This window comes from Bordetella genomosp. 5, from assembly GCF_002261475.1.
Lineage (GTDB): Bacteria > Pseudomonadota > Gammaproteobacteria > Burkholderiales > Burkholderiaceae_B > Bordetella.
Genome location: NZ_NEVN01000004.1, coordinates 229,833 through 287,503, shown reverse-complemented (window position 1 = coordinate 287,503; position 57,671 = coordinate 229,833). Strand labels below are relative to the sequence as shown.

The 57,671-nt window shown below is 65.2% G+C and carries 49 protein-coding genes and 1 tRNA gene (2 of these 50 cut by a window edge); 13 read left to right on the top strand and 37 right to left on the bottom strand.

Annotation, left to right across the window (positions count from 1 at the left end):
• From CEK29_RS07780 to CEK29_RS07755, 6 genes are all read right to left on the bottom strand, one after another.
• A protein-coding gene (locus tag CEK29_RS07780) for an amino acid ABC transporter ATP-binding protein (protein WP_094799012.1) crosses the window boundary here: on the bottom strand, positions 1-294 show its 5' end (the start). 477 nt of this gene lie to the left of the window's left edge; the window shows 294 of its 771 coding nt (coding positions 1-294); it begins with the start codon at positions 292-294; its stop codon lies off the left edge, out of view.
• On the bottom strand, positions 291-968 hold the full coding sequence (gene ehuD, locus CEK29_RS07775; protein ID WP_094799011.1) for an ectoine/hydroxyectoine ABC transporter permease subunit EhuD: 678 nt from the start codon (positions 966-968) through the stop codon (positions 291-293). Before ehuD ends, CEK29_RS07780 begins: the two co-directional genes overlap by 4 nt.
• Positions 965-1,603, bottom strand: coding sequence for an ectoine/hydroxyectoine ABC transporter permease subunit EhuC (ehuC, locus tag CEK29_RS07770; protein ID WP_094799010.1), 639 nt, complete (start codon positions 1,601-1,603; stop codon positions 965-967). The genes ehuD and ehuC overlap by 4 nt, the downstream gene beginning before the upstream one ends.
• Positions 1,604-1,616: 13 nt before the next feature.
• Positions 1,617-2,546 (bottom strand): ectoine/hydroxyectoine ABC transporter substrate-binding protein EhuB, encoded by a 930-nt coding sequence (gene ehuB / locus CEK29_RS07765; RefSeq protein ID WP_432759227.1) that lies wholly within the window; start codon positions 2,544-2,546, stop codon positions 1,617-1,619.
• 151 nt (positions 2,547-2,697) lie between these two features.
• The gene (locus tag CEK29_RS07760; protein ID WP_094857753.1) at positions 2,698-3,858 is read right to left on the bottom strand and encodes an ABC transporter substrate-binding protein; all 1,161 of its coding nucleotides are present in this window, start codon (positions 3,856-3,858) and stop codon (positions 2,698-2,700) included.
• 91 nt (positions 3,859-3,949) lie between these two features.
• Complete coding sequence (locus tag CEK29_RS07755; protein WP_094857752.1) at positions 3,950-4,885, bottom strand: ornithine cyclodeaminase family protein; 936 nt, start codon at positions 4,883-4,885, stop codon at positions 3,950-3,952.
• 232 nt (positions 4,886-5,117) lie between these two features.
• Between CEK29_RS07755 and CEK29_RS07750 the strand changes: the two genes are divergently transcribed.
• Positions 5,118-5,543, top strand: a complete 426-nt coding sequence (locus CEK29_RS07750) for an OsmC family protein (RefSeq protein ID WP_094799007.1) — start codon at positions 5,118-5,120, stop codon at positions 5,541-5,543.
• A 119-nt stretch (positions 5,544-5,662) separates the two neighbouring features.
• Here the strand turns inward: CEK29_RS07750 and CEK29_RS23640 are convergent, their stop codons facing one another.
• The 7 genes from CEK29_RS23640 to thrS all read right to left on the bottom strand — a co-directional run bounded on the left by CEK29_RS23640 (position 5,663) and on the right by thrS (position 12,408).
• Positions 5,663-5,842 carry a hypothetical protein gene (locus tag CEK29_RS23640; protein ID WP_141217892.1) on the bottom strand — a complete coding sequence of 60 codons (180 nt, stop codon included), beginning with the start codon at positions 5,840-5,842 and terminating at the stop codon, positions 5,663-5,665.
• 217 nt (positions 5,843-6,059) lie between these two features.
• Positions 6,060-7,754, bottom strand: a complete 1,695-nt coding sequence (gene ptsP / locus CEK29_RS07745) for a phosphoenolpyruvate--protein phosphotransferase (protein WP_094799444.1) — start codon at positions 7,752-7,754, stop codon at positions 6,060-6,062.
• Positions 7,755-7,872: 118 nt separating this feature from the next.
• Positions 7,873-8,142, bottom strand: coding sequence for an HPr family phosphocarrier protein (locus CEK29_RS07740; protein ID WP_094799006.1), 270 nt, complete (start codon positions 8,140-8,142; stop codon positions 7,873-7,875).
• Between the two features lie 93 nt (positions 8,143-8,235).
• Positions 8,236-8,634 carry a PTS sugar transporter subunit IIA gene (locus CEK29_RS07735; RefSeq protein ID WP_094799005.1) on the bottom strand — a complete coding sequence of 133 codons (399 nt, stop codon included), beginning with the start codon at positions 8,632-8,634 and terminating at the stop codon, positions 8,236-8,238.
• 8 nt (positions 8,635-8,642) lie between these two features.
• Positions 8,643-9,599 (bottom strand): glutathione synthase, encoded by a 957-nt coding sequence (gene gshB, locus CEK29_RS07730; RefSeq protein ID WP_094799004.1) that lies wholly within the window; start codon positions 9,597-9,599, stop codon positions 8,643-8,645.
• A 286-nt stretch (positions 9,600-9,885) separates the two neighbouring features.
• On the bottom strand, positions 9,886-10,434 hold the full coding sequence (infC, locus tag CEK29_RS07725) for a translation initiation factor IF-3 (RefSeq protein WP_094799003.1): 549 nt from the start codon (positions 10,432-10,434) through the stop codon (positions 9,886-9,888).
• 18 nt (positions 10,435-10,452) lie between these two features.
• A complete protein-coding gene (thrS, locus tag CEK29_RS07720) occupies positions 10,453-12,408 on the bottom strand; it encodes a threonine--tRNA ligase (protein ID WP_094799002.1) in 1,956 nt (651 codons plus the stop codon).
• 615 nt (positions 12,409-13,023) lie between these two features.
• Between thrS and CEK29_RS07715 the strand changes: the two genes are divergently transcribed.
• On the top strand, positions 13,024-13,671 hold the full coding sequence (locus CEK29_RS07715; RefSeq protein ID WP_255176095.1) for a response regulator transcription factor: 648 nt from the start codon (positions 13,024-13,026) through the stop codon (positions 13,669-13,671).
• 95 nt (positions 13,672-13,766) lie between these two features.
• Here CEK29_RS07715 and hemN read toward each other — a convergent pair whose 3' ends face one another.
• The gene (hemN, locus tag CEK29_RS07710; RefSeq protein WP_440588311.1) at positions 13,767-15,143 is read right to left on the bottom strand and encodes an oxygen-independent coproporphyrinogen III oxidase; all 1,377 of its coding nucleotides are present in this window, start codon (positions 15,141-15,143) and stop codon (positions 13,767-13,769) included.
• A 320-nt stretch (positions 15,144-15,463) separates the two neighbouring features.
• Between hemN and CEK29_RS07705 the strand changes: the two genes are divergently transcribed.
• On the top strand, positions 15,464-15,730 hold the full coding sequence (locus CEK29_RS07705) for a hypothetical protein (protein WP_094798999.1): 267 nt from the start codon (positions 15,464-15,466) through the stop codon (positions 15,728-15,730).
• Positions 15,731-15,797: 67 nt separating this feature from the next.
• Here CEK29_RS07705 and CEK29_RS07700 read toward each other — a convergent pair whose 3' ends face one another.
• From CEK29_RS07700 to CEK29_RS07685, 4 genes are all read right to left on the bottom strand, one after another.
• Positions 15,798-16,250 carry a DoxX family protein gene (locus CEK29_RS07700; RefSeq protein WP_094798998.1) on the bottom strand — a complete coding sequence of 151 codons (453 nt, stop codon included), beginning with the start codon at positions 16,248-16,250 and terminating at the stop codon, positions 15,798-15,800.
• 65 nt (positions 16,251-16,315) lie between these two features.
• Positions 16,316-17,404: a TRAP transporter substrate-binding protein gene (locus tag CEK29_RS07695; RefSeq protein ID WP_094857750.1), complete on the bottom strand. Its 1,089-nt coding sequence runs from the start codon at positions 17,402-17,404 to the stop codon at positions 16,316-16,318.
• Positions 17,405-17,413: 9 nt separating this feature from the next.
• Positions 17,414-18,415 carry a Bug family tripartite tricarboxylate transporter substrate binding protein gene (locus CEK29_RS07690; RefSeq protein ID WP_094857749.1) on the bottom strand — a complete coding sequence of 334 codons (1,002 nt, stop codon included), beginning with the start codon at positions 18,413-18,415 and terminating at the stop codon, positions 17,414-17,416.
• Between the two features lie 25 nt (positions 18,416-18,440).
• The gene (locus CEK29_RS07685) at positions 18,441-19,244 is read right to left on the bottom strand and encodes a maleate cis-trans isomerase family protein (protein WP_094857748.1); all 804 of its coding nucleotides are present in this window, start codon (positions 19,242-19,244) and stop codon (positions 18,441-18,443) included.
• Between the two features lie 203 nt (positions 19,245-19,447).
• Between CEK29_RS07685 and CEK29_RS07680 the strand changes: the two genes are divergently transcribed.
• Complete coding sequence (locus CEK29_RS07680; protein ID WP_094857747.1) at positions 19,448-20,167, top strand: GntR family transcriptional regulator; 720 nt, start codon at positions 19,448-19,450, stop codon at positions 20,165-20,167.
• A 47-nt stretch (positions 20,168-20,214) separates the two neighbouring features.
• On the opposite strand, the gene CEK29_RS07675 is transcribed toward CEK29_RS07680, so the two are convergent.
• The 4 genes from CEK29_RS07675 to CEK29_RS07665 form a co-directional block, all read right to left on the bottom strand.
• A complete protein-coding gene (locus CEK29_RS07675; protein ID WP_094857746.1) occupies positions 20,215-20,778 on the bottom strand; it encodes a M23 family metallopeptidase in 564 nt (187 codons plus the stop codon).
• 60 nt (positions 20,779-20,838) lie between these two features.
• Positions 20,839-20,985 (bottom strand): hypothetical protein, encoded by a 147-nt coding sequence (locus CEK29_RS23840; protein WP_217903865.1) that lies wholly within the window; start codon positions 20,983-20,985, stop codon positions 20,839-20,841.
• 156 nt (positions 20,986-21,141) lie between these two features.
• Entirely contained in the window at positions 21,142-21,933 is a 792-nt protein-coding gene (map, locus tag CEK29_RS07670; RefSeq protein WP_094857745.1) for a type I methionyl aminopeptidase, read from the bottom strand.
• Positions 21,933-22,166 carry a ParD-like family protein gene (locus tag CEK29_RS07665; RefSeq protein WP_094798991.1) on the bottom strand — a complete coding sequence of 78 codons (234 nt, stop codon included), beginning with the start codon at positions 22,164-22,166 and terminating at the stop codon, positions 21,933-21,935. The genes map and CEK29_RS07665 overlap by 1 nt, the downstream gene beginning before the upstream one ends.
• A gap of 342 nt (positions 22,167-22,508) precedes the next feature.
• On the opposite strand from CEK29_RS07665, the gene CEK29_RS07660 reads away from it, so the two are divergent.
• Complete coding sequence (locus CEK29_RS07660) at positions 22,509-23,987, top strand: SulP family inorganic anion transporter (protein WP_094857744.1); 1,479 nt, start codon at positions 22,509-22,511, stop codon at positions 23,985-23,987.
• Between the two features lie 4 nt (positions 23,988-23,991).
• Here CEK29_RS07660 and CEK29_RS07655 read toward each other — a convergent pair whose 3' ends face one another.
• The 3 genes from CEK29_RS07655 to CEK29_RS07640 all read right to left on the bottom strand — a co-directional run bounded on the left by CEK29_RS07655 (position 23,992) and on the right by CEK29_RS07640 (position 26,929).
• Entirely contained in the window at positions 23,992-24,639 is a 648-nt protein-coding gene (locus tag CEK29_RS07655; protein ID WP_094799443.1) for a DapH/DapD/GlmU-related protein, read from the bottom strand.
• A 669-nt stretch (positions 24,640-25,308) separates the two neighbouring features.
• Entirely contained in the window at positions 25,309-26,400 is a 1,092-nt protein-coding gene (locus CEK29_RS07645; RefSeq protein WP_094857743.1) for an L-dopachrome tautomerase-related protein, read from the bottom strand.
• A gap of 148 nt (positions 26,401-26,548) precedes the next feature.
• Complete coding sequence (locus tag CEK29_RS07640) at positions 26,549-26,929, bottom strand: YkvA family protein (protein ID WP_094857742.1); 381 nt, start codon at positions 26,927-26,929, stop codon at positions 26,549-26,551.
• 175 nt (positions 26,930-27,104) lie between these two features.
• Here CEK29_RS07640 and CEK29_RS07635 point away from each other — a divergent pair, with 175 nt between their 5' ends.
• Both CEK29_RS07635 and CEK29_RS07630 read left to right on the top strand, forming a co-directional pair.
• Positions 27,105-27,782 (top strand): SOS response-associated peptidase, encoded by a 678-nt coding sequence (locus tag CEK29_RS07635; protein ID WP_094857741.1) that lies wholly within the window; start codon positions 27,105-27,107, stop codon positions 27,780-27,782.
• Between the two features lie 44 nt (positions 27,783-27,826).
• Positions 27,827-28,120, top strand: a complete 294-nt coding sequence (locus CEK29_RS07630) for a hypothetical protein (RefSeq protein WP_094798985.1) — start codon at positions 27,827-27,829, stop codon at positions 28,118-28,120.
• Between the two features lie 57 nt (positions 28,121-28,177).
• Here the strand turns inward: CEK29_RS07630 and CEK29_RS07625 are convergent, their stop codons facing one another.
• From CEK29_RS07625 to leuC, 12 genes are all read right to left on the bottom strand, one after another.
• Positions 28,178-28,657, bottom strand: coding sequence for a carboxymuconolactone decarboxylase family protein (locus CEK29_RS07625; RefSeq protein ID WP_094857740.1), 480 nt, complete (start codon positions 28,655-28,657; stop codon positions 28,178-28,180).
• A gap of 293 nt (positions 28,658-28,950) precedes the next feature.
• Positions 28,951-29,027: transfer RNA gene (locus tag CEK29_RS07620), tRNA-Val, on the bottom strand.
• Between the two features lie 181 nt (positions 29,028-29,208).
• Positions 29,209-29,859 carry a phosphoribosylanthranilate isomerase gene (locus tag CEK29_RS07615; protein ID WP_094857739.1) on the bottom strand — a complete coding sequence of 217 codons (651 nt, stop codon included), beginning with the start codon at positions 29,857-29,859 and terminating at the stop codon, positions 29,209-29,211.
• A gap of 26 nt (positions 29,860-29,885) precedes the next feature.
• Positions 29,886-31,553 (bottom strand): TRAP transporter large permease, encoded by a 1,668-nt coding sequence (locus CEK29_RS07610; RefSeq protein ID WP_094857738.1) that lies wholly within the window; start codon positions 31,551-31,553, stop codon positions 29,886-29,888.
• A 2-nt stretch (positions 31,554-31,555) separates the two neighbouring features.
• Entirely contained in the window at positions 31,556-32,179 is a 624-nt protein-coding gene (locus CEK29_RS07605) for a TRAP transporter small permease subunit (protein WP_094857737.1), read from the bottom strand.
• 204 nt (positions 32,180-32,383) lie between these two features.
• On the bottom strand, positions 32,384-33,475 hold the full coding sequence (locus CEK29_RS07600; protein ID WP_094798980.1) for a TRAP transporter substrate-binding protein: 1,092 nt from the start codon (positions 33,473-33,475) through the stop codon (positions 32,384-32,386).
• Positions 33,476-33,628: 153 nt separating this feature from the next.
• Positions 33,629-34,435, bottom strand: coding sequence for a tRNA pseudouridine(38-40) synthase TruA (gene truA / locus CEK29_RS07595; protein ID WP_094857736.1), 807 nt, complete (start codon positions 34,433-34,435; stop codon positions 33,629-33,631).
• Positions 34,436-34,438: 3 nt separating this feature from the next.
• Positions 34,439-36,424: a type IV pilus assembly protein FimV gene (locus CEK29_RS07590; RefSeq protein WP_094857735.1), complete on the bottom strand. Its 1,986-nt coding sequence runs from the start codon at positions 36,422-36,424 to the stop codon at positions 34,439-34,441.
• 215 nt (positions 36,425-36,639) lie between these two features.
• Positions 36,640-37,770, bottom strand: coding sequence for an aspartate-semialdehyde dehydrogenase (gene asd / locus CEK29_RS07585; protein WP_094798977.1), 1,131 nt, complete (start codon positions 37,768-37,770; stop codon positions 36,640-36,642).
• 166 nt (positions 37,771-37,936) lie between these two features.
• Entirely contained in the window at positions 37,937-39,013 is a 1,077-nt protein-coding gene (gene leuB / locus CEK29_RS07580) for a 3-isopropylmalate dehydrogenase (protein WP_094857734.1), read from the bottom strand.
• 75 nt (positions 39,014-39,088) lie between these two features.
• Positions 39,089-39,739: a 3-isopropylmalate dehydratase small subunit gene (gene leuD / locus CEK29_RS07575; protein WP_094798975.1), complete on the bottom strand. Its 651-nt coding sequence runs from the start codon at positions 39,737-39,739 to the stop codon at positions 39,089-39,091.
• 13 nt (positions 39,740-39,752) lie between these two features.
• Positions 39,753-41,156, bottom strand: coding sequence for a 3-isopropylmalate dehydratase large subunit (gene leuC, locus CEK29_RS07570; protein WP_094798974.1), 1,404 nt, complete (start codon positions 41,154-41,156; stop codon positions 39,753-39,755).
• A 487-nt stretch (positions 41,157-41,643) separates the two neighbouring features.
• Between leuC and CEK29_RS07565 the strand changes: the two genes are divergently transcribed.
• The 6 genes from CEK29_RS07565 to CEK29_RS23835 all read left to right on the top strand — a co-directional run.
• Positions 41,644-43,236 carry a TolC family outer membrane protein gene (locus CEK29_RS07565; RefSeq protein ID WP_094857992.1) on the top strand — a complete coding sequence of 531 codons (1,593 nt, stop codon included), beginning with the start codon at positions 41,644-41,646 and terminating at the stop codon, positions 43,234-43,236.
• A gap of 22 nt (positions 43,237-43,258) precedes the next feature.
• A complete protein-coding gene (locus tag CEK29_RS07560; protein ID WP_094798972.1) occupies positions 43,259-43,471 on the top strand; it encodes a hypothetical protein in 213 nt (70 codons plus the stop codon).
• Positions 43,455-45,620, top strand: coding sequence for a type I secretion system permease/ATPase (locus CEK29_RS07555; RefSeq protein WP_094798971.1), 2,166 nt, complete (start codon positions 43,455-43,457; stop codon positions 45,618-45,620). Before CEK29_RS07560 ends, CEK29_RS07555 begins: the two co-directional genes overlap by 17 nt.
• A 7-nt stretch (positions 45,621-45,627) precedes the next feature.
• Positions 45,628-47,049 (top strand): HlyD family type I secretion periplasmic adaptor subunit, encoded by a 1,422-nt coding sequence (locus tag CEK29_RS07550; protein WP_094857733.1) that lies wholly within the window; start codon positions 45,628-45,630, stop codon positions 47,047-47,049.
• Positions 47,050-47,071: 22 nt separating this feature from the next.
• Positions 47,072-47,716, top strand: coding sequence for a response regulator transcription factor (locus CEK29_RS07545; RefSeq protein ID WP_094857732.1), 645 nt, complete (start codon positions 47,072-47,074; stop codon positions 47,714-47,716).
• Positions 47,717-47,807: 91 nt separating this feature from the next.
• On the top strand, positions 47,808-57,671 hold the beginning of the coding sequence (locus CEK29_RS23835) for a VCBS domain-containing protein (RefSeq protein ID WP_094857731.1). The gene runs 16,365 nt beyond the window's last position; the window shows 9,864 of its 26,229 coding nt (coding positions 1-9,864); the start codon lies at positions 47,808-47,810; its stop codon lies beyond the right edge, outside the window.

The window sequence follows — 57,671 nt, the reverse complement described above, 5'->3', positions numbered from 1 at the left end:
GAAGTGCTGAAAGACCATGCCGATCTTGGCGCGCACCTGGCGCACGTGGGCCGAATGCGGCTTCTGCAGGCGACCCTGCGCGTCGTGCCACATGGGCACGCCATCGATCTCGATCTCGCCATCGGTGGGCTGATCCAGCGTCATCAGCATGCGCAGCAACGTGGACTTGCCGGAGCCCGAGGGTCCGATGACGGACACGGTCTCGCCCGCCGGGATTTCCAGATCGATGCCGCGCAGCACCTCCAGTTCGCCGTAGCTCTTGCGCAGATTCTTCAAGCGGATACTCGCGCTCATCGCGTCCCTCCAAATACGATTCTCAGCCGGCCCTCGAGCCGGCGCACACCCCATGCCGCCACCAGGCTGAGCAGCAGGAAGAAGACGCCCACCATCGTCAGCGGTTCGATGTAGCGGAACGACGTCGATCCCAGGATCTTGCTCTGCTGCAACAGCTCCACCACCGTGATGGCGGAAAGCAGCGGCGTGTCCTTGAACATGGCCACCAGGTAATTGCCCAGCGCCGGCACCACAGGCGGAATCGCCTGCGGCAGCACGACGTCACGCAGAGTGCGCCAGGGCGTGAGGTTCAGCGCGGTGGCCGCCTCGAGCTGGCCGCGCGGCACCCCTTCGAGACCGGCACGGTAGACCTCGGAACAATAGGCCGCATAGTGCAGACCCAATGCCAGCACCCCGGTGGTCAGCGGCGACAGCGACACGCCCAGGTTGGGCAACACATAGAAAAGGAAGTACATCTGCACCAGCAACGGCGTGCTGCGGATGAACTCCACCAGGATGGCCGTGGGCCAGGAAACGAACACCAGCGGCGATCGGCGCAGCATGGCGAACACCAGCCCCAGCGTCACCGCCACCACCATGCCGAGCAGGGTGGCCTGCACCGTCACGATCAGCGCCGAACCGAGCGTGGGCAGGATGTCGGCCGCATAACTCCAGTCGAAAATGGGCTCGGTCATCGGATCCGGAACCTCCTCTCAAGCAAGCGGATACCGCCCGTGATCACCAAAGCCACAGCGAAGTACATGCCCAGTATCACCAGGAAGATCTCGGTGGTGCGCAGCGTTTCACCGCGCAGCAACTGCCCCCGGAACGTCAGGTCGGTGATGGTGATGAGCGAAACGAGCGCCGTGTTCTTCAGCAGCTCGATCAACAGGTTGCCGGTGGGCGGCAGCATTGCGGGAATGGCCTGGGGCAGGATGATGCGGCGCATCGTCTGCGCCGGCGTCATGTTCAGGGCGACCGCCGCTTCGCGCTGACCTCGGACCACCGCCTGGATGGCGCCGCGCACCACTTCAGCGCCGTAGGCGCCGGAGTTCGCGGCCAGCACCACGATGCCCACCAGCATCGCCGGCAATTTCACGCCGAACATGGGCAGCACGTAGAAGAACCAGAACAGCTGCACCAGCGCCGACGTGCCGCGGAACAGCTCGACGTAGCCGGTGGCGAGTCCGCGCACCCACAGGTGCGAGGACATCCGCCCCAGGCCGGCGAGCACGGCGATCGGAATCGCCAGCAACGCCGCGCCGGCCATGATGCGCAGCGTGACTTCCAGCCCCTCGAGGAGGGGTGGCATCAGGTTGAGGATGTCCATGGACCTCCTCCGGTCAGTTGGCGCCGCAAAGTTTGGCGGCCGTCACGTCGCCGGGCAACTCTGCTTCGGTGAAACCGAAGGGCTCGACCATCTTGGCGTGCTCCGGCGTGCCGATGACCTTCGCCAGCTCGGCATTGAACGCGTCCGCGAACGCCTGGTCTTCCTTGCGGAAGCCGTAGGCGCCGTAGCCACGCACGTCCTGGCCGTCGATGACCGGGTTGGTGAACGGCTCGGCCTTCTCGAGGCCGCTGCCGCCGTCGGCCTTGCGCAGCAGGTCATTGACCGTGAGCGAGGTGGCCGCGTAGGCATCGGCGCGGCCGGCCTGCACGCCGGCATAGGCGCTCACGGCGTCAGGAAACACGACCAGCTGGCCGGGCTTCACACCCGACTTGGCCGCGTAATCACCCTCGATCGCCCCGACCACCACGCCCAGCTTCAGGTCTTCCTGCTTGGCGGCATCGGCGTAGCTATGCAGATTCTTGGGATTGCCTTCCTTCACGAGGAAAGAGGCATCGACGCCGTAGGTCGGATTGGAAAACGCCACCTGCTGGCAGCGCTCGGGCGTCACGTACATGCCGGCGGCGATGATGTCGAAGCGTTTGGCCTGCAGGCCGGGAATCAGCGAGCCGAATTCGGTGAGCACACCCTCGACTTCGTTCACGCCCATCCGCTTGAGCACCTCGCGCGCCACCTCGACCGATTCGCCCGTCACGGCCGCCTTCTGGCTGTCCATGAACGCATACGGCGCCTCGTTCGCATAGCCGATACGGATCTTGCCCGCGGCCTTGGCGGCCGCCAGCGTGTCCTGGGCGCCGGTCTGCTTCTCCGTCTGGGGCGCGGGCGTGGCGCCGCTCCCCTTATCCGAGTCCGAGCAGCCGGCCAGCAGTCCGGCGCCGACGAAAGCAGCGCCCAGGGTGGCGGTCCGAAGCATGCGCAGCATCATTGTTTTCTCCCCAAATCGTATGTTGCAGAAAGGATTCGATCAAAATCTTACGCGAATAAATCATTCGTATACGAATCAAATTCCAACAAAAAGGGGCAGGATCGCTCCTGCCCCTGGGGAAACCGGGAAAACCGACCGGAAATGTAACTTTTTAATTCTGGCCGGCGTAGCCGAATTTGCCGTCCCGCACCACGCCCATGACACGGGCACGCTCGTCGAAGCCCTGGTGATTCTGGGCGGAAATGTTGAGCACGCCGTTGGGCACGATCAGATCGCGCGTGTTCTCGAGCGCGTCGCGCAGCGCCTTGCGAAACTCCGGCGTGCCCGGCTTGGCGCCGGTTTTCAGCGCGCGGGTGACCGCCGAATCGAGCAGCATCCAGGCGCCGTAGGCATCCCCGGCGAACTGCGTGAGGGTGTTGGCGCCATACTGAGCCTCGTATTTGTCGGCGAAAGCGAGCGCCACCGGCTTGACCGGGTTGCTGTCAGGCAGCTCCCGCGCGACGACGCCCGGGCCGGTCGGGAAGAGCGTGCCCTCCACGTCCTTGCCACCCACCTGAAGGAATTCCAGCGTGCCGATGCCGTGGGTCTGGTAGATGGCGCCCTTGTAACCACGCTCGTGCAGCGTCTTCTGGGGCAAGGCCGCAGGCGTGCCGGAGCCGGCGATCAGCACGGCGTCCGGTTTGGCGGCCATCACCTTGAGTACCTGGCCCATGACCGACGCATCGGTGCGCTGGAAGCGCTCCTGCGCGACCACCTTCAGGTCCTTGCCCGCAATAGCGTCGAACTCCTTCCACCAGGAATCGCCGTAGGAATCGGCGAAGCCGATGAAGGCGACGTTGCGATAGCCCTTCTTCTTCATGTCTTCGACGATCGCCGACGCCATGAGCGAGTCGTTCTGCGGCATCTTGAAGGCCCACGCGCGCTTGGGATCGGAGGCCGGCTCCACGATCACGGCCGACGCGGCGAGCGCCACCATCGGCGTGCCGGTTTCGGCCAGCACGTCGAGCGCGGCCAGTGCCGATGCGGTGATGTTCGGTCCCACGATCGCGTCGACCTTGTCTTCGGCCGTCAGCTTGCGGATGTTCTTGACCGCGCGGCTCACGTCGGTGCCGTCGTCGAGCACGACATAACGCGCGGGCTGGCCGCCCAGCGTCGCGGGCCAGAGGCGAATGGCATTGTTGGTCTGGATGCCGATCGCCGCGGCCGGGCCGGTGGTCGAAACATCCACGCCGATCACGATCTCGGCCGCGGCCGAGCCGGCCATCGTGGTGGCCAGAATCATGGCAGCGGCGCGCTGGGTCAGGAATTTCATGTGGGAACCTGCAGTAGAAAGAAAAGCGGTGGGCGCGGGGCGCCCGGACCGCGGTATTTTGCCCTAAGCGCCGGCGGTCGCGTTCACGCGTTCACGCGTTCACGCGCTCGTAGACCAGCGCGGCCAGCGCAAGATCCTCGAGCGCGCTGCCCACGGCCTTGAACACGGTAATGGCCGCGTCGCTCTCCCTGCCCGGCACGCGCTGCGCCGCCAGGTCGAACAGCGTGCCGCGGATGGCATCACGGGCCAGCGTGCCGGCTTCGAACGCGGCCAGCAGATCCCCCGACTTGGTCGGCGCCTCGTCGGTATCGACGTACACCGCATTGTCGCGGAAGCAATCCGGATCCGTTTCCTTCATGTCGGGTTTGAAGCTGCCGATCAGATCCAGGTGCGTGCCCGGACGCAGCCATTCGCCCCGCACCAGCGGCTCGGTTGACAGGGTCGCGCAGCTCACGATATCGGCCTGCCGGACCGCCGCCTCGAGGTCGGTGACGGCCTCGGCGGCGTAGCCCTGCGCTCGCAGCGCCTGAGCCAGCCGCTCGGCGCCGGGCGCCCGGACGTTCCACACCAGCACGCGCTCGATCGGACGCACCGCCCGCATGGCCGGCGCCACCAGGCTGGCGATCCGGCCCGAGCCGAGGATCAGCAAGGTGCGGGCATCCGGGCGAGCCAGATAATCGGCCCCCAGCGCCGCGGCGCCAGCGGTGCGGTAGGCGGTGACGATATCGCCGTCCACGCTGGCCAGCGGCACGCCCGTGCGTGCGCTGTAAAGCGTGTAGGTGGCATGCAGCCCCGGCAGGCCGTCGTGCGTGTTCTCCGGAAAGATATTGATGACCTTGACGCCGAAATAGCCCGCGGCGTTCCAGGCCGGCATGATGAGCGACGTGCCCTGCCGCCCCTGCGATTCGATGGCATGCACGTGCCTTGCGGGCACGACGTAGCCACCCTGGAAAGCCGATCGCAGCGCCGGAATCACGGCGTCGAAAGACAAGGCGCCCTGCGTGGCGGCGGTATCGATCACTTGCATGCGGAACTCTCCCTGTGATGGCCAGCGGCAGCGTGCGTCGTCGCACGGGCCGCGCGGTGCCCTTCGGACCGTGCCCGCATTATCACCGCAAGCCCGCCCGCGGCCGCTCACGCCTGGACACACGACAGTCAGCCGCGAGCGAATATGATGAAACAGCCATCGCGGCGGCCGGCCCGGCCGGTGCGCCGCTATCCCGCGCCCTCGCGCGCGCATCCCTCCAGGAGTAAGACTCATGAAGAAATCCGCATCCGCCGTCTGGAAAGGCGATCTCAAGACTGGCAAAGGCACGATCTCGACGCAGAGCGGCGCGCTGAAGGAGCAGCCTTACGGCTTCAATACCCGCTTCGAGGATGCGCCGGGCACCAACCCCGAAGAACTGATCGGCGCGGCCCATGCCGGCTGCTTCTCGATGGCGTTGTCCAATGTGCTGGGCGAAGCCGGACTGGTGGCGGACCGCATTTCCACCTCCGCCGTGGTCACCCTCGACAAGTCGGATGACGGTTTCTCGATCACCGCCGTGCACCTGACCGTCGAGGCCGTCATTCCCAACGCGGACGACAAGGCGTTCCAGGACGCGGCGGCCAAGGCCAAGGCCGGCTGCCCGGTGTCGAAGGTGCTGAACGCCAAGATCACCATGGACGCCACGCTGAAGCAGTAAGTCAGCGGCAAGGCGGCCGGCGCCTGGCTCGCGCCACGTCGGCCGCAAAATGCATCAGGCCAGCCTCGCGGCTGGCCTGAGTCAGATCGTCGTGTACGCCGCGCGAGGCGGCGCCGCGATCAACGCCGATACGCCGAAATGACGGGATGCTGGCGGCGGCCGGCATCCATGGCGTGCAGCACATCGCCGACGAAACCCAATGCCCCGGCGGCGCCAGCGCGCCAGCGTTGCCAGCCTTGGGAAGGGGAAAGTCGGGTCCGGCGCGACGCCGGTTTGCTGCGAGTCACATCGCCCATCATGCTCTCCTTGAGAAAAGGCGCTTGGAGACTGCGAGGCTTTCAACTGCCTGCAAGCTCATCCTATGCCTGGCGATGTTGCGCTGCAATAACTTTTATTGGGCATGGCACAAATAGATGTGTCAACCCGGGAAAACGTTGTGTTCTCGCACGAATCCTCCCCTGACCGGGCCGGACCGAGGGCCGCGGCGCATGGACGCCGCCCCCGGCGCGCCGGCGGTCAGGCCTGGTCGAGGATGTCGAGATCGACCGGCAGCGCACGGTTGAGCGCCGTGGCCACCTTGACGCGCAGCGCGTTCGAGTGCGCGCGCCGTACCTCGCGTTTGACGTCGAGCAACTGCTGCGGGTGCATCGAGAATTCGGTGAGGCCCAGGCCCAGCAACAGCCGGGTCAGCCGGGCGTCTCCCGCCATCTCGCCGCAGACCGCCACCGGTATGCCCGCGCGCTCGCCGGCGTTGATCGTGTTGGCGATCAGGCGCAACACCGCCGGATGCAGCGGATCGTAGAGCTCGGATACGTCGTGGTCGCCGCGGTCGATCGCCAGCGTGTACTGGATCAGATCGTTGGTGCCGATGGAGAGGAAGTCGAGCGCCTGCGCGAAAGGCTCGATCGCGATCGCGATCGCGGGGATCTCGACCATCGCGCCCACTTCGATGTGCTCGGCATAGGCCTGCCCGCGCGCGTCGAGCTCGCGGCGCGCCGCTTCGATGGCGGCGAACGTGGCCTTGACCTCGTGCATGTGCGCGATCATGGGCACCAGCAAGCGCACCGTACCGTGGGCCGAGGCCCGCAGGATGGCGCGCAGCTGAGTGGCGAACATCTCCGGACGTGCGAGGCAGTAGCGGATCGCGCGCTGACCCAGCGCCGGGTTGGTGGCAACGGTGGCCTCGCCATCGAGCGTCTTGTCGGAGCCGATGTCGAGCGTACGGATGGTGACCGGACGGCCGGCCATGACCTTCACGACCGAAGCGTAGGCCTCGTATTGCTCTTCTTCGCCCGGCAGATCGGGGCGGCCCATGAAGAGAAATTCGCTGCGGAACAGCCCGATCCCTTCGGCGCCCGAGGCCAGCGCCAGGCTGGCCTCTTCGGGGAGCTCGATGTTGGCATGGAGCACGACGTCGATGCCGTCGAGGGTGACGGAGGGCTCGTCGCGCAGCAGGGCCAGGGTGGCGCGCTCCTCGGCGTAGGCGCGCTGCCGCGCGCGGTACTCCTGAAGAATGCGGCGCGATGGATTCACGACCACTACACCGGCGGCACCATCCACGATCAGCATGTCGCCGTCGTGCACGAGCTCGCGCACATTGCCCATGGCGACCACGGCGGGCACGCCCATGCTGCGCGCCACGATGGCCGTGTGCGAGGTGGGCCCGCCCAGATCCGTGACGAAGGCCGCGAAACGGCCGCCGCGCAGCCGCAGCATGTCGGCCGGCGAGATATCGTGCGCCACGACCACCAGCGGGTCGTCGCCGTCGACATCCGCCCCATCGGGCAGGATGGCCGACGTGCCGGCCAGCACATGGAGCACCCGCTCGATCACCTGCCGCACGTCGCCGCCGCGCTCACGGAGATATTCGTCTTCCATGGCGTCGAACTGCTCGCCGAGCAACTGGCCCTGCGCGGTCAATGCCCATTCGGCGTTGTACAGACGCTCGGCGATCATGGCCTGCGCCTGCTCGGCCAGCAGCGGGTCGCCCATCAGCAGGCTGTGCACGTTGAGCATGGCGCCCAGCTCGCGCGGCGCGTCGTCCGGCAGGTTGTCGGCCAGCTCCATGAGCTCGGCCTGCGCCTGCAGCAGCGCCTGGGACAAGCGCTGCGTTTCCTTGGCGACGTCCTCGGGGGCAATGCGATAGTGCGCCACTTCGAGGGCAGCCGCCCCCATCACGACGGCGCGGCCGATGGCGAAGCCTCGGGCCACGCCTTTGCCGAACAAAGAAATAACGGGGCTGGCGCAGCCAGCCCCGTCGGGGGATATCAAGATCGAGTCGCGAACGCCGCCCGGGGTCTGCCCGGCCGGGGTCTCGGGGGGGTGGGTTCTATTCCTGCTCACCGAATTTGCTGTCGAACAAGGTTTCAATCTCGGCCAGGGCCCGCTCGGCATCGGCGCCCGATGCATCCAGCTTGACCGTGACCCCCAGGCCCGCAGCCAGCATCATCACGCCCATGATGCTCTTGGCATTGACGCGCTGCGCGCCGCGAGAAATGAAAATTTCGCTGCTGAACTTGCTGGCCAGCTGCGTGAGCTTGGCAGCCGCTCGCGCGTGCAGACCGAGTTTGTTGCTGATGACGATGTCTTTCGTAGGCATAGTACTGGTGACCACAGCAAGCCGCGGTGTTCTTATGATTCATCGCCGGCGCCCTCGGAAGCGGCGCGCGGCATTGGGCATACAACGTGCCCGTCAGTCTACACGCAAGCAGCCCTGAACGCCGCCCGCGAGCGCCTTCTCGCGCGTCTCGGCCAGCGTCAGGTTGCGATATGTCAGAGCCCGCAGCAGCATCGGGGTGTTCAGGCCCGCCAGCACACAGCACTGGATCCCCTGGGCCTGCGCCTCGGCCACCGCCCGCTTGGCGATGTTGGCCGGCGTGGCGCCGATCAGATCGGTGAGCACCAACACCCCCTGCCCCCGGTCTTCGTGCGCGATGTCCTGGAGCACTTGCGGCACCAGGTCATCGGGCATGTCCTGGGTCAGGATGTCATGCACGGCCAGCTCGTCGGTCGTATCACCCAGCACATGCCGGACGCTCTCGCGCATGGCATTGCCCAGGGGTGCGTGCACGACGATCACGATTCCAGTCATGGTGTCGATCAGCCGGCGGCGCGCTCTAGCGCGTGAGCGAACATGTCCGCCACATTGAAGCCGGTCTGCTCGGTGATCTCGACAAAGCAGGTCGGGCTGGTCACATTGATCTCGGTGATGTAGTCGCCGATTACGTCCAGACCGATCAGCAGCAGACCGCGGCCGGCGGTTTTGGCCGCCACGGCGCGCGCCAGTTCGAGGTCGCGCTCGGACAGCGGCTGGGCCACGCCCCGGCCGCCCGCGGCCAGATTGCCGCGCGTTTCGCCCGCCAGCGGGATGCGGGCCAGCGAGAACGGCACCGGCTCGCCACCGATGATCAGCACGCGCTTGTCACCCTTGACGATTTCGGGAATGTAGCGCTGGGCCATGATGGTGCGCGCGCCATTGTCGGTGAGCGTTTCCAGGATGGCGTTCAGGTTGGGATCGGCCGCCTGCAGGCGGAAGATGCCGGTGCCGCCCATGCCGTCGAGCGGCTTGACGATCACGTCGCCATGACGCTGATGGAAGGCCTTCAGGCGCGGGATGTCGCGCGTGACGAGCGTGGGCGCGGTGTACTCGGCCAACTCCGTGATCGCGAGCTTTTCGGGGTGATTGCGGATCGCCGCGCCACCGTTGAATACCTTGGCGCCTTGCGCCTGCGCGTACTCGAGCAGGTGCGTGGAGTACACGTACTCCATGTCGAACGGCGGGTCCTTGCGCATGACCACGGCGCCGAAAGACTTCAGCGCCACGTCGGCCGCCGGGGCGGTATCACGCCACCAGTCATGCTCGTGCAGATCCGCATCGGCGACCAGCTCGATCGGCGTGGCGCGCGCGAGCACGACGCCTTCGTCGATGAAGAGATCACCCTGGAGCGCCACGCTCAGCGTGTGGCCGCGTGCCACCAGCGCCTGCATCATGGCGACGGAACTGTCCTTGTACGCCTTGAGCAGCGGCAAGGGATCGATCACAAACAATACGTGCATCGTGACACCTGGTACGGTCCCGTCAGGCCGGAACGGCGACGGGCACTCGATTCATCGTAGCGCGGCGGCTCACACCGCGCCATCGTGCGGACTGCGCCGCGCACATACATTGGACAGCCGGTGGGGCCGCCCAACGCTAAACCGGTCGGCGGAGCGGGTTGGAAACAGACCCGCGGAGCGGCAGCAGCCGTTCCCGAGACCGGGAAAACAATGCGCCGTCCGCGGTGCAGACGGCGCAAACGCAAACCGGCCCGGACGCCACGAGGCGCCCGGGCCGGTCCGGGGTTCATTCAGACGCGTCGGCCTTGCTTGCCACCGCTTTCTTCTTCGGGGACAGCACCATGACCATTTGACGGCCTTCCAGCTTGGGCATCGCTTCGACCTGAGCCAGTTCGGTCAGATCGTCACGCACCCGCTCCAGCACTCGCATACCCAGTTCCTGGTGAGCCATTTCACGGCCGCGGAAGCGCAGCGTGACCTTGGCCTTGTCGCCTTCTTCGAGGAAGCGGCGCAGGTTGCGCAGTTTGACCTGGTAGTCGCCCTCGTCAGTCGCAGGACGGAATTTGACTTCCTTGACCTGGATGATCTTCTGCTTCGAGCGGGCCTCGGCCTGGCGTTTCTGTTCCTGGTACTTGAACTTACCGTAATCCATCAAACGGCAGACTGGCGGTTCGGCATTGGGCGCGATTTCGACCAAGTCCACGTCTGCTTGTTCGGAAAGACGGAACGCATCGGCAATCTTGAGAATACCGAGCTGTTCACCATCCAGACCTATCAGGCGCACCTCAGGGACGCGGATTTCACCGTTGATGCGATTGGGCTTTTCAGTGGCGATGTTGAAGACTCCTAGTAGTTAATTAGAGGCGCTGGTGTCGGGCTGAACCACGGCTCGCCGGGTCGCGACATCTTCGGTCAGGCGGCTGACGAAGTCGTCGAATGCGATGGCGCCGAGGTCGAGGCCACCCAGGCCGCGTACCGCAACGGTCCCGTTTTGCATCTCTTTGTCGCCTACGACAAGGATGTACGGAATCTTTTGCAGGCTATGCTCTCGGATTTTACGAGTGATTTTTTCCCCGCGCAAATCGGCCTGGGCCCTAAAGCCTTGTTTTTTCAGGCTTTGTGTTATTTGCGCCGCATAGTCGGCGGAATGCTCGGAAATGCAGCACACCGCGACCTGCACCGGGGACAGCCAGGGCGGCATCGCCCCGGCGTGGTTTTCGATCAGCATACCGATGAAACGCTCGAGCGAACCGAGGATCGCGCGGTGCAGCATCACGGGCGGGCGGCGCTGGTCGTTCTGGTCGACGAACTCGGCGCCCAGGCGAACCGGCATCGAAAAATCGACCTGGATCGTGCCGCACTGCCAATGACGGCCGATGGCGTCCTTGAGCGTGTACTCGATCTTGGGACCATAAAACGCGCCTTCGCCCGGCGACACCTCGAACTCGCAGCCGGTGCGGCGCAGGCTTTCCATCAGGGCCTCTTCGGCCTTGTCCCACACCTCATCGCTGCCGATGCGCTTCTCGGGACGCGTGGCGACCTTGTACAGCACTTCGTTGAAGCCGAAGTCGCGGTAGACCTTCTGGAGCAGCGCCGTGAAATCGGCGCACTCGTCCTGGAGCTGGTCTTCGGTACAGAAAATGTGGCCGTCGTCCTGCGTGAATCCGCGCACGCGCATCATGCCGTGCAGCGAACCCGAAGGTTCGTTGCGATGGCACTGGCCGAATTCGCCGTAGCGCAGCGGCAGCTCGCGGTACGAGTGCAGACCGGCATTGAAGATCTGCACGTGGCCCGGGCAGTTCATCGGCTTCAGGCCATACACGCGATTCTCGGACTCCGTCGTGAACATGTTTTCACGGTAGTTGTCCCAGTGGCCGGTCTTTTTCCAGAGCGACAGATCGAGGATCTGCGGCGCCTTCACTTCCTGGTAGCCGTTGTCGATATAGACCGAGCGCATGTACTGCTCGACCTGCTGCCAGAGCGTCCAGCCCTTCGGATGCCAGAAGATCAGGCCGGGGCCTTCTTCCTGGAAGTGGAACAGATCGAGGTCGCGTCCCAGCTTGCGGTGGTCGCGGCGCTCGGCCTCTTCGAGCATGTGCAGATAGGCGTCCTGGTCGTCTTTCGAGGCCCAGGCCGTGCCGTAAATCCGCTGCAGCATTTCGTTGTTGCTGTCGCCGCGCCAGTAGGCGCCGGCCACCTTCATCAGCTTGAAGACCTTCAGCTTGCCCGTGGACGGCACGTGCGGGCCGCGGCACAGGTCGATGAAGTCGCCTTCGCGATACAGGCTGAGCGTTTCGTTGGACGGGATCGAGGCAATGATCTCGGCCTTGTACGTTTCACCGATGCTCTTGAAGAAGGCCACGGCGTCGTCGCGCGTCCATTCCTCGCGCGAGACCTTTTCGTCCTTGCGCGAGAGCTCGGTCATCTTCTTTTCGATGGCTTCGAGATCTTCGGGCGTGAACGGGCGCTTGTACGAGAAGTCGTAGTAGAAGCCGTTGTCGATCACGGGACCGATGGTGACCTGCGCATCCGGGAAAAGCGACTTCACGGCGTAGGCCAGCAAGTGCGCCGTCGAATGGCGGATCAGCTCCAGGCCGTCCGGATCCTTGGCGGTCACGATGGCCAGATTGGCGTCGGTGGTGATCGAATAACTCGTATCGACCAACTTGGGCTCCGTGCCCTCGAACGCTACCCGCCCGCCCAGCGCTGCCTTGGCCAGGCCGGTACCGATGGACTGCGCGACCTCGGCGACCGTGACCGGTCCCGGGTATTGGCGCTGCGAGCCATCCGGCAATGTGATTTGTACCATCGAAGATTTTCCTGGATTAAAAACGACAAACGCGGCCTGTGAGCCGCGTTCTTTGCCTGCTTGCTTGAAGAGTCTGTTGTCTGCCGACACCAAAACCCAACGCTCGAATCACTGACGCGACTTGGGGCGAAGAATTCCGGTCGTAGTTCGTGTCGGAAGGACAAACATGGCGTGTGCCTGGATTCACCTGAATGGGCCCGCGCCTGTGCGCCGGACCGGACAAAACGGGACTGCTAGCAAACTGAGGCACGAGTCGGAAATGGCAGGCCGGCGAATGGCGCCAGCACGGACTTCACGACCGGAGTACCCGATACATCAAGAATTGTAGCACTTTTCGCACCAGTCCTCCGGGATTTCCCTGCCCGCGCGTAGCAGGCGCGGGACTCAGGAGCATTCGGCCCCTCTCTTCGTCCGATAGTTCTGTCAGACAAATCTGAAGCTCCCGCACAGGCGCGCCAAGGGCGTCGCCGCCCGGTAACGTCTGGCTCATGCACAGACAGGCCACCCCGCCCGGGAGGCCGATCCATTACCAGAGGGTGTTTCATGTCCCAAGCAAGAATGCAAGACGATCCCCCCAACCGCCCTGCCCCTCCTTACGTCGTACGCCGGCACACCATGGGCCCACGCCCCAAGTTGCGGATCGCCGTTCTCGACGACCACCCCGCCACCGCGCTGGGCGTTGCCGCGTATCTGCGTCTGCAGCACGACATGGACGTGCGCTGGGCCGAGACCCGTGCCGACCAGCTCAGTGACTTCCTGCGTCAGAACGCCTGCGACGCGGCAATCGTCGATTTCTTCCTGCCCGGGCAGCCCGCCGATGGCGGCAACCTGATCCGCCGATTGAAGCGGCAGGACCCGTCCATGGCGGTGATCACCTGCTCGGCGGGCCGCCAGGCCGAAGTCGAGTTCGCGGCGTTTCAGGCCGGCGCCAATGCCTTTTTGCCCAAGCACGCGCCGGTCGAGCTTCTGCCCGAACTGATCCGGCGGATCTCGGTCGATCCGGTCACGTTCTGGAGCTGCAAGAGCGGAATGATCCAGGCGGCCCGGCCCTCGCATCCGGAAGAGCGGCTCACGCGCGCCGAGCTCGAGATCCTGCGTCAGATTGCGCAGGGTCTGTCCGTCACGCAGGTCGGCGCGCGGCTGTCGCGCAGCAAAAAAACCATCAGCACGCACAAGCGGCGCGCGATGAAAAAGCTTGGCCTGGCCGACGACCTCGCGCTGGCGTTGTATCTGCGAGAAAAATTCCAGCGCGAAGTGATCTGAACCCTGCCGCGAGCCGATGCTGCCCGGCCTTCAAGGGGGCAGCACCGGTTCACGCTGGCGAAGGCGCCGGTGGCCCGGTCGCCTCGCCGTTGGGGTCACGCGATGCGCGAATACCGGCCCGCCACGGCGTCGTCACGCAGACGGCGGTCGAACGTCATGGCGATCGCGCGCACGAAATACCAGCCCTGCGGCGTCACGCGCACGCGCGACCCGTCGAGCGAGCACAACTCGAGCGCTTCGAGTTCGCGCAGGCGGGCGAGCTCGGTCGGATATTGCTCGGCCACGCGGTCCGTGTCGCTGCGGCGACAGGCACTTCCGCAGGTGCCGCCGCAATGCGAGACATGATCGGCCAGATCGACCTCGCCGCGGCACATGAGCGCCATGATGATGTCGCGCCGGACCAGGTCGTCGGGCGTGCACTGCAGCCCTCGTTCGGTGGCGAACCGGCCTGCCTCGATCCGTTCGTAGTAGGCATCCAGCGTCTTGACGGTTTGGGCGTAGACCGAGCCCACGCGGCCTATGGATGAAACCCCCAGCGCCACGAGGTCGCAGTCGGGCTGGGTGCTGTAGCCCTGGAAGTTGCGCTGCAACTGGCCCGAGGCACGCGCGCGCGCCAGGCTGTCTTCGGGCAGGGCGAAGTGGTCCATGCCGATATATACGTAGCCGAGCTCCAGAAAGCCGGCGATGGCGCTGCCCAGCAGGCCGACCCGGGTCGCGGGATCGGGCAGGTCGGATTCGAGAATGCGCCGCTGTGGCTTGAAGCGCTCGGGCAGATGCGCGTAGGCATACAGCGCGATCCGGTCGGGCCGCAACGCCCCCACCAGGGCGATGGTGCGCGCGAACGACGCGGCGCTCTGCAGCGGCAGGCCGTAGATCAGATCCATGTTGATCGACGCGAAACCCAGCTCGCGCGCGCTGCGCATCAGCGCCTCGACCTGCTCGAACGGCTGGACCCGGTGGATGGCGCGCTGCACGGCCTCGTCGAAATCCTGCACGCCCAGGCTCAGGCGATTGAAGCCCAGCCGGGCAAGATGGGCGAGACGTTCGGCGCTGACCGTGCGCGGGTCGACCTCGATGGAAATCTCGGCATCGGGCTGAAACGCGAAGCGCGCCCGAAGCACCTGCATCAGGCGATCTAGCTCGTCGTCCGACAGAAAGGTGGGCGTGCCGCCGCCGAAATGCAGTTGCGAGACCGGCTCGCCCTCGCCAAGCACCGCGGTATGCAGCGCGATCTCGCGTTCGAGCGCCGCCAGGTATCGGCTCGCTCGGTCGTGGTGACGCGTGACGATCTTGTTGCAGGCACAGTAGTAACAGACCGACTCGCAAAACGGGATGTGTATGTAGAGCGAGAGCGGCTGGCCCGGGGTACGCGCCCGCACCTGCAGCGCGGCCTGGTAGTCGTCGGGGCCGAACGCGGGGGTATAGCGATCCGCGGTGGGATACGACGTGTAGCGCGGCCCGTTCTTGGACATCCGCGCGAGCAATTCCGGAGAGAAGGCCGGCGCCGGGATGGCAGCCTGATCAAGGCCCGGGCGATCTTGCTGGGCAAGGTTCTGATCTCGCTGCGCCTGCGGCTCGGGCGGCATGGCCGAGCGGGTCACGGGAGCAATGGACAGGGGAACGAGTGGCGTGTGTGCGTGGGTCATGGCGGCAGATGCCGCCACGCGAAGGGTCGAGGTCGGCATGCAACGATTATCGGTGGCGACTGACCCGCCGGTTTTGATCTGGCGCAATGCCACGGCTCGCGGCCGCGGCGAAACCGTAAAATGGGGTTTTGAAACGGAAGCTTGCGATGAACGACGAACTCGACGGCCGCCTGCTGGCCTTGCGGCAAACCCTTGCGGTCGCCATCGCGCTGGCCACCCGCGGCCATGAGCAGGCCACCACCATGGCGCTGGAGCTGATCGAAGACCTGCGCACGCATGTCGACGACACCCCGCCCGACGGCCCCTTCGAAATCCCGGCCTGGGCCAGCGCTGCCCGCGAAGAGTTCGACCACATCGCCCACATGGTCCGCGCGTTCAGCCGGATGCCTCCCGCCTCCGACGACGGCGCATAACGACGGCGGCCGCCCACCTACGCGTGCGGCCGCCCCCACCCTGCCCGGAGCCCGGGCCGGACACGCCTCAGGCCATGCCCCCCTCATGCACGCCGCCCGGCACACGCCGGGTGCCTTCGGGCCACAGGGCGTTCTGCAGCGCCCAGCGCCCCGGGCCGAGCAGCGCCTGAGCGGCGAGCAGGACCGCCCACACCACCGGCAACTCCGAGCCGGCATTGGTGAAGAAGAAGCCTTTGCGCACCGCCCAGAAGTGCGCGGCGCCGATCATGAAAGGCAAGGCGTAGAGGCTGAAGAGCCGGGTGCCGATACCGGCCGTGATCAGAATCGCGCCCGCGAACTCCGCGGTCAGGCTATACCAGGCGACCGGCGGGCCATAGCCGTTGTTGTGCAGCAACTGGATCCATTGCGAGACGCCGCCGGGCAACAGGAAGAACTTCCAATAGAGATGCGCGATGAAGAGACCACCGATGGTCAGGCGCAGCAGCAGAATGCCCCAGGGGGCCAACGATAAGCGACGCATAAGAACCTCGCTGAATGGGGTGTGGGCCGGGGGCCGGGAAGCCCGCCGGCGCTTGGTGTGGCCGATCAGCGCACGTTGAAAACCGCCATGTCGGCTTGGAGGCTGTAGGGCGCGACGCGGGCCTTGTAGGCTTTCCAGCTCTCGATCACGCGGCGAGCCTCCGGATCGGCCTGAGCGGACGCGTCGAGCTCGGTCTGCGTGGCCTCGCGCAGCGCCTTCAGCACCGACGCCGGGAAGGCCTTCACGCGGATCCCGGCCGCCTCCAGCTGGCCCAGGGCCACCGCGTTGCGGTCATTGGCACGTGCCGCCGAGCGCAGTGCCGCCGCCTGCGCCGCCTGCCGCACGATTACCTGCAGGTCGGGCGGCAGCGCCAGAAACCTGGCGCGATCGATGAAGACGTGCATGGCGACGTCCGGCTCATGCCACGGCGCGATGTAGTGCGGCGCATATTGCTTGAGCGGCAGCGTCGCATCGATGGCCGGGCCCACGACGTCCGCCGCGTCGATCTGGCCAGCGGCGAAGGCCGGAATGATCTGGCCCAGCGGGAGGTTGACGGGCACGGCGCCCACACGGGCGAGAACGCGCCCCGGGAAGCCCGACACACGGACTCGCACCCCCTTGAGGTCTTGCGGCGAACGAATGGCCTTGGCAAACCAGCCGCCCATCTGGATGCCCGTGTGCCCCGCCGTCAAAGGCAGGATGCCGCGCGGTGCCAGAATGGATTCGAACAAGGCCTGGCCCCCGCCCTCGTGCAGCCACCCTTCCTGCTCGAGCGGCGTGAGCCCGAACGGGACGGCGGTGAAGAAGTCGATCGCGGGCACCTGCGCCGCGTAGTACTGCGCCGTGGTGTGCGCCAGATCGAATTCGCCCGCTTGCACGGCCTGAAGCAGGCCCGCGGGTTTGCCATGTTTGGCCGGATCAATCAGCTCGATACGCAACCGGTTGCCCGATGCCGCCGCGACGGTCCGGGCGAAGTCGGCCGCCGTCTCGTGCAGCAGCGGCAAGGCGACGGGCCAGGAGGTCGCCATGCGCCACAAGATCGGCGCGGGCGCCTGGGGCGCCTGCGCGCGGGCGACACCCATGCCCAGGAGGAGCGCCCCCGCCAACAGGCCGTGCAGCAGCCGCGACAGGTTTGGAAGATGCTGGATAGTCATGGAAATTCCTCAGCGGGCGCGCAGGCCCTTGTCGATGGCGAGCGCCTTCCAGCGCGCGATTTCACTGTCGAGATAGCGCTGGGCGGCTTCCGGCGTGCCACCCGCGGTTTCGACGCCCAGCCCGAGCAGCTTGGTCGCCACCTCCGGCGTGCGAATGGTTTCGTTGACGGCCTTCGCGAGGGTCGCGGTGATATCGGGCGGCAGCGCCGCCGGTCCCATCAGCATGTACCAGGCGCCGATCTCGTAGTCGGGCACGCCGGATTCGATGACGGTGGGCACATCGGGCAGGCCGGCGACGCGCTCGCGCGTCGTGACGGCAAGCGCCCTGAGCGTGCCGGCGCGAATGTGCTGCTGCACCGTGGGCACCGTGTCGAAGTTCACGTCGACCAGGCCAGCCATCAGGTCGGCCAGGGCCGCACCACTGCCCTTGTAGGGCACATGAACCATGCGGGTCCCGGTTGCCTGCTGGAACAGCTCGGCGGCAAAGTGCTGCTGCGTGCCCAGACCGGACGAGGCATAGTTGAGTTGGCCCGGCCGGCTTTTGGCGAGCGCGATGAATTCGGCGAGCGTGCGTGCCGGAGAGCGCGCGGGCACCACCACGACCTGAGGAACGCTGCCGATCAGGGTGATGGCGCGGAAATCCTTGTCGGGCGCGTAACTGACGTCGGGGTTGACGGCGGGCAACATGGCGTTGGAGCTCACGTGCCCCAACAGCAGCGTGTAGCCGTCGGGCTTGGCCTTGGCCACGGCGCCGGCAGCGATCGCGCCGCTAGCCCCCGCACGGTTCTCGACCACGACGGGCTGCTTGAGCAGCTCTGCCATACGGCCCACGATCTGCCGCGCGATGAGATCCGTGCCACCGCCCGGCGCGAAGCCCACCAGGATGGTGATCGCACGGGACGGATATGACGTCGTGGCGGCCACCGTTGTGGCGGCCACGGCTGTGGCGACGGGCGCGAGTGCGAAGGCCAGCGCGAGCGCACCGACGATCCTGCGTCGTTGAGTATTCATGGTTGTCTCCTCCCTGACGCTCGGGTCAGTGGAATTCCATCAGGCTGCCGAAGCCGGGCATTTGGTCCTTGATCCCCATCTTGCGCAGCGCCGACCAATAGATCACCGGCCCGGAGGCGAAGACGGGCTTGCGCAACCACTTCTCGGCGTCGTTGGCGACGCGGGCATAAGCCAGATTGGTGCCCAGCTGAAGAATCGCGTCGGGCCGCGCGGCCTCGCAACGCAGGGTGGCATCGGCCAGCTGCTCATAGGTCTGCGAAGCGACGTGAATGATGCTTTCGCACTTGAGGCCCTCGACATGCACGACCTCGAAGCCACGCGCCGTGAAATAGCTGATGGCGTTCTGTTCGATGACGGGGTAGTACGGCGTGAGCAGCGCTATCTTCTTCGCGCCGCACAGCTTGAGAGCCTGCTCGGCGGACTGCGCCCCCATGGTGACCGCCATCCCGGAGAGCTTCTCGAGGTGTTCGAGCAAGGCGAAGCTGCCCTTCTCGCCCCCCATGTAACTCTGCGACGACATGCCCAGCGTGAGATGATCGATCAGCGCCTCCTTGAGACGCCGGACGGAGTCGTCGAGATTGGCCGCGACGTTGCGCATGATGATCGACCAGTCTTCGTTCTGATTGATCTTCTGGTTCGGCACGTAGTAGCGATCGACCGCGTTGATCACGCCGCGCGGCCGCATGTCCATCATCTCGTTTTCGACGTTGACGTTGGGCCCGGGCGTCATGATGCCGATCACGCCGCGCGGCCCGAGCGCGTTGGTGTAGTGCCGGTGATCGTGCGTCGACCCTGGGATCTCCAGGATGCCTTGTTGGATTGCATTCATAATGGTCCTCAGTTGGTGAAAGCGCCCGAAATAACGGGCAAAAAGAGCGAAAAATGCATGCGTTCACTCTACGAATTCACCACCGAGGCAAACAATCGAAAGGCCAACAAAGTCGCCGCTTCAACGCGTAGAACAAGTTCGAAACTCGCGTCTTAAGCCGTTTATGCATTCAGTCTTGCGCTCACCGTCGGCATACTCGCCGCATGAACAAGGCATACGTCCACACTGCCCTGCTCGCACAGCTGCGTGAGGTGTTCGTGCAAGGGGAAATCGCGCCAGGCACCAAAGTGCCAGAGGCCGCACTTTGCGCGCGGTTTGGCGTATCGCGCACGCCGCTGCGTGAATCGCTGAAGGTGCTGGCGGCGGAAGGCCATGTCGAGCTTCTGCCCAATCGCGGTGCCAGGGTCGCGGTCGTGACGCCGGACGATGTCGAGGGGCTGTTCGCCGTGGCGGGCGCGCTGGAAGCACTCGCCGGCGAGCAGGCGGCAGCGCGCATCACCACGGCCGAGTACGAACAGATCGCAGCGCAGCACGCGGCGATGCGGCGCGCTTTCGATGTCCGGGACAGCGTCCGGTACTACGAGGCCAATCGAAGCATTCACGAAGCGCTGATCCACGCCACGCGCAATCCCGTGCTGGTGGCGCAATACGGCATGGTCAACGCCCGCATCCGGCGCATTCGCTTCTCATCCCCCATGACCGAAGACATCTGGCAACGGGCGATGGCGGAACACGAGGGGATGCTCAACGCGCTGGCCCGCCGCGACGCCGCCTCGCTTTCCGGCATTCTCAAGACGCATCTGAAGCACAAGTGCGAAGCCATTCTCGCGGCGCTGAGAGCGCAGGCCGACGTGCCGCCCCCGCGACGCCGCAACAGGCGCCGCAAGGACGCCGCGCTGCCCGACGCGCGCGGGGCGAGCTGATTTCCGTCAGGGGTGAGAGCGTTCCGGGGTGGCGCCGGCAAGCCGCGTCAGCGCGCGCCGGCTTTCAGCAAGGGATAGGGGTTCATGGCGCCGCCCTTGCCATAGATGCCGTAATGCAGATGGGGTGGCGTGCCGCGGGCATTGCCCGTGTTGCCGACGAAGCCCAGCACATCACCGGTCTGCACCAGCTGGCCGTGACTGATGTCGGCGTAGTCGTCGAGGTGGGCGTAGTAATGCCGCTGGCCGCCCGGCCCCAACACCCAGACCACCTGTCCGCCCAGATTGTTGGTGCCGATCCGGCTCACGATGCCTTCGGTGGCCGACAGCACCGGGGTGCCGCGGGGAGCGAATATGTCGATGCCCTCGTGCCGGCGGCCGCCGGAGCGCGCCGCGCCCCAGGTATCGGCGAGGCGGGCGGGCGTCACACCCTGCACCGGCATGGCCACGGCCGTGGGCGCGTCCTGCCATGACAGACGCAGCATGTGCCAGGGCGCCCGCGCCGCATCCGGCAGACGCGGCCAGGCCCAGACGGCGCCCGCGACAATGAGGCTCCAGACGCCGATTCGCAATACCGCACGTCGCAGGGATCCTGCCAGGGTGATGTTGTCCATCAAGGTTGGAGGGGCAGAACGCGCGAGGGTTCCGCGGACCGGATCGGACGGCGCACGACCTCAGAAATCGTCGTCTTCGTCGTACATGCCGCGGTAGAGGCGGTTGAGCACCGCCGTGAGCACGGCCACCATGATGACGAGCAGCACCACCAGCGACCAGGCCGCGCCCATGGCCCGCAAGCCGCCCACGAACAGGGCGAGCGTCACGCAGATACCGAAAATCGGGCGCAGTCTCATCGGGCAAGGATACGTGAAACGCCGGCGCGCGGGCCGCCGGCACCTGAAAGGCGGGTGCGGCCGGCTAGGTGCGGCCGGCGAGGTGCGACCGGCGAGGTGCGGCCGGCGAGGTGCGCGCTCACCGCTTCAGATCGGGGCGTAGTCGCCGAAGCCGTCGGGCCAGCCGGTGAGGACTTCGTAGCCCTCGGGCGTGACCAGCACCATGTGCTCCCATTGCGCGGACAGCGAGCGGTCTTTGGTCACGACGGTCCAACCGTCGGCCAGTTGGCGCGTCTGACGGCGGCCCGCGTTGATCATGGGCTCGATCGTGAACAGCATGCCGGCCTCGAGACGCAGCCCGGCGCCGGGGCGGCCGTAATGCAGCACCTGCGGGTCGCCGTGATAGATCTGGCCGATGCCATGGCCGCAGTACTCGCGCACCACGCTGTAGCCCGCGTTCTCGGCGACGTTCTGGATCGCGCTGCCGATATCGCCGAGCGTGGCGCCCGGCTTGACCGCGCGGATGCCGGCGCACATGGCGTCATAGGTGGTGCGCACCAGGCGGCGCGCAAGCGTGCTGGGCTCGCCCACGAAGTACATGCGGCTGCAGTCGCCGTACCAGCCGTCTTTGATGACCGCGACGTCGAGATTGATGATGTCGCCGCGCATGAGCACCTTGTCGGAAGGTATCCCGTGGCAGATCACGTGATTCACCGAGGCGCAGACCGTCTTGGGAAAGCCGTGATAGCCGACATTGGCGGGGGTCGCCTTCTGGTGCTGCACGATGTAATCGTGGCAAATGCGATCCAGCTCGTCGGTGGTGACGCCCGGGCGCACGTGCTCGGCGATCATGGCGAGCACGTCGGCGGCCAGCTTGGCGGCGACGCGCGCCTGATCGGCCTCAGCCGCGGTGAGGAGGGGAATATGCTTGGGCGCCATCACGACACCTTGGCGAGCATGGGTTGTGTCGTGTCGATGCCGATGGCATCTTGCGGCAGCCGGCCCTTGAGCAGCAGCTTGCAGATCTCGCCGTAGCTCAGATGCGGATTGAGCTCGGCGAGCATGCCGACGCGCAACCAGTGCTCGGCCTGACCATTGACGGACCGCGACAGCGCGTCGCTCGCGTCGCGCAAGGCGCTGTGCATTTCTTCGGAAACTTTGACGATGCCCATGATGCAATATACGTTTTATAACGAAACGTATATTAGCACGCATCCCCGCCGGCGCGACTGCAAGCGGGCCGTCAAGTCGATGGCGTAGAATCCGCCCTGCCCCATTCAAGCCACCAGCCGCGACCCATGTAAGCGTTCGATCCGACCTCCCTGCCCGCTCCCGGGCACCCCTTCTTCCGAGGTCGGCCGACGCCACGGCGCGCAGTGCATTGCTGCGCGTCTTTCCAGGGTGCATTCCCCTCCCCTGTCACGCCGCCGCCCCCAGGCCGGCGAGCGCGAGCGTCTTTCCGGCTTCGTACGTATCCCTGCGGCGGTCCGCCGCGATGACTTCATTCACGTCACATGATTCATTCTTCCTTGCGCCAACAGTGGTTTCCCAACGTGCGCGCCGATCTGCTTGCCGGACTCGTCGTGGCGCTCGCGCTCATTCCTGAAGCGCTGGCGTTCTCGCTCATTGCCGGCGTGGACCCGCAGGTCGGCCTTTATGCCGCCTTCAGCATCGCCGTCGTGACGGCCATCGCCGGCGGCCGCCCCGGCATGATTTCCGCCGCGACCGGCGCGGTCGCCCTGCTTATCACCACGCTGGTGAAGGATCACGGCGTGCAGTATGTGTTCGCCGCCGCCATCCTGGCCGGCGTGCTGCAGGTCGCAGCGGGCCTGCTGCGCCTGGGCAATCTGATGCGCTTCGTGTCGCGCTCGGTGATCACGGGCTTCGTCAACGCGCTCGCCATCCTGATCTTTCTGGCGCAGATGCCCGAACTCATCGGCGCGCCCCCGGCGGTGTACGTCATGGTGGCCGCCGGCCTGGCCATCATCTATCTGCTGCCGCGTATCACGCGCGCCGTGCCTTCGCCGCTGGTGTGCATCGTGGTGTTGACCGCGATCTCGATGGCCATGGGCTTGAGCGTGCGCACGGTCGGCGACATGGGCGCCTTCCCGGAGTCATTGCCCACACTCGCCTTGCCGGGCGTCCCGCTGACGTGGGAAACGTTGCAGATCATCCTGCCCTACGCGATCGCGATCGCCGTCGTGGGCCTGCTGGAATCGCTGATGACCGCATCCATCATCGATGACTACACCGATACCGCGAGCGACAAGAATCGCGAGTGCCGCGGCCAGGGGCTGGCCAACATGGTGGCGGGCCTGGTTGGTGGCATGCCCGGCTGCGCGATGATCGGGCAATCCGTCATCAACGTGAAGTCGGGTGGCCGCGGACGTCTGTCGAGCCTCGTCGCCGGCCTGTTCCTTATCGTGTTCGTGGTGTTCCTCGGCCCCTGGGTCAAGCAGATTCCGATGGCGGCGCTGGTGGCCGTGATGATCATGGTGTCGATCAGCACCTTCAACTGGCGCTCGATGGCACAGCTGGTCACGCATCCGCGCAGCTCTTCGTTCGTGATGCTCACCACAGTCGTGGTGGTCGTGGTCACGCACAACCTGGCGTGGGGCGTCCTGGCGGGTGTGGTGCTGAGCGCGGTGTTCTTCGCCAGCAAGGTGCAGCGCGTGTTGAACGTGGACAGCGTCCGGGACGAAGCCCAGAGCACGCGCCGCTACCAGGTTCGCGGCCAGGTATTCTTCGCGTCGTCGGAAGCCCTGCTGGCGGAATTCGATTTCAAGGAGTCGGTGCAGCGCGTCGAGCTCGACCTGACGCAAGCCCACTTCTGGGACATCACGGCCATCGAAGCGCTCGACCGCATCGTGGAAAAATTCCGGCGTAACGGGATCGAGCCCGTGGTGCTGGGGCTGAACGAGGCCAGCGCCACGCTGGTGCAAAAGTACGGCCGGCACGACAAGCAGGTCGCCGCCGATCCTCTTTCGCACTAGCGCACTAGCGCACTAGCGCGGCCGTATCCCAGCGGTCGCAGAACGCCATGACATCGCCCTGCTGGAACTCGGCCAGACGCGCCTGCAACAGCGCGTCGGGCCAGTCCCACCAGGCGATGGCCTGCAGGCGCAGGGCCGTCGCGCGATCGAAGCGCTCGCGGATCATCCGGGCCGGGATGCCGCCCACTACGGTGTATGGCGCGACGTCGCGGCTCACCACCGCGCCCGCCGCCAGGACCGCGCCATCCCCCACCGTCACGCCCGGCAGCACGATCGCCCCATGGCCGATCCAGACGTCGTTGCCGATCACGACGAGATCCGAACGCCGCTGCTCGAAGAACTCGCCGTCGCGCTGCGCGTCGTCGAAGTAGTACTCGGGGCAATAGGTGAACCGATGCTGCGACGGCCGCTCCATCGGATGATTTGGCGCGCCGATACGAACCTGCGCGGCGATGGCGCAGAATTTTCCGATACGGGCGTCGGCCACCATGCAGCGCTCGCCGATATACGAGTAGTCACCCAGCGCGGTGTACTCGACCGCGGTGTCGTGCAGAATCTCGCAGCGCCGCCCGACCTGGCATTCGCGCAGGCGGGCCAGCGGACTGATGCGGGTTTCATCGATCTTGGGAAGGCATTGAGCAGACTCGGACATCGTGCGCACCACAGGGTCGGGAAGACGCCGGCCTTGCCGGCGCGGCGCTCGGAATGAGGCACCGCGCCGAAGCTTAGACACGCCGCATGACCGCCTGATTGCAGATGTATATGTCTAGATGATAGATGCGATCCGGCGGGCCGCTCGGGTGGTATTGCGTCGCGGATTGGTGCGTCGGGCCTCGCACTTGCTATAACGGGGCATGCACCTTTGATGGGATCAGAACCAATGTCGATTCAAGCGCTTGGCCGTTGGGCCTCCGCAATATGTCTAGTCGTGGTGGTATCCGGCTGCTCCGGCACGTCGAACCGCCTGCTCAGCGAATGCACCTGGAATCGCAGCAGTTGCATGCATGAGGGCAGTTATGAGCCCGGCGAAGAAGCCTATGCCGAGGAAGAGGCGCGGCGGCTCAACAAGCAGCAGACGCGGCGGATCGGCCGCTAGGCTTGGGCTTGGGCTCGGATCGGGCTCGGGCCCGGATTTGAGCTCTGCGCGGGCTGGCCCAGGCGGCGCCGTTGGAGTCGCAGTAGCGGCGCAGTTGGAATCGCAGCAGCGGCGCTGGTGGACTCGCATAGCGGTGCCCGCAGCCACCCGCCCCGAACAGACGCCGCGAGGCGGCGCGTGGTCGCTGCATCGGCGGGCTCGAATCCATCCGGCCCGCCGCACCACTTACTTCTTTGCCGGTGCCGCGCGCATGCGCATGATCAGATAGGGCGGCTTGCCGGCGTCCGGCTGGCCGGTAAAGGGCTGCGTGCGATAGAGCTGATTCACCGAGATATAAATCCAGTTATCGGCCCCGAAGTGGACACTGTCCGGCCAGTCCAAGCGCGCGTCGCGCACGTAAGGTTCGAGCTGACCCTGCGGCGTCAGGCGATCGATACCCTTGTCATTGACGTTGGTGAAGTAGTGATTGCCGGCCGCGTCGGTGGCCGCGCCATCCGACACGGGCTTGGCGCCCACCCGGGCGATGGCCTGGCCGATCGCGGCGTCGTTCGCGCCCTCGCGGAAGAGCTTGGCGGGCACCGAATACCACGCCAGACCATTCATGGCACCGAAGTAGAGCGTCTCGCCATCGGCTGACAAGGTCAGCGGATTGACGGCGACACTGGCGGGCTTGCCGCCAAAGTTGATGTCCTGGTCATTGATGCGCATCACCGCCTTCGGATCGGCCTGGAGCGACGCATGCCCGCCGAACCGGCGACTCTTGCCGGTGGCGATCTCCACCGCGACGAGGCCGGGATTGGCGATGTCGGCCAGATAGACCCAGCCGTTCTTGTCGTCCACGACCAGATCCTGCAGAAAGCTGCCCTTGGGCGCGATGGCCTCGTCGAGCACGATACGGTGCAGTTGCTTGCCCGTCTTGGCGTCGAACGCCCAGATGCGCGTCTTGCCCACGTTGAAACCCATATCCGTGATCCAGACGGCGCCGCGACGATCGGCGTAAATGCCCAGCGGCGAGTCGATCTTGTCGTCGCCGAAGGTCTTGCCATCATTCTGCAGGGCCGCGCTCGGCCAAGGCTTGTAGCCCGTGCGAGACGTGATCTCGATGAGCTGCACGCCACGGGGGCCGTCGAAGGGGTGCACAGTGGCGAACACGCGATTACCATCGGCGGCGGCTGCATTGCCGGGCCGGATGGGAAGCTCGGCCAGCACCTCGAGCGCCGGGCCCGACGCAGCGTGGGCAGACCCCACGATAAGCGCCGCGGTCGCGGTCAGCACAACGCGCTGCAGCCGAGCCGAATAGGAAGAGATGAGGTTCATGAAGCCGGTCCTTTTGAAGTGGCATGAAGTGACGCCATCTTGCAGCGGACCCGCGCAAAAATTGAGCACCCAGGCCGGGAAACAGATTCAAAGCCCGGACGAAAATCGAGGCGAAACAGCCGACAGTGGGCAGCGCGGCCCCCCTGTTTCAGCGCCCGTACCGCGCCCAGAGCCAGTCCGCGAACCACCAGGCGGCCAACAACCACAGCAACAGAATCGCGATCGCGGCGACCAGGCTGCGTGGTCGTCGTGTGCGCGCCGCCGCCCGCTCGCGCAGATCGGCCAGCAAGGCGGGGGGTATCAGACGTATCGTGAACCAGATGCCGAGCGGCACCAGCAACAGATCGTCGATGAGCCCCAGCACCGGAATGAAGTCGGGGATCAAATCAATGGGCGATAACGCATACCCGGCCACGATCAGGGCCATCACTTTGGCGAACCACGGCGTGCGAGGATCCCGGGAGGCGAGCCAGAGCGCCACGACGTCTCGTTTGAGCTCGCGCGCCCATTGGCGAATTCGTTTCCACATGCCGACGCGTCCTGAGATGGATGGGCCGGCCCGGCGCCGTGCCCTGCCGAGCCCCATTCGGATCATGCATCAAAGGCCGGTTGTCTCCAAGACACCGGCGCCATGCGAGAGGCGGTGTTTGCTTTCCGCTCGATCGGACGTAGCATCGGGAACATGCTCACGCCGGAGACGCCGTATGTGCAGCCATTACCAAGCCGTCAAGCATGCGGAGCAACTGCGCAAGTATTTCGACGCACATCGCCCGCCGGTCGAATGGCCAAGGGACATGTGGCCTCGCTATTCAGGAGTTTTTATCCGGCGCCCGGACGAGTGGTCTTCAGGCGACGAGGCCGTGCCGGCGCGTGAGGCGGTCATGGGACGCTGGGGCCTGATCCCGGCGGCTGTCAGAGCCGACAAACTGGACAACGCGGCAAAGCTGTCGACCTTCAATGCCCGCGGCGAGACGGCCGCGACCTCGTTCACCTTCGGCAATGCGTGGCGGCGTGGTCAACATTGCATCGTGCCGGCGGACGCGATCTACGAGCCGGACTGGCGCAGCGGCAACGCGGTGCCCACCGGCATGACGCGCGCCGACGGCCATCCGCTGGGCATCGCCGGGCTCTGGGACCGCTACCGTAATGCCGCCGGCGAGTGGGTGGAGAGCTACACGATGCTCACGATCGACGCGAGCGATCACCCGCTGTTTCGCGAATATCACAGGCCTGGCAAGGAAAAACGCATGGTGGTGATCCTGCCCGAAGGCGCTTACGGCGACTGGCTCGCGGCCGGGCCGCAGAACGCGCGCGACTTCCTGGTCGGCTACCCCGCGGACCGCCTGGTCGCGACTCCGGCCCTAAAAAATGAACGCGAATAGATGGATGGACCAAGATATACTGTACATAAATACAGTATTTCACCATGCCATTTCGCCACCCACTTTCCCTCGACGAACTGCGCGCCATCCGTGAGCGGCAGGTCTGGAACTCAGACGTCATGACCTTGCTCTGGGAGGTCAAGCGCCTGCGTTCGCTGGTGCTTTCCACGTATCAACTCTGGCCGGAGTTCCGTCGCCCGAGCGGCGTGCTCGCACCCAACTACGACGCGCTCGCCCAGAAGCTGCTGGCAGAGCCGTGCATCATCGAACGCGATCGTCTCGCCGCCGAACTCCTGGACGTGCCCTTCAAGCCCAGGAAAGGAATGGCGCCGCGTTAAGGTGCCGACGTCGTTGCGCGGGTACGTGGCACCGAATCGCAGGCAGGCCACAGGCGACTACGCTGGCGAGTCCGCGCGCGTGGGATGGCCAGGCCGGGCGCGCGGCCTCATTCGAAAGCTGACGCCCATCCGATTGATCGCATTCATCGCCGCAATGGTCAACGTGAGATCCACCAGCTCCTTTTCGGAAAAGGCCTCGGCGGCAGCCCGATATGCCTGGTCGGAAGCATGCGTCTCGGACACTCGCGTCACCTCTTCTGTCCAAGCCAGAGCCGACAGCTCCTGCGCCGAGAACAAGTGAGCGACCTCCTCCCACACCGGAATAAGCACGATCGTCTCGATGTCCATCCCGGCTTTGAGCAGATCGCGCGTGTGGATATCGATGCAGTGCGCACACCCGTTGATTTGCGACACACGCAGAAAGACCAGGTGAACGAGGCGTTCCGGCAGACCTGTGCTTGTCGTGACGTAGTGATGAAGAGCCGCGACGGCCTTGGCTCCTTCGGGCGAGACCGCAAACCAGTTTGCGCGCTGCATGACTTCAATTCCTTTTCTGAGAGTCGAATCCACCGGCGAGCTGCGAGTGCGCCCTCCGGCAACGGTTCGGCGTGAATACGCGTAGGCATTCACGGCAATCGTTATTCTGGGATTCACACCGGCCCGCTTCCAGGTACAAAAGTGGACATCTCGGCTAGGCCATGACGAATTGAAGTGCTCAACACCTGTATACGTGGGCGGCAAACTACGTGGGCGGCAAACGCAAAAAAGCCCCTGAGTCGATGACTGAGGGGCTTTTCATTTTGCCGTGCTTGGCAGCACTTGCAGGTATTTGGTAGGCGGTATTGGAATCGAACCAACGACCTCCACGATGTCAACGTGGCGCTCTAACCATCTGAGCTAACCGCCTGCAATTCGCTTCAGGGCGCACCCTGAATCAACCTTCAGCATCACTGCCGGGGTTGCTGTCGATCCGCTTGGCTCAGCTGTTTTGCTGTGTGCTTGCGTTCGTGCAGCGAAGAAAAAAGATTATATAGAGGTTTTTTAAAGCGTGCAACTCAATGGCACTTTTTTTTGGCGTGACGCCCAAATTATTTGACGTCGGCCTGGCGCACGGCGCGCAGGAATGCCTCGACCTTGTCGGCGGACTTCTGGCCCGGCGCGGACTCGACGCCGCTGCTCACGTCGACAGCCCAGGGCCGCACGGCCGCGATCGCGTCGCCCACGTTGTCCGCGGTGAGCCCGCCCGCCAGCACCAGCGGCCGCGCTTGCGGGTCGGCCTGCACGCCAGCGAGCAGCCCGTAGTCGAAGCCATGGCCACTGCCACCGAAGCCCGCGCTATGGCTGTCGTAGAGCCAGGCGGCCGCGTCACGGAAGGTACCGCTCTGCGCGGCGACCGCTGCCGCGGTGTCCAGGCTCGGCGCACCCGCGCGAAACGCGCGCATGTAGCGGTGATCGAAGCTCGCGCAGAACTCGTGCGACTCGTCGCCGTGGAACTGGAGCAGGTCGGGACCGACCTCGTCGAGCACCACCCTCACCTCGTCGGGCTGAGGATTGACGAACAGGGCCACCACATCGACAAACGCCGGCACTTCGCGGCGCAGTTGCGCCGCCAGTGCCGGCGTGACATGCCGTTTGCTCTGCGGAAAGAAGATGAAGCCGATCGCGTCGGCACCCGCGCTGGCCGCCTGAACGATGTCGGCAGCACGGGTGAGACCACAAATCTTGACGCGAGTACGCATGGCTTCAGTTAGGGCAAAAAATGGGATTACTTGAATGCGGCGCTCGGGTCGGCGTCGTCATTACTATATATGTTAGTCCCATAACCGCCCTCGGCTTCGATCTTGATCGTCGACGGGTCGATCTTCGACTGTTCACCCTTGTAGTGCATCACCATGCCCGGGAAGATCATGACCGCGGCGACCATGACCAGCTGGATCACGATGAACGGCACCGAACCCCAGTAGATCTGGCCCGTCGTGACAGGCTGGATCAGCTTGCCCGTGACCTTGTCCTTGTAGGGATCCTTGGGCGCGACCGAGCGCAGATAGAACAGCGCAAAGCCGAATGGCGGATGCATGAACGAGGTCTGCATGTTCACGGCCAGGATGATGCCGAACCAGATCAGGTCGATCCCCATCTTGTCGGCCACCGGGCCGAGCAGCGGCACGATGATGAACGCCAGCTCGAAGAAGTCGAGGAAGAACGCGAGCAGGAAGGTCATCACGCTGACCACGATCAGGAAGCCCCATTCGCCACCCGGCAGACCGATCAGCAGATGCTCGACCCAGAGGTCGCCGTTCACGCCGCGGAAGGTCAGACCGAACACGGTCGAGCCCACCAGGATGAACACCACGAAGCACGACAGCTTGGTCGTGGTGTCCATGGCCTGCTTCATCAGGTCGAGCGTGAGACGGCGACGGATCAGGGCCATGATGATGGCGCCGACCGCACCCATGGCGCCGCCTTCGGTTGGCGTTGCCACGCCGATGAAGATCGTGCCGAGCACCAGGAAGATCAGGAACAGCGGCGGGATCATCACGAACACCACGCGCTGCGCCAGCTGCGAGAGCAGGTTGAGCTTGAAGATCTTGTCGGCCGAAGCGACGACGAAGGCCACCACGCCCCACAGCAGCAGGCTGACCACGACCTTTTCGTCGACGGGCGCCGTGTCGTTCTCGATCCATTGACCCAGGAAGTACGCAGCCACGGTCGCGAAGATCATCAGCACGAGCAGCGAGCGACCGCCCCGCGAACCATTGGGCTCGCGATAGATGCGTGCCTCTTCGGGCAGCGCCGGCGCCGACGACGGCTTGATGAACGACATCAACACGATGTACAGGATGTACGAACCTGCCAGCAGGAAGCCGGGGATCATGGCCGCGCGGTACATGTCGCCGATCGAGCGGCCGAGCTGGTCGGCCAGAATGATCAGCACGAGCGACGGCGGAATGATCTGCGACAGCGTGCCTGACGCCGCGATCACGCCGCTGGCCAGCCTTCGGTCATACCCGTAGCGCAGCATGATGGGCAGCGAGATCAGGCCCATCGAAATGACGGAAGCCGACACCACGCCGGTCGTGGCCGCGAGCATGGCGCCCACGAACACCACCGCGATGGCGAGGCCGCCGCGCAGCGGACCGAACACCTGACCGATGGTCTCGAGCAGGTCTTCGGCCATGCCGGATCGCTCGAGCACCAGCCCCATGAGCGTGAAGAACGGCACCGCGAGCAGGGTGTCGTTGGAAATGATGCCGAATACACGCTGGGGCAACGCCTGGAACAGCGAGGAGTTGAGCAGGCCCAACTCCATGCCCACCAGGCCGTAAAGGATGCCGTTGGCGGCCAATGCGAACGCAACCGGGAAACCCAGCAGCAGGAACAGCACCAGCGTGGCGAACATGATCGGCGCCAGATTGGCGATGAAAAACTCCATGATCAGCGGCCTTGTTGGTTTTGTTGTTGGAGGGCCGCTTCGCGCTCGAGCGCTTCACGGGCGATCTCTTCGGCCAGCAGCTGTTCGGCGGTCTTGGCGTTTTCGCGGGCGATGGGATCCGGGCACAGGCCTCGCAGATAACCCACGCACTTGATCAGATGCGAAATGCCCGCAAGCACCAGCAGGCCGAAGCCGACCGGAATCATGAGCTTGACCGGCCAGCGGATGAGGCCGCCCGTGTTGGACGACTGCTCGTTGCTGACATACGAATCGACGAAAACCGGCCACGACAGATACATGATCAGCGTGCACGCCGGCAGCAGAAAGAACAGGACGCCGAAGATTTCGATCCAGATCTGCTTGTTGCGCGGCAGGCGCGACGACAGGATGTCGACGCGCACGTGTTCGTTTTTGAGCAGGGTGTAGCCGGCGGTCAGCAGGAACATCGCGCCGAACATGTACCACTGCAGTTCGAGCCAGGCGTTGGAGCTCGTATGGAAGACCTTGCGCACAATAGCGTTACCGGCACTGACCAGCACCACCAGCAAGGTCACCCAGGTCACGGCGCGTCCAACTCGCTGGTTCAGCGCGTCGATGACGCGCGACAAGGCGAGCAAAGCTTTCATGATGGGAGATTGGCAATGTTAGGTGTTGCGCCAGGGGTAAGCGCACACCGAATTCGACACGCGACCGCTTTGGGGTTGCCAGGTGCTGCCCGCGTGCTGGAGGTGGCCCCGCAGCACCGCTTTTGACAGTGTCCGCGCCGGGCAAAGCCCAGGATTTTAGCCTGTTAGCCTGCCCGACGCCTGAAACGGCCCGACGCGCCCGGATTACTTGCGGCCGATGGTACCCATGAAACCGTCGTAGCTGCCTTCAGCCACACGGAACCAGGGAATCTCGTTGTCGCGGAAGGCGACCATGCTCTCGTACAGCTGTTTGAACATGGGATCCTTGGCCGCGTACTCTTGATAGAGCTTCTGCGACTCGGCGTAGCACGCGTCCATGACGGCCTTCGGGAACGCCTTGAGCACCGCGCCGTCGGCCACCAGACGCCGCAGGGCGGCCGGGTTTTCGGCGTCGTACTTGGCGATCATGTCGTTGGTCGCGGCCGCCGAGGCCTGAGCCAGCACGGCCTGATAGCCCTTGGGCAGCTTGGCATAGGCGTCTTCGTTGACGTAGAGCGAGACCTGCAGCGTGCCTTCCCACCAGCCCGGGAAGTAGTAATTGCGCGCCACCTTATGAAAGCCGAGCTTTTCGTCGTCGTAGGGGCCGATCCACTCGGCGCCGTCGATGGTGCCCTTTTCGAGGGCGGGATAGATGTCGCCGCCCGCGATCTGCTGCGGCACGACGCCCAGGCGCGAGAGCACGGCGCCGGCGAATGCCGAGCAGCGGAACTTCAGGCCCTTGAGGTCGTCCACGGTCTTGATTTCATTGCGGAACCAGCCGCCCATCTGGGTGCCGGTGTAGCCGCAAGGGAAGTTGACGATCTTGTATTTCTTGAACATTTCACGGGTGAGCTTGAGCCCATCGCCGTGGCGCATCCAGGCGTTCATCTGGCGCGTGTTCAGACCGAACGGCACCGCGGCGTCGAAGCAGAGCGCCGGGTCCTTGCCGAAGTAATAGTAGGAGGCGGTGTGGCCGCATTCGATCGTGCCGTTTTGCACGCCATCGAGCACTTGCAGCGCCGGAACGATTTCGCCGGCGGGAAACGCGCGGATCTGGAACTTGCCGTCGGTGGCTTCGCGGACGTATTTGGCGAAGTTTTCGCCGCCGGAATAGATGGCATCGGCACTGCGGGGAAAGCTTGAAGCGAGGCGCCAGTTGAGCGTGGGGGCTTCCTGGGCGATGGCGGGGGCCGCGAGGGTAGCGCCCCCGGCAGCCGCGCCAAGCGCGGCCTTCTTGAGGAAGGAACGGCGTTGCATTGCTTGTCTCCAGTGTTTTGGACGGGCCTGACACATGCCAGCGCCCCGTGTGAGGACGCGATACTCCGATCGGCGCGGTAGCGTCTTCAGAGGTCTTTTTTCCGCGTGGCAATGATATCGGCGCAAGCCAGCCTTGCGTGCTGCTGATTACCCTTACTGCGCGCTGAAGTGTCCGAGAATGGCGTCGCTGCCATCCAAGCCGGGCAACGCGAACTCGTCCGGATAATCCACGGCGCTCAAATAGAGTCCGTCCGCCATGAAGGTGGGCGCGCCCCGCCTGCGGTCACGCGCGGCCAGCAACTGGCCCATCCACTCAACGGACTCGCGCCCCTGCCCCACCTGCAACAAGGCGCCGATCAGGTTGCGCACCATGTGGTGCAAGAACGCATTGGCCTGCAGCGTGAATACAACGAATTGACCGTACTCGGTGATATCCAGGCGCGTCATGGTGCGCACGGGATGCTTCGCCTGACACTGCGAGGAGCGGAAACTGGAGAAATCGTGCTCGCCCAGCAGCTGGGCGGCTCCGGCGCGCATGGCGTCGAGGTCCAGCGGCTGGAAGCACCAGCCGGCGCGGCCCGCCCACAGCGGCGGGCGCACGCGGCCGCGCCACAACAGGTAGTGATAGGTGCGGGCCCGAGCGGAAAACCTGGCGTGGAACGTCTCGGGCACGGTCTGCGCCCACAGCACCGCCACGGAGGGCGGCAGGAACGCATTGACGCCGCGCACCCAGGATTCGTCGCGGCGGTTCAGGGTGGTATCGAGGTGCACGACCTGCATGGCCGCGTGCACACCGGTGTCGGTGCGGCCAGCGCAAATGGTGGGGATCGGCGTGCCGGTGCCGGCAAACTGGCCAAGGGCGGCTTCGAGGCAGTCCTGCACGGTGATGCCGTGCGGCTGCGTCTGCCACCCTTGCCAGGCGGAGCCGTCGTACGACAGCCCCAAAGCAATACGGGTCATGAATCAGGTCCGGGTACTGCCCGGCCGCCGCTCGTCCGTCGGAGGTTGATCGAGGTCGAGGTTGATCTCGTTGAGCCTGCGGTTGAGCGCGGCTTCGTTCAGCGGCGCCGGTTCGGTGAAAGGTGTTTCTTCGTCGTCATCGCCGCGGCGCGTGCCTGCGCGGCGCAATGCCCAGGCGATGATGAACACGATGAGGGCCAGGAAGGCGGTCACGATCGCAAGCAGATTATCCGCCAGCCACGAGGGCATGCCGCTCGCGGAGTCCTTGGCTTTGGTGGATGCGGGCGCGTTGGGCACCACGATGGGCGAGCCTGCGCCAGCGGAAGAGCCGGATCCCGAAGCACTCGAACCCGAGCCACCACCGATCGCCGACGCCGTGTTGGCGCCAGCCGCGGCGCCCGTGCCTGCGGCGCCCTGGCCTGCTGCGCCTTGGCCTGCTGCGCCCGGACCTGCTGCACCCTGACCTGCTGCACCCTGGCCTGCCGCGCCCTGGCCTGCTGCGCCTTGGCCTGCTGCGCCCTGGCCTGCCGCGCCCTGACCTGCCGCGCCCTGACCTGCTGCGCCCTGGCCTGCTGCGCCCTGGCCTGCTGCGCCTTGGCCTGCCGCGCCTTGGCCTGCTGCGCCTTGGCCTGCCGCGCCTTGGCCTGCCGCGCCCTGGCCTGCTGTGCCTTGGCCTGCTGCGCCTTGGCCTGCTGCGCCCTGGCCTGCTGCGCCTTGGCCTGCTGCGCCCTGACCTGCCGCGCCCTGGCTTGCTGCGCCTTGGCCTGCTGCGCCCTGGCCTGCTGCGCCCTGGCCCGCTGCGCCCTGGCCTGCTGCGCCCTGGCCTGCTGCGCCCTGGCCTGCTGCGCCTTGGCCTGCTGCGCCCTGACCTGCCGCGCCCTGACCTGCTGCGCCTTGGCCTGCTGCGCCTTGGCCTGCTGCGCCCTGACCTGCTGCGCCTTGGCCCGCTGCGCCCTGGCCTGCAGCGCCCTGGCCAGACGACGTGTTGCCGCTGGCCTCGTTGAGTGCCTGCACGTTGGACTGCAAGGTGTCGACGCGTTGTTGAGCGTCGCTCAGCGCGCGGCCCTCGGACGTGCGGCTATCGGCAGCGGCGTCGCCCGGGTTGGCCGCGGCGCCGCCCGACAGACGCAGGCGGTCCTGATTGGGCGTGGCCTGGGCGTTGCCGCCCGTCTCGGGACCCGACACGCGGCCCGCGCTGGCCGGCGCGCCGCCGACGCGCGCGTCGACCGCGCTGCCGCCCAGACGGGCACGCCAGCGGGCATAGGCTTCGACCTGCTCAATATAGATACGGCGCGCTTCGGCCGGGTCGATGGCGCGCACGGTGGCGGCATCCGGCACGGCGAGCGTCTGCCCCGCGCGCACGCGATTCATGTTGTTGTCGATGAACGCGTTCGGATTGGCACGCCACAGGGCGACCAACATCTGATAGATCGTGGCGTCGGGCACGGCGTTGCGCTGCGCGATGCCGTAGAGCGTATCGCCCGTGCGCACGCGAACATTGCCGCTGCTGGCGGACGCCGGCGCCTGGCCGGTGGTGGCGCGCTGGATCTCCGGCGTGGTGCGAGCCGGCACGAGAATGGTGACCTGCACCAGCCGCTCACCCGCGCTCGAGCGCAGATTGAGCAGCACGTCGACCGCGTCGCGCGCGGGCGGCTGATCGGCCGCCACGATGACCGTGCGCGATCCCCCGGTGCCGGGCTCGACACGCAAACGCAGGCTGGACAACGGAGCGGGCGGCGTCAGGCCGGCGGCCTGCCACGCAGTCGCGGGCGCGAGCGTGACCTGCAGGCTGGATTCTTCGTCGGGCGTGAGCTCGAGCACCGGCACGCTGACCTGTAGCGGCGCCCCGGGCGCGGAAACGACACGCGCGTGCCCCAGACGAGCGGCGTGCGCCCCGGAGACGGCGCTCGCCCCCATCGCCAGCGCGACCGCCCACGCGAGGGCGCGATGGCGGGAGACAGGGGGCAACTGGCGCGAAGACGAACTCATATCGTGTTATTCCGTGTCCTGGGCCCGGGAGAGCGCGTCGGGGACGCGGTTGTCACCGGGCTGCTTAGCGTGCGAAAAGTGTAATGGATCGGCCCAGATTCATAAACAACTCATATGGGCGACGCTCCCGTCTCCGGTGGAATGGCCCCACGCGAGACGTACAGATATGAAGAAGGCACCCGCAGGTGCCTTCTTTTGCCATGCAAACCGCGTGCTCAGGCCTCGGCCAGCGCGATGCGCAGCATGCGGCGCAGCGGCTCGGCCGCGCCCCACAGCAGCTGGTCGCCCACGGTAAAGGCGCTCAGATATTCCGGACCCATGCTCAGCTTGCGCATGCGGCCGACGGGGATGTCGAGCGTGCCCGTCACGGCGACCGGCGTCAGGGCGTTGACGGTGGCTTCCTTGGTGTTGGGAACGACCTTGGCCCACTGCGTGCCGCTGGCGATGATGTCTTCGATCTCGTCGAGCGGGACATCGCGCTTGAGCTTGATCGTGAGAGCCTGGCTATGGCAGCGCATCGCGCCGATGCGCACGCACAGACCATCGATCGGGGTGGCGGGCGTGCCGAAGGCCTCGCCGCGACCGAGGATCTTGTTGGTCTCGACGCCGGCCTTCCACTCTTCGCGGGTCATGCCGTTGCCCAGGTCCTTGTCGATCCAGGGGATCAGGTTGCCGCCCAGCGGAACACCGAAATGCTCTTGCGGCAGGCTGGCGTCTTTTTGCTTGGCCAGCACGCCACGGTCGATCTCGAGAATGGCGGAGGCCGGATCATCGAGCAAGCCCTTGACGGCGCCGTTGAGCTCGCCGAACTGGGTCAGCAGCTCGCGCATATGCTGCGCGCCGCCTCCCGAGGCGGCCTGGTAGGTCATGGAGGTCATCCAGTCGACCAGGTCGTTGTTGAACAGGCCGGCCAGGCCCATCAGCATGCAGCTGACGGTGCAGTTGCCGCCGATGAAGTTGCGCACGCCGCGCTTGAGCGCGGCATCGATCACCGGACGGTTGACCGGGTCGAGCACGATGATGGCGTCGTCGGCCATGCGCAGCGTGCTCGCCGCGTCGATCCAGATGCCCTTCCAGCCCGCGGCGCGCAGCTTCGGATACACCTCGGTGGTGTAGTCGCCGCCTTGCGCAGTCAGAATAATCGGCAGTTTTTTGAGGGCTTCGATGTCGTATGCATCTTGCAGCGCGCCAGCGCCTTCGGCCCATTTGGGCGCGGCACCACCGGCATTGCTGGTGGAGAAGAATACGGGTTCGATGAGTGCGAAGTCGTTTTCGTCACGCATGCGCTGCATGAGTACCGAACCGACCATACCGCGCCAACCGACGAGGCCTACTGCTTGCGTCATTTCTGGGCTCTTAAGTTAGGGTCTGAATGTGAAGTAATAATCCTGTCCAATTTATCAGAATGCGCGCAGCCTTGCTGCGGTGCACCGTAAAAAAAGAGGGACGATTTGCATAAAACGGCCACCTGTCGCGTACTCACGACGGGTGGCCGCGGGAAAAGCAGACAGATCAGGCAAGCGCCTTGAGCACGGCGTCGCCCATTTCGGCGGTCGAGACCTTGGTCGTACCGGCTTCGTGGATGTCGGCGGTACGCAGACCATCGGCTAGCACCTTGCGCACGGCGGCTTCGATGCGATCGGCCTGCGGGGCCAGATCCAGCGAATAACGCAGCAGCATCGCGGCCGACAGAATGGTGGCCAGCGGATTGGCGATGCCCTTGCCCGCGATGTCGGGCGCCGAGCCGTGGCTGGGTTCGTAGAGACCCTGGCCCGAGGCATTGAGCGAGGCCGAGGGCAGCATGCCGATCGAGCCCGTGAGCATGGCGGCTTCGTCGGACAGGATGTCGCCGAACAGATTACCGGTGACGATCACGTCGAACTGGCGCGGGTTGCGCACGAGCTGCATGGCGGCATTGTCGACATACATGTGCGACAGCTCGACGTCCGGGTATTCGCGGCTCACCTCGATGACCAGGTCGCGCCAGAACTGCGAGGTCTCGAGGACGTTGGCCTTGTCGACGCTGCACAGCTTCTTGTTGCGCTTGCGGGCCGATTCGAAGCCGATGCGCGCGATGCGGCGCACTTCGGTTTCGGCGTAGCGCATCGTGTCGTAGCCTTCGCGTTCGCCGGCAAAGCTGCCGTCGGGCGCATTGCGCACGCCGCGCGGGGTGCCGAAATAGATGTCGCCGGTGAGCTCGCGGATGATCAGCAGATCGAGACCCGACACGATCTCGGGCTTGAGCGACGATGCGCTGGCGAGCTCGGGGTACAGAATGGCCGGACGCAGGTTCGCGAACAGGCCCAGCGCCTTGCGCAGACCCAGAATCGCCTGCTCGGGACGGAACTCACGCGGCAGCGTGTCGTATTTCCAGTCGCCCACGGCGCCGAACAGCACGGCGGCGGAGCTCTTGGCGAGATCGAGCGTGGCAGGCGGCAGCGGATGTTCGAACTTGTCGAAGGCGGCGCCGCCCACGGGGGCCTCGCGCAGGTCGAACGACACGTCGAGCGCCTTGAGCACGCGCACGGCCTGTTCGACGATTTCGGGGCCGATCCCGTCGCCGGGGAGCACTGCGATCTGATGAGTCATGGAATCAATTCCTGGAAATCAGTATGAAAGACCGGCGCCGCGACACGCGGCGCCGGCCGGAATGCGACACCGGCCTCAGGCGACCGGACGGCTTTCGAGCCAGGGGTGACGCGCGAGGCGTTCGGCCTCGAACGCACGGATCTTGTCGGACTGGCGCAGGGTCAGGCCGATGTCGTCGAAACCGTTGAGCAGGCAATACTTGCGGAACGGTTCGATGTCGAAGCCCATGCTGTCGCCACCGGGCGTGGTCACGACCTGACGATCGAGGTCGACCTTGAGCTTGTAGTTGGGGAACGCCCGCACTTCATCGAACAGGCGCGCCACTTCGAGCTCGGTCAGCACGATGGGCAGCAGGCCGTTCTTGAAGCTGTTGTTGAAGAAAATGTCGGCATACGACGGCGCAATGATCGCGCGAAAGCCGTATTGCGTAAGCGCCCACGGGGCGTGCTCGCGGCTCGAGCCGCAGCCGAAATTCTTGCGGGCCAGCAGGATCGAGGCACCCTGATAGCGCGGCTGGTTCAGCACGAAGTCTGGGTTGAGCGGACGCTTGCTGTTGTCCATGCCGGGTTCGCCGTGGTCCAGATAACGGAGCTCGTCGAACAGATTGGGACCGAAGCCCGTGCGCTTGATCGACTTGAGAAACTGCTTCGGAATGATCAGGTCGGTGTCGACGTTTTCGCGATCGAGCGGCGCAACCAGGCCTTCGTGAGTGGTGAATGCTTGCATGTGAGGCTCTCGCTTAACGATAGGTGCGGACGTCGACAAAATGACCGGCGCAGGCGGCGGCGGCCGCCATGGCGGGGCTCACCAGGTGCGTGCGGCCACCCTGGCCCTGACGGCCTTCGAAGTTGCGGTTCGAGGTGGAGGCACAACGCTCGCCGGGCTCGAGACGATCGGCGTTCATGGCCAGACACATCGAGCAGCCCGGCTCGCGCCACTCGAAACCGGCTTCGATGAAAATCTTGTCGAGGCCTTCGCGCTCGGCCTGCTGCTTGACCAGACCGGAGCCCGGCACGACCATCGCCTGGCGCACATTGGCGGCCACACGCTTGCCACGCGCGACCGCGGCGGCGGCGCGCAGATCTTCGATGCGGGAATTGGTACAGGATCCGATGAAGACCCGGTCGATGCGAATGTCAACCAGCGGGGTGTTGGGCTTGAGGCCCATGTAGTCGAGCGCGCGCTCCATGCCGCTGCGGCGCACATCGTCTTTTTCACGGTCGGGATCGGGCACGCGGCCATCGACCGGCAGCACCATCTCGGGCGACGTGCCCCAAGTGACCTGCGGCTTGATATCGCGCGCTTCGACGTTGATCACGCGGTCGAACTTGGCGCCCGGCTCGGAGTGCAGGGTGCGCCAGTAGGAGACGGCCTGGTCCCAGAGCACGCCCACGGGCGAGAACGGACGGCCACGGAAGTATTCGATCGTCTTGTCGTCGACGGCGACCATGCCCGAGCGCGCACCGGCTTCGATGGCCATGTTGCAGACCGTCATGCGGCCTTCCATGGACAGACCACGGATGGCGCTACCGGCGAACTCGATGGCGTGACCGGTACCGCCCGCGGTGCCGATGATGCCGATGATGTGCAGGACCACGTCTTTGGCGGTGCAGCCGAAGGGCAGTTCGCCTTCGACGTTGATCAGCATGCTCTTGGCCTTCTTCATCAGCAGCGTCTGCGTGGCGAGCACATGCTCGACCTCGGAGGTGCCGATGCCGAAAGCCAGCGCGCCCATGGCGCCGTGCGTGCTGGTGTGCGAGTCGCCGCAAACCACGGTCATGCCGGGGAGCGTCGCGCCCTGCTCCGGGCCGATGACGTGCACGATGCCCTGACGCAGGTCATTCATGCGGAATTCGGTGATGCCGTACTTATCGCAGTTGGCGTCGAGCGTGTCGACCTGCAGCTTGGAAATCGGATCATCGATACCGCGGGCGCGGTTGATGGTGGGCACGTTGTGGTCGGCGACCGCCAGGTTGGCGCTGGTGCGCCACGGCTTGCGGCCGGCGATGGCCAGCCCCTCGAAGGCCTGCGGGCTCGTGACCTCATGCAGCAGGTGCCGGTCGATATAGAGCAGACAGGTACCGTCGGATTCCTGGTGGACGACGTGGGCGTCCCAGAGTTTGTCGTACAGAGATTGGGCCATGAAAGCGCTCTAAGTGGGGTCGATCCGCCTCGTGCCCCGGCGAGCGCCGGGAGGCGCTCCATGCCGGGCAACTGCGGCATCCGCGAATTATGCCCACGCGCCCAACCTAGTACAACCCAACCACTAATACTAGTACTGCTACTACCCGCTTCGTGACGACCGTTGAGTCGACAGGCGTCTCATCATGATTAAAAAATATTCTCAAACGTAACGGTTTTCTAAACAGAAAGTTACTCAATCAAGTTGTAGACACAAAACAGCCATTTATATATCTTTTAGTTTCGAATTATCCCCATTGAATGAAAAACAATGCGACTTAATACGCATTAATACGGGATAGTCGGGCACACTGCTTACACTCGCTCGACTTAGGAGACGGCTGACGATGTTGCGCGGATGTGTGTATTTGTTTCGTCTTAGCTCGCGCAGCCACGCCGGCGCGTATGCGCGCGAGGGGGCGTCGGGCGGTGCCTCGAATCGTGGCGTGATGTCCCTCGCCGCGCGCGTGCCCGGCTACCTTGCCGCCGCACTTTTCGGCCGCTGGCCATGGTGTACGGCGGCCCTGGCCCTGGCCGTGCCGACCGTCTACGCTCAGCCCGCCGCCACGCCGCCGGCGCCGCAACAAGTGGCGCCCGCCCCGGGCCTCGCGCCCGACAATGGCCTGTCTCTGCAGCAGGTGGTCGAGCGCACGCTGCTCACCAATCCGGAGATCCAGGCGCGCTATCACGATTTTCAGTCGGCGCTCGAAGGCCAGACCGTCGCGCGCGGCGCGTATTTTCCGCAAGTTAATGCCCAGGGTTATTACGGGCGCGAGTTTCGGCGCGGTGTGCCCGACGAAGGCAATCAGAATTGGAGCCGCCCCGGATATAACGTCGAACTGCGCCAGCTGATATTCGATGGCTTTCGCACGCGCAACGACGTGAAGCAGGCCGGCTTTGACAAGCTGGCGCGTTTTTATGACCTGCTCGCCACCAGCGACAGCACCGCGGTCGAGGCGGTCCAGGCGTATATCGACCTGCAACGCTACCGCGCCATGGAGTCGCTCGCGCGCCAGAATTACGCGCTGCATCAGAGCACGCTGGGCCAGATCGACGAACGGACCGAATCCGGCGTGGGCCGCCGGGTGGACCAGGAGCAGGCCGGCGGGCGCCTCGCGCTCGCGCAGACCAATCTGATGACCGAGAGCGCCAACCTGCTCGACGTGCAGCAGCGTTTCCAGCGCATTACGGGCATCGTGCCGCCCGAGGTGCTGCTGCCGGCGCCCGACATTTCGTCGCGCCTGCCGGATTCGCCCAAGGATTTCAACGATTCGCTGCGCCGCAACCCCAGCTTTTTGTCGAAGCAGGCCAGCATGCAGGCCGCACAGGCGGGCGTGGACGCGTCGCGCGGTACCTTCGCGCCGAAGTTCGAGTTCGTGGCCACCACGGGGCAAGACCAGAACGAACCGACCGCGCAATACAAAGATGTGAAGAGCTCCAGCGTGCAGGTGGTGATGAGCTACAACCTGTACCGCGGCGGCGCCGACTCGGCCCGCGTGCGGCAGACGGCGGCCCAATCCTATGCCTCGCGCGACCTGCGCGACTACACCTGCCGCAACGTGCAGCAGGATCTGGCCGTGGCGTGGAACAACATTCGCCGGGTGCAGGCGCAGCTGCCCTTCCTGCGCGATCACGAGATCGCCACGTCGAAGGTGCGCGATGCCTATCGCGAGCAGTTCCAGATCGGGCAGCGCACGCTGCTCGACCTGTTGAACACCGAGAACGAACTGTTCGAGTCGCGCCGCGCGCTCGTGAACGCCGAATACGACCTGCAGATCGCGCAGTACCGCTGGCTGGGCTTGTCCCATGCCCTGCTGCCGGCGCTGTCGCTGCGCCCGGCGCGCGACGAGATGCCGGAAGAGAACGGCAAGCTGGCGATTTCGGACGACGTGATCAAGCTGTGCAATTCGCTCGTTCCGGACTCGGCGCGCCTGCAGCCCGTGAAGGTCAAATACAACGAAGGAACCTTGCCGCCCACGCTCACGCCGCTGACCAGCAGCGCGCCGGCGAGCGGCCAGGATGCCACCCTGTCCCGTCCATGACGGCTCGGGCAAAGGAGCTCGCATGCCCAACCAGGAAGAAGGCTTTTCGCAGCTCGACGCGGACTTCGTGCGCGTGCTTGAGGATTTGATCGACGCCTTGATCGCCAACGGCACCCTGCGCCTGACCGATCTGCCGCCGCGGGCCCAGCTCAAGCTGACGCAGCGCAAGCAGCAGCGCCGGCGCCTTGCCGAACATCTGGATCTGCTGGACGACGAAGATGGACCAATTCTCTGAAAAACCGGCGCGCGAATGGCGCGGTGACGCCAAGTCGGCCCATGACGATCCGCTCATGGACTGTCTGGTGGAGATCACGCGACTACACGGCGTGACCACCACGCCGCAGGCCCTTTCGGCGGGCCTGCCGCTCGAAGACCACCGCCTTACCCCCGCCCTGCTGCCCCGCGCCGCGGCGCGCGCACAACTGGCCGCCCGCGTGGTCAAGCGCTCGCTCGACAGTATTTCGCAAGACCTGCTGCCCGCCATTCTGCTGCTGCGTGGCGAGAAGGCGTGCCTGCTGCTCAAGCGCGAGGGCGATCTTTATCTGGTCAGCCATCCCGAACTGGGCGGCAGCTCCATGGAAATGGACGGCGCGGCGCTGGCCGAGCAGTACACCGGCCTGGTGTGCTTCGTGCGGCCGCAGTTCCGCTTCGATGCCCGCGCCCCCGAGGTGGCCAAGGTCCGCGAACGTCATTGGTTCTGGGCGGCCATCATGGAGAACCGCCGGCTGTATCGCGACGCGCTGATCGCCGCGCTGCTGATCAACGTGTTTGCCATGGCCATGCCGCTCTTCACGATGAACGTGTATGACCGGGTGGTGCCCAACAACGCCGTCGAAACGCTCTGGGTCCTTGCCATCGGCATCGGGCTGGTGATTCTGTTCAACCTGATCCTGAGTACCGCGCGGGCCCATGTGGTCGACAGCGCGAGCAAGCGGGTGGACGTGCGGCTTTCGGCCCAGATCATGGAGCGCGTGCTCGACCTGCGCATGGAGGGCAAGCCGGTGTCGGTGGGCTCGTTTGCCGCCAACCTGCGCTCGTTCGAATCGATCCGCGACTTCATCGCCTCCGCCAGCATCACGACCCTGGTCGACCTGCCCTTCATCGTGCTGTTTCTGGCGGCGCTGGCCTGGATTTCGCCGTGGATGCTGTTGCCACCGGTGGTGGCCATCGTGCTGATCCTGCTGGTGTCGCTCGCGGCGCAGGCGCGGATGGAAGCGCTGACGATGTCGAGCTTTCAGGCGACGTCGCAACGCAACGCCACCCTGGTCGAAGCGCTCGCCGGCATGGAGACCGTGAAGACGCTCAATGCGCAGGGCGCGATCCAGCGCAACTGGGAGCGTTCGACCGAGTTCATCGCGCAGACGGGCGGCAAACTGAAGCTGATTTCTTCCACCACCGTCGGCTTCGTGGCCGCGACCCAGCAACTGGTGTCGATCGCGGTGGTGATCATCGGCGTGTACCAGGCGAAGGAGTCGGCCATCTCGATGGGCGGCATCATCGCCGCGTCGATGATTGCCGGGCGCTGCCTGGCTCCGCTGGGCCAGATCGCCGGCCTGCTGATGCAGTTTCAGAACGCCCGCACCTCGCTCGCCTCGATCGACAACTATATGAAGCTGCCGATCGAGCGCCCGGCGGAGGCGGAGTTTCTGCACCGCCCGGTATTCCATGGCGCGATCGAGTTCCGGGACGTGACCTTCGCCTACCCGGGCGCCAAGCAGCCCGTGCTTAAGAAGGTGTCGTTCAAGCTCAAGCCCGGGGAGAAGGTCGCCATCATCGGGCGGATCGGCTCGGGCAAGACCACGCTCGAGAAGCTCGCGCTGTCGCTGTATCAGCCGACCGAAGGCGCCGTGCTGATCGACGGCGTGGACGTCCGCCAGATCGACCCTTCGGACCTGCGCCGCGCCATCGGCTATGTGCCGCAGGATCCCGTGCTTTTTTACGGCAGCCTCAAGCACAACCTGTCGATGGGCGCGCCGTATGCCGACGATGCGAGCATCCTGGCCGCGGCCGACCTGGCAGGCGTGACGGAGTTCGCCAATCTGCATCCGAACGGCTTCGACATGGTGATCGGCGAACGTGGGGATTCGCTCTCGGGCGGCCAGCGCCAGTCGGTCGCCGTGGCTCGCGCGCTGATCAACGATCCGCCGATCCTGCTGCTGGACGAGCCCAGCAGCAACATGGACAACCAGAGCGAAGCGCAACTGCGCCGCCGGCTGGTGGACGCGACCGCCAACAAGACCATCGTGCTGGTCACGCACCGCACCGCCCTGCTGGAGCTGGTGGATCGGCTGATCGTGATCGACAACGGGCATATCGTGGCCGACGGCCCGAAGGAGCAGGTCGTGGAAGCGCTGCGGCAGGGCCGCGTGGGACGGGGGAGCTGAGACAGCCATGCAGAAGAATCCTGGCGAAGACAACACCTCGTTCCTCGGCAAACTGTGGCGCGCGCCGCGCAATGCGTTCGTGCGGCTGTTCGACCGCATTCTGGATGGCAGCGAGAAAGGCAAGCCCGAGCAGCGCTCGGACTACGTCGGAAATGCCGAGTGGGTGATTCATCAGTCGCAGGCGCGCGGCTCGCGTGTGCTGCTGTGGGTGAGCCTGGTCGCCGTGGCCCTGCTGCTCGCCTGGGCGGCCTTCGGCTACATCGATGAAGTGGTGCGCGGCGAAGGCAAGGTCGTGCCGTCTCGGCAGGTGCAGGTGGTGCAGAGCCTGGACGGGGGCATCGTGCAGGAGATCCTGGTGCGCCCCGGGCAGGAGGTGGAGGCGGGCGAGGTGCTGTTGCGCGTCGACTCCACGCGATTCGCCTCGTCGCTGGGTGAAAACAACGCCGAGTATCTGTCATTGCTGGCCAAAGCGGCTCGGCTGCAGGCGCTGGCCACCGGCGAGCCGTTTGTGACGCCGGAGCGTGTCCTCAAAGAAGCGCCGGCCATCGGCGAGGCGGAGCGCAACGCCTGGCAGGCCCGCACGACGGAGCTGAACGCCACCGTCAACGTGGCCCGCGAACAGCTCAAGCAACGCCAGGAGGAGCTGCGCGAGACCATCGCCAAGCGCGATCAGGCCCAATCGAGCTGCGCCCTCACCTCGCGCGAGCTGCAGGTGACCCGGCCGCTGCTCAAGAGCGGCGCGGTGTCGGAGGTGGATCTGCTGCGCCTGCAACGCGACGTGGCCCGCTACTGCGGCGACCAGAAAGGCGCCGAAGCCCAGATCGACCGGATTCAGTCGTCGATCAAGGAAGCGCAGAGCAAGGTCGAAGAGTCGGAGCTGAACATCCGCAACCTGGCGCGCAGCGAGCTCTCGGAAACCAACACCAAGCTGGCGACGCTGCGCGAAGGCCAGCTGGCACTGGCGGATCGGGTGCGGCTGGCCGACGTGCGGGCGCCGGTGCGCGGCACGGTCAAGACGCTTTTCAACAACACGGTGGGCGGCGTGGTGCAGCCGGGCAAGGACATCATCGAGATCGTGCCCAAGGACGACACGCTGCTGCTCGAGGTGCGGATTCAGCCGCGAGATATCGGCTTCCTGCACCCCCAGCAGAAAGCCGAAGTGAAGTTCACGGCGTACGACTTCGCGATCTACGGCGGCCTGGAAGGCAAGGTCGAGCAGATCGGCGCCGACACCGTCACCGACGAAAAAGGAAATTCCTTCTACAACGTGCGCGTACGCACTGATCGCAGCACGGTAGGAGACAAGCTGTTGCCCATCATTCCCGGGATGGTCGCGGAGGTGCACATCCTGACCGGCAAGCGGACCGTGCTGCAGTATTTGCTGAAGCCCATCCTGCGCGCCCGGGAAAACGCCTTTACCGAACGCTGACCGGAGGGCCGAAGGAGTCGATATGCCTACCCCCGTCCTGTTGATCACGCACGACGACCTGCTGTGGCAGCACTGGCGCGAGCTCGACCCGGCACGCTGGGCGCCCGCCCGCGGCCGCACGCTGTCCGAGCTGTCGCGCTGGCGCGACCAGGGCCGCAGCCTGGCAGTGCTGGACACCGACCTGCCCCGCCTGCCGGCCTGGAAAGACATGTCATGGGCGGGGACCCTGGCCGGCCTGCAGCTCGTGGTCGCCAGCCCCAACCCCAACGACGAGCAGGGCACGCAGGCGCTCGGCGCGGGCGCGCTCGGCTATTGCCACGGCTACGCCCCGACGCGTTCGCTGGCCCAGGTGCTCGACGTGGTGAGTTCGGGCGGCACCTGGATGGGCCGTTCGCTGGTGCGGCGTCTGCTGCAACTGGTGAGCGAGCGTGGCCAGCGCTCGGCGGCCTGGACACGAGGGGTGCTGACCGAACGCGAGACCTCGGTGGCGCATCGCGCCGCCCACGGACAGGCCAACGCCCAGATCGCCGAGGCGCTGGGCATCACCGAGCGCACGGTCAAGGCTCATTTATCGGCCGCCTTCGAAAAGCTGGGCGTGAGCGACCGGCTGCAGCTGGCCCTGCTGGTGCACGGCATCACCGCCCCTCAGACCGAACACGCAAAATAGGTGTTCAACCTGTCCTGGAGGCCAATACCGTCCCCCCCGGTATGACCTCTAGGATCAAGCCATACGGACTAATCCTTTATATGGATACCTTATGGCTACCTCCTCCCCCGCCATCGTCATCGCCATCACCGGCCGCGCCTGGATTCGTCATAGCGACGGCTCGCTGACCGAACTGCACGAGGGGAGCCGCATCCCGCCCGACAGCGAGGTGGTCACCGCCTCCGGCGCCACCGTCACGCTCCAGGTGGAGAACGGCATGCCCGTGGTGATCGGCGCGGAACGCGAGGTGGCGTTAAATGGGGACATGCTGGGGCCGCTGGACGACGCGTCCGAAGCGGCCATCACGCCGCCGACTGGCCCGGATTCCGAACGCCTGCTCGCGGCCCTGGAGGCGGGTCGCGATCCCTTCGATGAACTCGACCCGACCGCCGCGACCATCACCGGGAGTGGCGGCGGCGACGGCGGTGGCAGCTTCGTCCGCCTGGCCCATATCCTTGAAACCACGACGCCGCTGAATCTGGCCTACCCCAACCCGGTACGCGGCGACGACTACGTGCCCCGCGCCTCGGGCGGCGGCGGCGCGGGGAGTGACGACGACGACGCGGCTGCGACGCTTCCTGCCGGGACGTCTCCCGCTACGACGCTGCCTGCCGGAACGGCGCCTGGCGCGACGCTGCCTGCCGGAACGCTTCCGGCGACAACGCCCCCTGCCACGACGCCTCCCGCCACGGACCCCGGCACTCCCGTCAACGACGGCGGCCGCCCGCCGGTGTCGGTGGACGACAGGATCTCCGGCACGGAGCGCGCGGTGCTGCGCGGCAATGTGCTGGGCAATGACACGGATGCCGATGGCGACACGCTGAGCGTGTCGGCCGTGAACGGCCGGCCCATGGGCGCGGGCGGCCTGACGCTGCCGGGCTCCAATGGCGGCACGTTCACGGTGTTGCCCGACGGCACCTATACCTTCGACCCGGGCACGCAATTTACGCATCTGGCCCAGGGCCAGAGTGCCATCAGCACGGTGGTCTACACCGTGACCGACCCCAGCGGCAAAACCTCGACGGCAACGCTGCAGGTCACGGTGATCGGCGTGAACGACGCCGCCACGATCTCGGGCAACACGGCGGCCACCGCGCAGGAAGACACCGCGCTGACCGCGCAGGGCAAGCTCAGCGTCACCGATCCCGACGCGGGACAGTCGAACTTCGTGGCGCAGGCGCAGCGCGCCGGGCAGTACGGCACATTCTCGATCGACGCCAACGGTAACTGGCACTACGCGCTGAACAACAGCGATCCGCGCGTGCAGGCCCTCGGGGTGAACGACAAGGTCACCGATCAGTTCACCGTCACGTCCGCCGACGGCACGAGCGCGCAGGTCACGATCACCATCAACGGGACCAACGACGTCCCTACCCTCAGTGGCCAGGCCACGGGCGCGGTGAACGAGGACACCAGCCTGAGCGTGTCGGGCAAACTGTCGGTCAGCGACCGCGACACCTCGGACACCCACACGTGGACCGTCGTCAATGGCGGCAAAGGCAACTATGGCACGCTGACGCTGGGCGCCGACGGTCAATGGACCTACAACCTGACCAACAGCAATCCTGCCGTGCAGGCCCTGAGCGTGGGCCAGACGCTGACCGAAACCTTCAAGGTCAGCGTCGACGACGGGCATGGTGGCATCGCCACCCGTGACGTGACCATCACGATCAACGGCACCAACGACGCCCCTCGCCTCTCGGGCGATCTCACGGGCGCCGTCACCGAAGACGGCGTGCAGAGCGCCGCCGGCCAGCTGCAGACCGCCGACGTAGACGCACGCGACACCCATACCTATGCGGTCGTCGGCAACGCCACCGGCACCTATGGCGCGTTCGCGGTCGACGCAACGGGACGATGGACGTACACGCTCGACAACGCTGCCGCGCAAGTGTTGCGGTCGGGTCAGAGCGTGCAGGAGACCTACACCGTCCGCGTGAGCGACGGCCAGGGCGGCGTCGATACCAAGGTCATCACGATCACGATCAACGGCACCGACGACGGTGCCGTCATCCGCCCCGCCACGCCGGGTAGCGATCAAGGCAAGGTGCAGGAAGACGGCCAGCTCACCGCGAGCGGTAATCTCGACATCACCGATCCCGATGCCGGACAGGCTGTGTTCCAGGCGCAGACGGGCACCCAGGGGCAGTACGGCACGTTCAAGATCGACGCGAACGGCAATTGGACGTACAGCCTCGACAACGCCAACGCTTCGGTGCAGGCCCTGGGCGCCGCCCAGTCCCTCACCGAAACCTTCACCGTGCGAGCGGCCGACGGCGCCACGCACGCGTTGACCGTGACGATCCAGGGGACCAACGACGCGCCCACGCTCTCCGGCCAACTCACCGGATCCGTGACGGAAGACGGCGTGCAGAGTGCGACCGGTCAACTCCAGACCACGGATGTCGACACCAGCGACACGCATACGTATTCCGTGGTGGGAAGCGCGACCGGCACGTATGGCGCGTTCGCCGTGGACGCCAACGGCAAGTGGACGTATACGCTGGACAACGCCGCGGCGCAGGTGCTAAAGGCCGGCGAGAGCGTGCAAGAGACGTACACCGTGCGCGTGAGCGATGGCCAGGGCGGCACGGACAGCAAGGTCGTGACGGTGACGATCAACGGCACCGACGACGGTGCTGTGATCACCCCGAACAAGCCGGGCGGCGACGCCGGCACGGTGAAGGAAGACGGCGCGCTGCTGGCATCGGGCAAGCTCGACGTGGCCGATCCCGACGCGGGTCAGTCGACGTTCCAGGCGCAGCCGTCGACGCAGGGTCAGTACGGCAACTTCACCATCGACGCGAACGGCAACTGGACCTACAGCCTCGACAACACCAACGCCTCGGTGCAGGCCCTGGGCGCAGGCAAGTCGCTCGCGGAAGTCTTCACGGTGCGGTCTGCCGATGGCACTACCAGCCAGGTCACCATGACGATCCAGGGGACCAACGACGCGCCCAGGCTGTCCGGCGCATTGACCGGCGCGGTCACGGAGGACGGCGTCAAGACGGCGACCGGTCAACTGACCGGCACCGACATCGATGTCGGCGACAAACTGAGCTACTCGGTGCTCGGCGCGGCCCAGGGCACCTTTGGTGTCTTCGCCGTGGACGCCAACGGCAAGTGGACGTACACGCTCGACAACGTCGCGGCGCAGGTATTGAAGACCGGTCAGGCCGTGACGGAGACCTACACGGTCCAGGTCAGCGACGGCCAGGGCGGCACGGACAGCAAGGTCGTGACGATCACGATCAACGGGACGGACGACGGTGCCGTCATTACGCCGAGCAAACCGGGCGACGACGCCGGCACGGTGAAAGAAGACGGCGCGCTGCTGGCGTCGGGCAAGCTGGACGTGGCCGATCCCGACGCGGGTCAGTCGACGTTCCAGATCCAGACCGCGACCAAAGGGGCCTATGGCACCTTCGCGATCGATGCGAACGGCAACTGGACGTACAACCTCGACAACGCCAACAACGCGGTGCAGGCGCTGGGCCTGGGCAAGTCGCTGACCGAGACGTTCTCGGTGAAGTCAGCCGATGGCACGACGAGCCAGATCACCGTCACGATCCAGGGCACGAACGACGCACCCAAGCTCTCGGGCGAAGTTACCGGTTCGGTGACCGAAGATGGCGTCAAGACGGCTAGCGGGCAGTTGACGACTTCGGACGTCGATACCACCGATACGCACACGTACTCCGTTGTGGGCAACGCGAAGGGAACGTATGGGTCGTTCGGTGTCGATGCCACCGGGAAGTGGACGTATACGCTGGATAATGCGGCGGCCCAGGTCCTGAAGTCGGGTCAGGCTGTCACCGAGACTTATACGGTTCAGGTCAGCGACGGGCATGGTGGTACCGACACGAAGGTGATCTCGGTCACGATCTATGGGACCGATGATGCAGCCGTGATCACTCCGCATACGTCGGGCGCCGACCAAGGTCGTGTGCAGGAAGACGGACAGGTCGTGACCAGCGGCAAGCTGGACATCGTTGATCCGGATGCCGGGCAGGCTGTGTTTCAGGCGCAGCCTTCGACGCAGGGTGCGTTTGGCACGTTTACTGTCGATGCGAACGGTAATTGGACGTACAACCTGGACAATGCCAACAAGGCGGTTCAGGCTCTTGGTGCCGACAAATCTCTGACGGAGACCTTCACGGTCACGTCGGCCGACGGGTCCAAGCACGACATCACGGTCACGATCCAAGGTACGAATGACGCTCCGAAGCTCTCGGGTGAAGTTACCGGTTCGGTGACCGAAGATGGCACCAAGACGGCTTCCGGCCAGCTCACCACGACTGATGTCGACACGACCGACACGCACACGTACTCCGTGGTCGGTAACGCGAAGGGAACGTACGGGTCGTTCGGTGTCGATGCCACCGGCAAGTGGACCTACACGCTGGATAACGCGGCGGCCCAGGTCCTGAAGTCGGGTCAGGCTGTCACCGAGACCTATACGGTTCAAGTCAGCGACGGTCACGGCGGCACCGACACGAAGGTCATTTCGGTCACGATCAACGGGACCGATGACGCTGCCATCATCACCCCGCATACCCCGGGCGCCGACCAGGGTCGCGTCCAGGAAGACGGCCAGTTTGTCACTAGTGGCAAGCTGGATATCGTCGATCCGGATGCTGGGCAGGCTGTGTTCCAAGCTCAGCCGGCGACGGCGGGCGCCTACGGCACGTTCGCCGTCGATGCCAACGGCAACTGGACGTACAACCTCGACAACACCAACAAGGCGGTTCAGGCTCTTGGTGCCGACAAGTCGCTGACGGAGACCTTCACGGTCACGTCGGCCGACGGTTCAACGCACGACATCACCGTCACGATTCAAGGCACGAACGACGCGCCGAAGCTCAGTGGTGAGGTCACGGGTTCCGTCACGGAAGATGGCATCAAGACCGCCAGCGGTCAGCTCACCGCGACTGATGTCGATACGACCGACACGCACACCTACTCCGTCGTAGGCAACACGAAAGGAACATATGGCGTCTTCGGCGTAGATGCCACGGGCAAGTGGACCTACACGCTCGACAATGCCGCAGCCCAGACGTTGAAGTCGGGCCAAGCGATCACCGAAACCTACACGGTCCAGGTCAGCGACGGACACGGCGGCACCGACACGAAGGTGATCTCGATCACCATCAACGGCACCGACGATGCTGCGGTGATCACTCCGCACACTCCGGGTGCCGACCAAGGTCGCGTTCAGGAAGACGGACAGCTTACGACTAACGGCAAGCTGGACATCGTCGATCCGGATGCGGGCCAAGCTGCGTTCCAGCCGCAACCGTCGACTCAAGGGGCGTTCGGCACCTTCACGGTCGATGCGAACGGTAATTGGACTTACAACCTCGACAACACCAACAAGGCTGTCCAGGCACTCGGTTCAGATAAGTCGCTGTCCGAGACCTTCACGGTCACGTCCGCCGACGGTTCCACCCACGACATCACGGTCACGATTCAAGGCACGAACGACGCACCGAAGCTGAGTGGCGAAGTCACGGGCTCCGTGACCGAAGATGGCACCAAGACCGCCAGCGGTCAGCTCACCACGACTGACGTCGACACCACCGACACGCACACGTACTCTGTCGTGGGCAACGCGAAGGGAACATATGGTTCCTTCGGCGTCGATGCCAATGGCAAGTGGACCTATACGCTGGATAACGCCGCAGCCCAGACGCTGAAATCGGGTCAGACAATTACCGAGACCTACACGGTCCAAGTCAGCGACGGTCACGGCGGTACCGACACGAAGGTGATCTCGGTCACCATCAACGGCACCGATGACGCTGCCGTCATCACCCCGCACATGCCGGGCGCCGACCAGGGGCGCGTCCAAGAGGACGGACAACTCGTCACCAATGGCAAGCTGGATGTTGTCGATCCGGATGCCGGCCAAGCTGTGTTCCAAGCGCAGCCTTCGACGCAGGGTGCGTTCGGCACCTTCACGGTCGACGCGAACGGCAACTGGACGTACAACCTGGACAACGCCAACAAAGCTGTCCAGGCTCTCGGCGCCGACAAGTCTCTGACGGAGACGTTCACGGTAACGTCGGCCGACGGGTCGAAGCACGACATCACGGTCACGATCCAAGGCACGAATGACGCGCCGAAGCTGAGCGGCGAGGTCACCGGCTCCGTGACGGAAGATGGCGTAAAAACGGCAAGCGGTCAGTTGACGACCAGCGACGTCGACACCACTGACACGCACACCTACTCCGTCGTCGGCAACGCGAAGGGAACCTATGGTTCGTTCGGCGTCGATGCCACCGGCAAGTGGACCTACACGCTGGACAACGCAGCAGCGCAGACGCTGAAGTCGGGTCAGGCGATCACTGAGACCTACACGGTCCAGGTCAGCGATGGTCACGGTGGTACCGACACGAAGGTGATCTCGGTCACGATCAACGGTACCGACGACGCAGCCGTGATCACCCCGCACACGCCGGGCGCCGATCAAGGTCGCGTTCAGGAAGACGGTCAGCTTGTCACCAACGGCAAGCTCGATATCGTCGATCCAGATGCGGGCCAAGCCGTCTTCCAAGTTCAACCGGCGACGGCTGGAGCCTACGGCACGTTCGCCGTCGACGCCAATGGCAACTGGACCTACAACCTCGACAACGCCAACAAGGCTGTCCAGGCACTTGGTTCCGATAAGTCGCTGACCGAGACCTTCACGGTCACGTCGGCCGACGGTTCCACTCACGACATCACGGTCACCATTCAAGGCACGAACGACGCACCCAAGCTCTCCGGTGACGTCACGGGTTCGGTGACCGAGGACGGCACCAAGACGGCTTCCGGCCAGCTCACCACGACTGACATCGATGCGACCGACACGCACACCTACTCTGTCGTCGGCAACGCGAAGGGAACGTATGGTTCCTTCGGCGTCGATGCCACCGGCAAGTGGACCTATACGCTCGACAACGCTGCCGCCCAGACGTTGAAGTCGGGTCAGGCGATCACCGAAACGTACACGGTCCAGGTGAGCGACGGCCACGGCGGCACCGACACGAGGGTGATCTCGGTCACCATCAACGGCACCGACGACGCTGCAATCATTACCCCGCACGCCCCTGGCGCCGATCAGGGCCGGGTGCAAGAGGACGGACAGCTCGTCACCAACGGCAAGCTCGACATCATCGATCCGGATGCCGGCCAAGCCGTGTTCCAACCGCAGCCAGGAACGGCGGGCGCCTACGGCACATTTACCGTCGACGCCAACGGCAACTGGGCCTACAGCCTCGACAATGGCAACAAGGCAGTTCAAGCCCTTGGCGCCGACAAATCGCTGACGGAGACCTTCACGGTCACGTCCGCCGACGGGTCGAAGCACGACATCACGGTCACGATTCAAGGCACGAATGACGCGCCGAAGCTCTCCGGTGAAGTCACGGGCTCGGTGACCGAGGACGGCACCAAGACGGCCTCTGGTCAGCTCACCACGACTGACGTCGACACCACCGATACGCACACCTACTCTGTCGTGGGCAAGCCGACCGGCACCTATGGTTCGTTCGCAGTGGACAGCACCGGCAAGTGGACCTACACGCTGGACAACGCAGCAGCGCAGACGCTGAAGTCGGGCCAAGCAATCACCGAGACCTACACGGTCCAGGTGAGCGACGGCCACGGCGGCACCGACACGAAGGTGATCTCGGTCACCATCAACGGCACCGACGATGCCGCCGTAATCACTCCGCACGCCCCGGGCGCCGACCAAGGTCATGTGCAGGAAGACGGCCAGCTTGTCACTAGCGGCAAGCTGGATATCGTCGATCCGGACGCCGGTCAGGCTGTGTTCCAGGCGCAAGCCACGACGCAAGGCGCCTACGGCACGTTCGCCGTCGATGCCAACGGCAACTGGACCTACAACCTCGACAACGCCAACAAGGCGGTACAGGCTCTCGGCGCCGACAAGTCATTGACGGAGACCTTCACGGTCACGTCGGCGGACGGCTCCACGCACGACATCACAGTCACGATCCAAGGCACGAACGACGCACCGAAGCTCTCCGGTGAAGTCACGGGCTCGGTGACTGAGGACGGCATTAAGATCGCCAGCGGTCAGCTCACCACGACTGACGTCGACACCACCGACACACACACCTATTCTGTCGTGGGCAACGCCAAGGGAACCTATGGTTCCTTCGGCGTCGATGCCACCGGCAAGTGGACCTACACGCTGGACAACGCAGCAGCGCAGACGCTGAAGTCGGGTCAAGCAATCACCGAGACCTACACGGTCCAGGTCAGCGACGGCCACGGTGGCACGGATACGAAGGTCATCTCGGTCACGATCAACGGCACGGATGACGCTGCCGTCATCACCCCGCACACGCCCGGGGCCGATCAAGGTCGTGTTCAAGAAGACGGTCAGCTCGTCACCAACGGCAAGCTCGATATCGTCGATCCGGATGCTGGGCAGGCTGTGTTCCAAGCTCAGCCGGCGACGGCGGGCGCCTACGGCACCTTCACTGTCGATGCGAACGGTAATTGGACTTACAACCTCGACAACACCAGCAAGGCTGTACAGGCACTCGGTTCAGACAAGTCGCTGACCGAGACCTTCACGGTCACGTCCGCCGACGGTTCCACGCATGACATCACGGTCACGATTCAAGGGACCAACGATGCGCCGAAGCTCTCCGGCGAAGTCACGGGTTCCGTGACGGAAGATGGCGTCAAGACCGCCACTGGCCAGCTCACCACGACTGACGTCGATACGACCGACACTCACACCTACTCTATCGTCGGCAACGCGAAGGGAACATATGGTTCCTTCGGCGTAGATGCCACGGGCAAGTGGACGTACACGCTGGACAATGCCGCAGCCCAGACGCTGAAGTCGGGCCAAGCAATAACGGAAACCTACACCGTCCAGGTCAGCGACGGCCACGGCGGCACCGACACGAAGGTGATCTCGGTCACGATCAACGGCACGGATGATGCTGCCGTCATCACCCCGCACACGCCGGGCGCCGACCAGGGTCGCGTCCAAGAGGATGGACAGCTCGTCACCAACGGCAAGCTCGACATCGTCGATCCGGATGCCGGGCAGGCTGTGTTCCAAGCTCAGCCGGCGACGGCGGGCGCCTACGGCACGTTCGCCGTCGACGCCAATGGCAACTGGACCTACAACCTGGATAACGCAAACAAGGCGGTCCAGGCTCTCGGTGCCGACAAGTCGCTGACCGAGACCTTCACGGTCACGTCCGCAGACGGGTCGAAGCACGACATCACGGTCACGATCCAAGGAACCAACGATGCGCCGAAGCTGAGTGGCGAAGTCACTGGGTCCGTGACCGAGGATGGCGTCAAGACCGCCAGCGGTCAGCTCACTACGACGGACGTCGACACCACCGACACGCACACCTATTCCGTCGTCGGCAACGCTAAGGGAACGTATGGCTCATTCGGCGTAGATGCCAATGGCAAGTGGACCTATACGCTGGACAACGCCGCAGCCCAGACGCTGAAATCGGGTCAGGCGATTACTGAGACCTATACGGTCCAAGTTAGCGACGGACACGGCGGTACTGACACGAAGGTGATCTCCGTCACGATCAACGGCACAGATGACGCAGCAGTCATCACCCCGCACACTCCGGGTGCCGATCAAGGACGTGTTCAAGAGGACGGTCAGCTCGTCACCAACGGCAAGCTGGATATCGTCGACCCGGATGCCGGTCAAGCTGCGTTCCAGCCGCAACCGTCGACTCAAGGGGCGTTCGGCACCTTCACGGTCGATGCGAACGGCAACTGGACGTATAACCTAGACAACGCCAACAAAGCTGTCCAGGCACTCGGCGCAGACAAGTCGCTGACCGAGACCTTCACGGTCACGTCCGCCGATGGTTCCACGCATGACATCACGGTTACGATTCAAGGGACCAACGAT

Excerpts from the sequence above, each read along its gene's own strand:
- ehuD (WP_094799011.1), bottom strand. The coding sequence starts at position 968 with ATGACCGAGCCCATTTTCGACTGGAGTTATGCGGCCGACATCCTGCCC.
- ehuC (WP_094799010.1), bottom strand. The coding sequence starts at position 1,603 with ATGGACATCCTCAACCTGATGCCACCCCTCCTCGAGGGGCTGGAAGTC.
- ehuB (WP_432759227.1), bottom strand. The coding sequence starts at position 2,546 with ATGATGCTGCGCATGCTTCGGACCGCCACCCTGGGCGCTGCTTTCGTC.
- CEK29_RS07760 (WP_094857753.1), bottom strand. The coding sequence starts at position 3,858 with ATGAAATTCCTGACCCAGCGCGCCGCTGCCATGATTCTGGCCACCACG.
- CEK29_RS07755 (WP_094857752.1), bottom strand. The coding sequence starts at position 4,885 with ATGCAAGTGATCGATACCGCCGCCACGCAGGGCGCCTTGTCTTTCGAC.
- CEK29_RS07750 (WP_094799007.1), top strand. The coding sequence starts at position 5,118 with ATGAAGAAATCCGCATCCGCCGTCTGGAAAGGCGATCTCAAGACTGGC.
- CEK29_RS23640 (WP_141217892.1), bottom strand. The coding sequence starts at position 5,842 with ATGATGGGCGATGTGACTCGCAGCAAACCGGCGTCGCGCCGGACCCGA.
- CEK29_RS07740 (WP_094799006.1), bottom strand. The coding sequence starts at position 8,142 with ATGCCTACGAAAGACATCGTCATCAGCAACAAACTCGGTCTGCACGCG.
- CEK29_RS07735 (WP_094799005.1), bottom strand. The coding sequence starts at position 8,634 with ATGACTGGAATCGTGATCGTCGTGCACGCACCCCTGGGCAATGCCATG.
- gshB (WP_094799004.1), bottom strand. The coding sequence starts at position 9,599 with ATGCACGTATTGTTTGTGATCGATCCCTTGCCGCTGCTCAAGGCGTAC.
- thrS (WP_094799002.1), bottom strand. The coding sequence starts at position 12,408 with ATGGTACAAATCACATTGCCGGATGGCTCGCAGCGCCAATACCCGGGA.
- CEK29_RS07715 (WP_255176095.1), top strand. The coding sequence starts at position 13,024 with ATGGGCCCACGCCCCAAGTTGCGGATCGCCGTTCTCGACGACCACCCC.
- hemN (WP_440588311.1), bottom strand. The coding sequence starts at position 15,143 with ATGTCCAAGAACGGGCCGCGCTACACGTCGTATCCCACCGCGGATCGC.
- CEK29_RS07705 (WP_094798999.1), top strand. The coding sequence starts at position 15,464 with ATGAACGACGAACTCGACGGCCGCCTGCTGGCCTTGCGGCAAACCCTT.
- CEK29_RS07700 (WP_094798998.1), bottom strand. The coding sequence starts at position 16,250 with ATGCGTCGCTTATCGTTGGCCCCCTGGGGCATTCTGCTGCTGCGCCTG.
- CEK29_RS07695 (WP_094857750.1), bottom strand. The coding sequence starts at position 17,404 with ATGACTATCCAGCATCTTCCAAACCTGTCGCGGCTGCTGCACGGCCTG.
- CEK29_RS07690 (WP_094857749.1), bottom strand. The coding sequence starts at position 18,415 with ATGAATACTCAACGACGCAGGATCGTCGGTGCGCTCGCGCTGGCCTTC.
- CEK29_RS07685 (WP_094857748.1), bottom strand. The coding sequence starts at position 19,244 with ATGAATGCAATCCAACAAGGCATCCTGGAGATCCCAGGGTCGACGCAC.
- CEK29_RS07680 (WP_094857747.1), top strand. The coding sequence starts at position 19,448 with ATGAACAAGGCATACGTCCACACTGCCCTGCTCGCACAGCTGCGTGAG.
- CEK29_RS07675 (WP_094857746.1), bottom strand. The coding sequence starts at position 20,778 with ATGGACAACATCACCCTGGCAGGATCCCTGCGACGTGCGGTATTGCGA.
- map (WP_094857745.1), bottom strand. The coding sequence starts at position 21,933 with ATGGCGCCCAAGCATATTCCCCTCCTCACCGCGGCTGAGGCCGATCAG.
- CEK29_RS07665 (WP_094798991.1), bottom strand. The coding sequence starts at position 22,166 with ATGGGCATCGTCAAAGTTTCCGAAGAAATGCACAGCGCCTTGCGCGAC.
- CEK29_RS07660 (WP_094857744.1), top strand. The coding sequence starts at position 22,509 with ATGATTCATTCTTCCTTGCGCCAACAGTGGTTTCCCAACGTGCGCGCC.
- CEK29_RS07655 (WP_094799443.1), bottom strand. The coding sequence starts at position 24,639 with ATGTCCGAGTCTGCTCAATGCCTTCCCAAGATCGATGAAACCCGCATC.
- CEK29_RS07645 (WP_094857743.1), bottom strand. The coding sequence starts at position 26,400 with ATGAACCTCATCTCTTCCTATTCGGCTCGGCTGCAGCGCGTTGTGCTG.
- CEK29_RS07640 (WP_094857742.1), bottom strand. The coding sequence starts at position 26,929 with ATGTGGAAACGAATTCGCCAATGGGCGCGCGAGCTCAAACGAGACGTC.
- CEK29_RS07635 (WP_094857741.1), top strand. The coding sequence starts at position 27,105 with ATGTGCAGCCATTACCAAGCCGTCAAGCATGCGGAGCAACTGCGCAAG.
- CEK29_RS07630 (WP_094798985.1), top strand. The coding sequence starts at position 27,827 with ATGCCATTTCGCCACCCACTTTCCCTCGACGAACTGCGCGCCATCCGT.
- CEK29_RS07625 (WP_094857740.1), bottom strand. The coding sequence starts at position 28,657 with ATGCAGCGCGCAAACTGGTTTGCGGTCTCGCCCGAAGGAGCCAAGGCC.
- CEK29_RS07615 (WP_094857739.1), bottom strand. The coding sequence starts at position 29,859 with ATGCGTACTCGCGTCAAGATTTGTGGTCTCACCCGTGCTGCCGACATC.
- CEK29_RS07610 (WP_094857738.1), bottom strand. The coding sequence starts at position 31,553 with ATGGAGTTTTTCATCGCCAATCTGGCGCCGATCATGTTCGCCACGCTG.
- CEK29_RS07605 (WP_094857737.1), bottom strand. The coding sequence starts at position 32,179 with ATGAAAGCTTTGCTCGCCTTGTCGCGCGTCATCGACGCGCTGAACCAG.
- CEK29_RS07600 (WP_094798980.1), bottom strand. The coding sequence starts at position 33,475 with ATGCAACGCCGTTCCTTCCTCAAGAAGGCCGCGCTTGGCGCGGCTGCC.
- truA (WP_094857736.1), bottom strand. The coding sequence starts at position 34,435 with ATGACCCGTATTGCTTTGGGGCTGTCGTACGACGGCTCCGCCTGGCAA.
- CEK29_RS07590 (WP_094857735.1), bottom strand. The coding sequence starts at position 36,424 with ATGAGTTCGTCTTCGCGCCAGTTGCCCCCTGTCTCCCGCCATCGCGCC.
- asd (WP_094798977.1), bottom strand. The coding sequence starts at position 37,770 with ATGACGCAAGCAGTAGGCCTCGTCGGTTGGCGCGGTATGGTCGGTTCG.
- leuB (WP_094857734.1), bottom strand. The coding sequence starts at position 39,013 with ATGACTCATCAGATCGCAGTGCTCCCCGGCGACGGGATCGGCCCCGAA.
- leuD (WP_094798975.1), bottom strand. The coding sequence starts at position 39,739 with ATGCAAGCATTCACCACTCACGAAGGCCTGGTTGCGCCGCTCGATCGC.
- leuC (WP_094798974.1), bottom strand. The coding sequence starts at position 41,156 with ATGGCCCAATCTCTGTACGACAAACTCTGGGACGCCCACGTCGTCCAC.
- CEK29_RS07565 (WP_094857992.1), top strand. The coding sequence starts at position 41,644 with ATGTCCCTCGCCGCGCGCGTGCCCGGCTACCTTGCCGCCGCACTTTTC.
- CEK29_RS07560 (WP_094798972.1), top strand. The coding sequence starts at position 43,259 with ATGCCCAACCAGGAAGAAGGCTTTTCGCAGCTCGACGCGGACTTCGTG.
- CEK29_RS07555 (WP_094798971.1), top strand. The coding sequence starts at position 43,455 with ATGGACCAATTCTCTGAAAAACCGGCGCGCGAATGGCGCGGTGACGCC.
- CEK29_RS07550 (WP_094857733.1), top strand. The coding sequence starts at position 45,628 with ATGCAGAAGAATCCTGGCGAAGACAACACCTCGTTCCTCGGCAAACTG.
- CEK29_RS07545 (WP_094857732.1), top strand. The coding sequence starts at position 47,072 with ATGCCTACCCCCGTCCTGTTGATCACGCACGACGACCTGCTGTGGCAG.